Source organism: uncultured Sphingomonas sp., from assembly GCF_936927845.1.
Lineage (GTDB): Bacteria > Pseudomonadota > Alphaproteobacteria > Sphingomonadales > Sphingomonadaceae > Sphingomonas.
The window spans coordinates 166,603-221,901 of the sequence record NZ_CAKZHV010000060.1 but is presented as its reverse complement, the minus strand read 5'-3'; the positions used below and the strand labels follow the sequence as shown (position 1 = coordinate 221,901).

Annotated in this window: 56 protein-coding genes and 1 riboswitch (2 of these 57 cut by a window edge); of the genes, 23 read left to right on the top strand and 33 right to left on the bottom strand. The window is 68.3% G+C overall.

All coding sequences use genetic code 11. The features are described from left to right. The 3 genes from Q0579_RS12950 to Q0579_RS12940 form a co-directional block, all read right to left on the bottom strand. Window positions 1-861, bottom strand: partial view of a hypothetical protein gene (locus Q0579_RS12950; RefSeq protein ID WP_298813032.1) — the 5' portion only. It extends 510 nt beyond the left edge of the window; only the first 861 of its 1,371 coding nucleotides appear in the window; the start codon lies at window positions 859-861; its stop codon lies beyond the left edge, outside the window. A 568-nt stretch (window positions 862-1,429) separates the two neighbouring features. Beyond that, window positions 1,430-1,765, bottom strand: coding sequence for a hypothetical protein (locus Q0579_RS12945; RefSeq protein WP_298813030.1), 336 nt, complete (start codon window positions 1,763-1,765; stop codon window positions 1,430-1,432). A gap of 87 nt (window positions 1,766-1,852) precedes the next feature. Next, window positions 1,853-2,110: a hypothetical protein gene (locus tag Q0579_RS12940; RefSeq protein ID WP_298813028.1), complete on the bottom strand. Its 258-nt coding sequence runs from the start codon at window positions 2,108-2,110 to the stop codon at window positions 1,853-1,855. Window positions 2,111-2,388: 278 nt separating this feature from the next. Between Q0579_RS12940 and Q0579_RS12935 the strand changes: the two genes are divergently transcribed. Next, window positions 2,389-2,673: a hypothetical protein gene (locus Q0579_RS12935; protein WP_298813025.1), complete on the top strand. Its 285-nt coding sequence runs from the start codon at window positions 2,389-2,391 to the stop codon at window positions 2,671-2,673. A 29-nt stretch (window positions 2,674-2,702) separates the two neighbouring features. Here the strand turns inward: Q0579_RS12935 and Q0579_RS12930 are convergent, their stop codons facing one another. The 3 genes from Q0579_RS12930 to Q0579_RS12920 all read right to left on the bottom strand — a co-directional run bounded on the left by Q0579_RS12930 (window position 2,703) and on the right by Q0579_RS12920 (window position 4,871). Next, the gene (locus tag Q0579_RS12930; RefSeq protein ID WP_298813023.1) at window positions 2,703-3,071 is read right to left on the bottom strand and encodes a hypothetical protein; all 369 of its coding nucleotides are present in this window, start codon (window positions 3,069-3,071) and stop codon (window positions 2,703-2,705) included. Then, complete coding sequence (gene ychF / locus Q0579_RS12925) at window positions 3,068-4,168, bottom strand: redox-regulated ATPase YchF (protein ID WP_298813020.1); 1,101 nt, start codon at window positions 4,166-4,168, stop codon at window positions 3,068-3,070. Before ychF ends, Q0579_RS12930 begins: the two co-directional genes overlap by 4 nt. A gap of 118 nt (window positions 4,169-4,286) precedes the next feature. Continuing rightward, on the bottom strand, window positions 4,287-4,871 hold the full coding sequence (locus Q0579_RS12920; protein WP_298813017.1) for a TIGR02466 family protein: 585 nt from the start codon (window positions 4,869-4,871) through the stop codon (window positions 4,287-4,289). A gap of 133 nt (window positions 4,872-5,004) precedes the next feature. On the opposite strand from Q0579_RS12920, the gene Q0579_RS12915 reads away from it, so the two are divergent. Both Q0579_RS12915 and Q0579_RS12910 read left to right on the top strand, forming a co-directional pair. Next, window positions 5,005-5,445, top strand: a complete 441-nt coding sequence (locus tag Q0579_RS12915; protein ID WP_298813015.1) for a globin family protein — start codon at window positions 5,005-5,007, stop codon at window positions 5,443-5,445. After that, window positions 5,442-5,936 (top strand): hypothetical protein, encoded by a 495-nt coding sequence (locus Q0579_RS12910; protein WP_298813012.1) that lies wholly within the window; start codon window positions 5,442-5,444, stop codon window positions 5,934-5,936. Before Q0579_RS12915 ends, Q0579_RS12910 begins: the two co-directional genes overlap by 4 nt. A 30-nt stretch (window positions 5,937-5,966) precedes the next feature. Here the strand turns inward: Q0579_RS12910 and glsA are convergent, their stop codons facing one another. Continuing rightward, entirely contained in the window at window positions 5,967-6,938 is a 972-nt protein-coding gene (gene glsA / locus Q0579_RS12905; protein ID WP_366522287.1) for a glutaminase A, read from the bottom strand. Window positions 6,939-7,058: 120 nt separating this feature from the next. On the opposite strand from glsA, the gene Q0579_RS12900 reads away from it, so the two are divergent. Then, window positions 7,059-8,267 carry a GGDEF domain-containing protein gene (locus Q0579_RS12900; RefSeq protein WP_298813003.1) on the top strand — a complete coding sequence of 403 codons (1,209 nt, stop codon included), beginning with the start codon at window positions 7,059-7,061 and terminating at the stop codon, window positions 8,265-8,267. Here the strand turns inward: Q0579_RS12900 and pth are convergent. From pth to Q0579_RS12885, 3 genes are all read right to left on the bottom strand, one after another. Then, window positions 8,264-8,833: an aminoacyl-tRNA hydrolase gene (gene pth / locus Q0579_RS12895; RefSeq protein WP_298813001.1), complete on the bottom strand. Its 570-nt coding sequence runs from the start codon at window positions 8,831-8,833 to the stop codon at window positions 8,264-8,266. The genes Q0579_RS12900 and pth overlap by 4 nt on opposite strands. Window positions 8,834-8,942: 109 nt before the next feature. Further along, window positions 8,943-9,632: a 50S ribosomal protein L25/general stress protein Ctc gene (locus Q0579_RS12890; protein WP_298812999.1), complete on the bottom strand. Its 690-nt coding sequence runs from the start codon at window positions 9,630-9,632 to the stop codon at window positions 8,943-8,945. A gap of 161 nt (window positions 9,633-9,793) precedes the next feature. After that, a complete protein-coding gene (locus Q0579_RS12885; RefSeq protein WP_298812997.1) occupies window positions 9,794-10,687 on the bottom strand; it encodes a TraB/GumN family protein in 894 nt (297 codons plus the stop codon). 144 nt (window positions 10,688-10,831) lie between these two features. On the opposite strand from Q0579_RS12885, the gene Q0579_RS12880 reads away from it, so the two are divergent. The 3 genes from Q0579_RS12880 to ppdK all read left to right on the top strand — a co-directional run bounded on the left by Q0579_RS12880 (window position 10,832) and on the right by ppdK (window position 17,285). After that, on the top strand, window positions 10,832-11,755 hold the full coding sequence (locus Q0579_RS12880) for a glycine--tRNA ligase subunit alpha (RefSeq protein ID WP_298812995.1): 924 nt from the start codon (window positions 10,832-10,834) through the stop codon (window positions 11,753-11,755). After that, a complete protein-coding gene (glyS, locus tag Q0579_RS12875; protein WP_298813176.1) occupies window positions 11,743-14,172 on the top strand; it encodes a glycine--tRNA ligase subunit beta in 2,430 nt (809 codons plus the stop codon). Before Q0579_RS12880 ends, glyS begins: the two co-directional genes overlap by 13 nt. Window positions 14,173-14,600: 428 nt before the next feature. Then, on the top strand, window positions 14,601-17,285 hold the full coding sequence (gene ppdK / locus Q0579_RS12870) for a pyruvate, phosphate dikinase (RefSeq protein WP_298812993.1): 2,685 nt from the start codon (window positions 14,601-14,603) through the stop codon (window positions 17,283-17,285). Window positions 17,286-17,357: 72 nt separating this feature from the next. On the opposite strand, the gene Q0579_RS12865 is transcribed toward ppdK, so the two are convergent. The 8 genes from Q0579_RS12865 to Q0579_RS12830 form a co-directional block, all read right to left on the bottom strand. Beyond that, window positions 17,358-17,672 carry a hypothetical protein gene (locus Q0579_RS12865; protein ID WP_298812992.1) on the bottom strand — a complete coding sequence of 105 codons (315 nt, stop codon included), beginning with the start codon at window positions 17,670-17,672 and terminating at the stop codon, window positions 17,358-17,360. 88 nt (window positions 17,673-17,760) lie between these two features. Continuing rightward, on the bottom strand, window positions 17,761-18,771 hold the full coding sequence (locus Q0579_RS12860; RefSeq protein ID WP_298812991.1) for a type II secretion system F family protein: 1,011 nt from the start codon (window positions 18,769-18,771) through the stop codon (window positions 17,761-17,763). Continuing rightward, window positions 18,768-19,736: a type II secretion system F family protein gene (locus tag Q0579_RS12855; RefSeq protein WP_298812990.1), complete on the bottom strand. Its 969-nt coding sequence runs from the start codon at window positions 19,734-19,736 to the stop codon at window positions 18,768-18,770. Before Q0579_RS12855 ends, Q0579_RS12860 begins: the two co-directional genes overlap by 4 nt. Window positions 19,737-19,768: 32 nt before the next feature. Then, on the bottom strand, window positions 19,769-21,070 hold the full coding sequence (locus Q0579_RS12850) for a pilus assembly protein CpaE (RefSeq protein ID WP_298812989.1): 1,302 nt from the start codon (window positions 21,068-21,070) through the stop codon (window positions 19,769-19,771). After that, window positions 21,067-21,705, bottom strand: coding sequence for a CpaD family pilus assembly lipoprotein (locus tag Q0579_RS12845; RefSeq protein WP_298812987.1), 639 nt, complete (start codon window positions 21,703-21,705; stop codon window positions 21,067-21,069). Before Q0579_RS12845 ends, Q0579_RS12850 begins: the two co-directional genes overlap by 4 nt. A 44-nt stretch (window positions 21,706-21,749) precedes the next feature. Then, complete coding sequence (locus tag Q0579_RS12840; RefSeq protein ID WP_298812985.1) at window positions 21,750-23,429, bottom strand: type II and III secretion system protein family protein; 1,680 nt, start codon at window positions 23,427-23,429, stop codon at window positions 21,750-21,752. A gap of 2 nt (window positions 23,430-23,431) precedes the next feature. Continuing rightward, complete coding sequence (gene cpaB / locus Q0579_RS12835; RefSeq protein ID WP_298812983.1) at window positions 23,432-24,472, bottom strand: Flp pilus assembly protein CpaB; 1,041 nt, start codon at window positions 24,470-24,472, stop codon at window positions 23,432-23,434. Window positions 24,473-24,535: 63 nt separating this feature from the next. Next, window positions 24,536-25,009: a prepilin peptidase gene (locus tag Q0579_RS12830; protein ID WP_298812980.1), complete on the bottom strand. Its 474-nt coding sequence runs from the start codon at window positions 25,007-25,009 to the stop codon at window positions 24,536-24,538. Window positions 25,010-25,059: 50 nt separating this feature from the next. Here Q0579_RS12830 and Q0579_RS12825 point away from each other — a divergent pair, with 50 nt between their 5' ends. Together Q0579_RS12825 and Q0579_RS12820 are read left to right on the top strand one after the other, a co-directional pair. Beyond that, window positions 25,060-25,998 carry an alpha/beta hydrolase gene (locus tag Q0579_RS12825; RefSeq protein WP_298813174.1) on the top strand — a complete coding sequence of 313 codons (939 nt, stop codon included), beginning with the start codon at window positions 25,060-25,062 and terminating at the stop codon, window positions 25,996-25,998. Next, window positions 25,995-27,077, top strand: coding sequence for an FAD-binding oxidoreductase (locus Q0579_RS12820; protein WP_298812978.1), 1,083 nt, complete (start codon window positions 25,995-25,997; stop codon window positions 27,075-27,077). Before Q0579_RS12825 ends, Q0579_RS12820 begins: the two co-directional genes overlap by 4 nt. Here Q0579_RS12820 and Q0579_RS12815 read toward each other — a convergent pair. The 4 genes from Q0579_RS12815 to ispH all read right to left on the bottom strand — a co-directional run bounded on the left by Q0579_RS12815 (window position 27,074) and on the right by ispH (window position 30,504). Continuing rightward, window positions 27,074-27,961 carry a DMT family transporter gene (locus Q0579_RS12815; protein WP_298812975.1) on the bottom strand — a complete coding sequence of 296 codons (888 nt, stop codon included), beginning with the start codon at window positions 27,959-27,961 and terminating at the stop codon, window positions 27,074-27,076. The genes Q0579_RS12820 and Q0579_RS12815 overlap by 4 nt on opposite strands. A 27-nt stretch (window positions 27,962-27,988) precedes the next feature. After that, entirely contained in the window at window positions 27,989-28,471 is a 483-nt protein-coding gene (gene rnhA / locus Q0579_RS12810; protein ID WP_298812972.1) for a ribonuclease HI, read from the bottom strand. Next, the gene (gene thrB / locus Q0579_RS12805) at window positions 28,468-29,439 is read right to left on the bottom strand and encodes a homoserine kinase (protein WP_298812970.1); all 972 of its coding nucleotides are present in this window, start codon (window positions 29,437-29,439) and stop codon (window positions 28,468-28,470) included. The genes rnhA and thrB overlap by 4 nt, the downstream gene beginning before the upstream one ends. A 120-nt stretch (window positions 29,440-29,559) precedes the next feature. Beyond that, window positions 29,560-30,504 (bottom strand): 4-hydroxy-3-methylbut-2-enyl diphosphate reductase, encoded by a 945-nt coding sequence (ispH, locus tag Q0579_RS12800; protein WP_298813172.1) that lies wholly within the window; start codon window positions 30,502-30,504, stop codon window positions 29,560-29,562. A gap of 178 nt (window positions 30,505-30,682) precedes the next feature. On the opposite strand from ispH, the gene Q0579_RS12795 reads away from it, so the two are divergent. The 6 genes from Q0579_RS12795 to Q0579_RS12770 all read left to right on the top strand — a co-directional run bounded on the left by Q0579_RS12795 (window position 30,683) and on the right by Q0579_RS12770 (window position 37,092). Continuing rightward, the gene (locus Q0579_RS12795) at window positions 30,683-31,342 is read left to right on the top strand and encodes a hypothetical protein (protein ID WP_298812968.1); all 660 of its coding nucleotides are present in this window, start codon (window positions 30,683-30,685) and stop codon (window positions 31,340-31,342) included. A gap of 82 nt (window positions 31,343-31,424) precedes the next feature. Continuing rightward, window positions 31,425-31,527: riboswitch (glycine riboswitch) on the top strand. Between the two features lie 158 nt (window positions 31,528-31,685). Then, the gene (gene gcvT, locus Q0579_RS12790; RefSeq protein WP_298812966.1) at window positions 31,686-32,852 is read left to right on the top strand and encodes a glycine cleavage system aminomethyltransferase GcvT; all 1,167 of its coding nucleotides are present in this window, start codon (window positions 31,686-31,688) and stop codon (window positions 32,850-32,852) included. 4 nt (window positions 32,853-32,856) lie between these two features. Continuing rightward, entirely contained in the window at window positions 32,857-33,228 is a 372-nt protein-coding gene (gcvH, locus tag Q0579_RS12785) for a glycine cleavage system protein GcvH (RefSeq protein ID WP_298812963.1), read from the top strand. A 117-nt stretch (window positions 33,229-33,345) separates the two neighbouring features. Next, window positions 33,346-34,704, top strand: a complete 1,359-nt coding sequence (gene gcvPA / locus Q0579_RS12780; protein WP_298812961.1) for an aminomethyl-transferring glycine dehydrogenase subunit GcvPA — start codon at window positions 33,346-33,348, stop codon at window positions 34,702-34,704. Then, a complete protein-coding gene (gene gcvPB, locus Q0579_RS12775; protein WP_298812959.1) occupies window positions 34,701-36,275 on the top strand; it encodes an aminomethyl-transferring glycine dehydrogenase subunit GcvPB in 1,575 nt (524 codons plus the stop codon). Before gcvPA ends, gcvPB begins: the two co-directional genes overlap by 4 nt. 316 nt (window positions 36,276-36,591) lie before the next feature. After that, a complete protein-coding gene (locus Q0579_RS12770) occupies window positions 36,592-37,092 on the top strand; it encodes a CcdC protein domain-containing protein (RefSeq protein WP_298812957.1) in 501 nt (166 codons plus the stop codon). Here Q0579_RS12770 and Q0579_RS12765 read toward each other — a convergent pair. Then, window positions 37,089-38,018 (bottom strand): DMT family transporter, encoded by a 930-nt coding sequence (locus Q0579_RS12765; RefSeq protein WP_298812955.1) that lies wholly within the window; start codon window positions 38,016-38,018, stop codon window positions 37,089-37,091. The genes Q0579_RS12770 and Q0579_RS12765 overlap by 4 nt on opposite strands. 50 nt (window positions 38,019-38,068) lie before the next feature. Beyond that, window positions 38,069-39,757, bottom strand: coding sequence for an alkaline phosphatase family protein (locus tag Q0579_RS12760; protein WP_298812951.1), 1,689 nt, complete (start codon window positions 39,755-39,757; stop codon window positions 38,069-38,071). A 50-nt stretch (window positions 39,758-39,807) separates the two neighbouring features. On the opposite strand from Q0579_RS12760, the gene Q0579_RS12755 reads away from it, so the two are divergent. The 4 genes from Q0579_RS12755 to Q0579_RS12740 all read left to right on the top strand — a co-directional run bounded on the left by Q0579_RS12755 (window position 39,808) and on the right by Q0579_RS12740 (window position 45,242). Further along, window positions 39,808-41,898 (top strand): protein-disulfide reductase DsbD domain-containing protein, encoded by a 2,091-nt coding sequence (locus Q0579_RS12755; RefSeq protein ID WP_298812948.1) that lies wholly within the window; start codon window positions 39,808-39,810, stop codon window positions 41,896-41,898. A gap of 71 nt (window positions 41,899-41,969) precedes the next feature. After that, on the top strand, window positions 41,970-43,502 hold the full coding sequence (locus tag Q0579_RS12750) for a circularly permuted type 2 ATP-grasp protein (protein WP_298812945.1): 1,533 nt from the start codon (window positions 41,970-41,972) through the stop codon (window positions 43,500-43,502). Further along, window positions 43,502-44,437, top strand: coding sequence for an alpha-E domain-containing protein (locus Q0579_RS12745; RefSeq protein WP_298812942.1), 936 nt, complete (start codon window positions 43,502-43,504; stop codon window positions 44,435-44,437). The genes Q0579_RS12750 and Q0579_RS12745 overlap by 1 nt, the downstream gene beginning before the upstream one ends. 1 nt (window position 44,438) lies before the next feature. Continuing rightward, entirely contained in the window at window positions 44,439-45,242 is an 804-nt protein-coding gene (locus tag Q0579_RS12740) for a transglutaminase family protein (protein WP_298812939.1), read from the top strand. 6 nt (window positions 45,243-45,248) lie between these two features. Here Q0579_RS12740 and Q0579_RS12735 read toward each other — a convergent pair whose 3' ends face one another. Both Q0579_RS12735 and Q0579_RS12730 read right to left on the bottom strand, forming a co-directional pair. Next, entirely contained in the window at window positions 45,249-46,025 is a 777-nt protein-coding gene (locus Q0579_RS12735) for an arginyltransferase (protein ID WP_298812936.1), read from the bottom strand. Window positions 46,026-46,135: 110 nt separating this feature from the next. Continuing rightward, on the bottom strand, window positions 46,136-47,392 hold the full coding sequence (locus Q0579_RS12730) for a threonine ammonia-lyase (RefSeq protein WP_298812934.1): 1,257 nt from the start codon (window positions 47,390-47,392) through the stop codon (window positions 46,136-46,138). Window positions 47,393-47,512: 120 nt separating this feature from the next. Between Q0579_RS12730 and Q0579_RS12725 the strand changes: the two genes are divergently transcribed. Beyond that, complete coding sequence (locus tag Q0579_RS12725) at window positions 47,513-47,836, top strand: hypothetical protein (protein ID WP_298812932.1); 324 nt, start codon at window positions 47,513-47,515, stop codon at window positions 47,834-47,836. 21 nt (window positions 47,837-47,857) lie between these two features. On the opposite strand, the gene Q0579_RS12720 is transcribed toward Q0579_RS12725, so the two are convergent. Further along, window positions 47,858-48,304 (bottom strand): hypothetical protein, encoded by a 447-nt coding sequence (locus Q0579_RS12720; RefSeq protein ID WP_298812930.1) that lies wholly within the window; start codon window positions 48,302-48,304, stop codon window positions 47,858-47,860. Between the two features lie 18 nt (window positions 48,305-48,322). Beyond that, window positions 48,323-48,598, bottom strand: a complete 276-nt coding sequence (locus Q0579_RS12715; RefSeq protein WP_298812928.1) for a hypothetical protein — start codon at window positions 48,596-48,598, stop codon at window positions 48,323-48,325. 12 nt (window positions 48,599-48,610) lie between these two features. Here Q0579_RS12715 and Q0579_RS12710 point away from each other — a divergent pair, with 12 nt between their 5' ends. Both Q0579_RS12710 and Q0579_RS12705 read left to right on the top strand, forming a co-directional pair. Beyond that, window positions 48,611-50,305, top strand: coding sequence for an amidohydrolase family protein (locus Q0579_RS12710; RefSeq protein WP_298812925.1), 1,695 nt, complete (start codon window positions 48,611-48,613; stop codon window positions 50,303-50,305). Between the two features lie 45 nt (window positions 50,306-50,350). Continuing rightward, window positions 50,351-51,481, top strand: coding sequence for a zinc-binding dehydrogenase (locus Q0579_RS12705; RefSeq protein ID WP_298812922.1), 1,131 nt, complete (start codon window positions 50,351-50,353; stop codon window positions 51,479-51,481). A gap of 104 nt (window positions 51,482-51,585) precedes the next feature. On the opposite strand, the gene Q0579_RS12700 is transcribed toward Q0579_RS12705, so the two are convergent. From Q0579_RS12700 to Q0579_RS12685, 4 genes are read right to left on the bottom strand one after another with little or no spacing between them, the layout of a single operon-like run. Then, the gene (locus tag Q0579_RS12700) at window positions 51,586-51,762 is read right to left on the bottom strand and encodes a hypothetical protein (RefSeq protein WP_298812919.1); all 177 of its coding nucleotides are present in this window, start codon (window positions 51,760-51,762) and stop codon (window positions 51,586-51,588) included. A gap of 36 nt (window positions 51,763-51,798) precedes the next feature. Then, window positions 51,799-52,986, bottom strand: coding sequence for an MBL fold metallo-hydrolase (locus tag Q0579_RS12695; protein WP_298812916.1), 1,188 nt, complete (start codon window positions 52,984-52,986; stop codon window positions 51,799-51,801). A gap of 38 nt (window positions 52,987-53,024) precedes the next feature. Next, complete coding sequence (locus Q0579_RS12690) at window positions 53,025-53,477, bottom strand: DUF2721 domain-containing protein (protein WP_298812913.1); 453 nt, start codon at window positions 53,475-53,477, stop codon at window positions 53,025-53,027. 4 nt (window positions 53,478-53,481) lie between these two features. After that, complete coding sequence (locus Q0579_RS12685) at window positions 53,482-54,165, bottom strand: TetR/AcrR family transcriptional regulator (RefSeq protein WP_298812910.1); 684 nt, start codon at window positions 54,163-54,165, stop codon at window positions 53,482-53,484. Window positions 54,166-54,264: 99 nt separating this feature from the next. Between Q0579_RS12685 and Q0579_RS12680 the strand changes: the two genes are divergently transcribed. Further along, window positions 54,265-54,579 (top strand): hypothetical protein, encoded by a 315-nt coding sequence (locus Q0579_RS12680; protein ID WP_298812907.1) that lies wholly within the window; start codon window positions 54,265-54,267, stop codon window positions 54,577-54,579. Here Q0579_RS12680 and Q0579_RS12675 read toward each other — a convergent pair. Further along, window positions 54,576-55,299: the 3' portion of a M20/M25/M40 family metallo-hydrolase gene (locus Q0579_RS12675; RefSeq protein ID WP_298812904.1), read on the bottom strand. It continues 563 nt past the right edge of the window; the window shows 724 of its 1,287 coding nt (coding positions 564-1,287); the start codon falls outside the window, past its right edge; it ends in the stop codon at window positions 54,576-54,578. The two genes, Q0579_RS12680 and Q0579_RS12675, sit on opposite strands and share 4 nt — an antisense overlap.

The following is a 55,299-nucleotide window of genomic DNA, read 5'->3' as shown; positions in this document are numbered from 1 at the left end:
GGGATCGATGTTCCAGCGCCGCTCGTCGGGCTCGCGCCCCTTGAACCACGATCCCTCGAGCTGGAACCTGGGCGCGGAGAGCCCCGCGGTCACCACGCCGTAGGTGATGTGGGTCGAATCGAACCAATGGTGCGTGATCGGCGACAGCGGCTGATAGCGCGCCGAGCCCCGATGCATGAACGCCGACGGGCCGAGCGCGGGCTCGCCGACCGGCCCGCCGTAGAGGAACAGGTTGGCGTCGCCCCCCAGCACGCCCTCGCCAAGCCGGTAGTCGACGCGCGCGGCCAATTCCATGAACAGGTCGTGCGGGTGCTGCCGGTCGACCAGCGGCACACCGTTCGCGGTCTCCCCGGTCGCGAACAGGTTCGGATAGCCACGCTGCCCCATCGCGGGCTCAAGGCTCCCCATTGCGCGCACCTGGAGGTGGAAACGGTCGCCGAGATCACGGTCGCCCATCAGCATCGCCATCGACTGCACGAACGCCATGCTGCTCCCACGCGGTCCGCCTTGATCGGTGACGCTGGCCCAGGCGTAGCCGTGCGCCATCACCATCCACTCGCCGGCCGAGAACATCGCGCCGCGCATCGGGCCTTCCGCGGCGGGAAGCCGCGCGGTGCCGCTGCCGGGCGAATACCAACCGTTCGCGGTGCCCATCGTCATGCCCGACATCGCCACGCCGAGTGGTGCGCGTGCCAGCGCGGCGTCGCTCGCCTGTCGCCACGCGGGTGGTGCGGTGAAGGACATGGCGTGGTTCATATCGGCGTGGTCCGTGCCGCTGGTCATGCCCGCGTGATCCATCGCGGCGTGGTTTGCAGGCACCGCATCGGTCGGCGCGGGCATGTCGTGGCCCAGGTGGTTCATGCGATGAAGATCGCTGCCCGCGCCAGTCTCCATGCCGGGCATGGCCGCGTGCGGCGGTCGTTCGGTTTGCGCGTGACCCGATGGAGCGGCTCGGTCCGGTGCCGGCCGCGGACGAGCATAATCGATGCCCGCGTAATCGCCGTGGGCTTCGTGCACACCATCCGGCACCGCGGCATGGCCGATGTGCCCCGAGGCTGCATCGCCGGCTGGTGTCGCGCCAGCCAGGGGCGCCACGTGGCCGGAATGATCCACGCCTGCGTGACTGGAGAGCGCATCATGCGTGGTGCTCGGGCCACGCGTTCGGACGGCTTGTCGCACGCTGGCGCTGCGCGTGCCGGACGACTTCGCGATCGCCGTGCGTCGGGCGCGGGCCGGGTGTGGCTTCGTTGTGGCGCTGCTGGGCTCGGCTGTACGCGGCGAGGTGGCAGGGGTCGGCATGTGGTGGTGCTGCGCCGCAGCGGCCGACGGCAGCAGCGCGCCCGCCGCGCAGGCGGCGAGCAGGGTGGGGCGATACATGGGAGAACTCCGGGAAGAAGGAACGCGTGACGCGCGCGAGGGCGCGCGGCGGCTACGCGTTCTTCGGCGGAGGCGGGGTCGGACGGCGCGCTTCACCGGGTGTGAACGAGACGGCACGCGCGGGCAGAGTGCGCACCAGCGGCGGCATCGCGCCGCCCAGCCGCGCGCTCAACAGCATGTCGGGCGGAATGCAGCCGATGCAGTCGTGCCCGCCCGCGTGTGCGCCGCGCTGCCCGTCGCCCGTGTGACCGGCAGCGTGATCGGACGCCGCCTCGTGGTGCATGCCCGCCTGCACATAAGGTACCGCGCCCGCATCATGGCACGCCGGCCGCGCGGTCGCGGGCAGCGCCACGATCAGCGCGAGGAGGAGCAACAGGCGGCGGAACACGTTATCCTCCTACCGCCAGATGCCTCCGCTGACCATCCGCTCGCTTGTCATGCCAGGCGGTGAGCGGCCGGGCTTTTGAGCAACCGATCAGGGGGCATAGGCGGCGTACCCGACAGCCTTGTCACGCGCGGGATGATGCACCAACACCTTGTGCCTCGCCCAATGTGCCTGCGTCCGGCAAGCGGGCGCCGGGTTGTTCGGTCGCGGATCGAGCAGCGCGTCCGAGAAGAACCGGATGCAATAGCGGTCGGTCGGAGCGTCATAGTGGACGGCGTAAGCGCGCGCGTTCGCCGGCTGTTCGGCGAATGCGGCGGTGCTCGCGGTGAGTGCGAGGCCAGCGGCCATTAAGGGCATCGTTGCGATCATCATCTTCTCCACGGCGGCTCTTCCAGTGAGGCGCTGATGAAGCCGATGCGAGAAGTGTGCCATTTCAATAACACACCAGCGTCGCCGTCGTTGCGCGTCTTCGATGTGCCAGTATCAGGTATGATGCGCCAATTATCGGCGGCGATGCCTGCGCTTAGCCGCCCGCCGCGCGATCGTTACACCCGCCAGCACCCAGCGCCGTGCGCGGCGATGTACGGGTGCGGGAACGCGCCCGACGCTCGCGCTTTGTACCGCGCATGCGACTGTTCCTCCTCGCGCTGCTGGTTCCGCTTGCCGCGTGCGGCAAGGGTGAGGGCGGCAAATCGTCCGATGCTGGCGCGAAGAGTGGCGGCAACAGCGCCGCGGCTGCCCCAATGGCGACCCCGACCGGTCCGCCCCCCAAGACGCCGGTGATGCAGGTGACGCCCGCGCCCGGTACGCAGCCGCAGTGGCTAGAACCGCGCTCGGATAAGGGGGCGCCGAAGAGCGCGCCCTACGGTAATCTGCTGAACCAGCCCGTGGTCGACACGCCGCGACGCTGATCCCGTCGAAACGGCGCCGACGCCCGATCCTAACGCCGTCGCTCGCACCATAACAATGGCGCGACACCCAGCACGTAGCCGAGAAATGCCGCCTGCACCGGCACGGCGATCGCGAGGGCGTCGATGTCCAACGCCCGCCACGCCCAGGCATTCGCCGCCACGTCGGCGATCATCACCGCCATCGCGAGTGCAATTCCCCGCCGCGCGTCACCGCGTGCGAGCAGGATGATCACGCCCGCGTCGAGCAGCACCAGCGCGTTCCAGAATGCCTGTAGCGCCACCGGACCGACGCGGTACGGCCACCAGCCGAACCGCCACCAATCGGCCGCGTGGGTCAGCGTGCCCCAGGAGAATCTGGCGATCAGCACGCCGCGCGCGATCGCGGCGGCGCGCGTCACACGTTGAAGCGGAACAGCATCACGTCGCCGTCGTGGACGACATATTCCTTGCCCTCCTGGCGCAGCTTGCCCGCGTCGCGCGCCCCCGCCTCACCGCCGAGCGCGACGTAATCGTCGAACGCGGTCGTCTCGGCGCGGATGAAGCCGCGCTCGAAATCGGAGTGGATTGCACCTGCCGCCTGCGGTGCCTTGGCACCCGCCTCAACGGTCCAGGCGCGCGCTTCCTTCGGCCCGACCGTGAAGAAGGTCAGCAGGTTGAGCAATTTGTACCCGGCGCGGATCACGCGCGCGAGGCCGCTTTCCTCCAGCCCCAGCTCGGACAGGAACTCCGCGCGGTCCTCGTTCGGCATGGTCGCGATCTCGGCCTCGATCGCGGCGGAGACGACGACCGCCTGCGCGCCCTCGGCCGCGGCCTTGTCGAACACGCGCTGCGAGTAGGCATTGCCGTTCGCGGCGTCCTCCTCGTTGACGTTGCACACGTACAGCACGGGCTTCGCGGTCAAGAGCTGCGCCTGCTCCAGCACGCGCGCTTCCTCCGCGTCGTTCACCTGCGTCAGCCGCGCCGGCTTGCCTTCGCGCAGCAGGTCGAGCGCACGGCCGAGCACCACCGCGGCGAGTTTCGCGTCCTTGTCGCCCTGCTGGCCTTTCTTGGCGAGGTTGGGGACGCGCTTCTCCAGGCTGTCGAGGTCGGACAGCATCAGCTCGGTCTCGACCGTTTCGGCGTCGGCGATCGGGTCGACGCGGTTGTCGACGTGCTGGATGTCGTCATTCTCGAAACAGCGCAGCACGTGGACGATCGCGTCGACCTCGCGGATATTGCCGAGGAACTGGTTGCCCAGACCCTCGCCCTTCGACGCGCCGCGCACCAGCCCGGCGATGTCGACGAAGCCGAGCTGCGTTTCGATGATCTTGGCCGATTTCGCGATCGCCGCCAGCTGGTTGAGCCGCGGATCGGGCACGCCGACGTTCCCGACATTGGGCTCGATCGTGCAGAACGGATAGTTCGCGGCCTGCGCGGCGGCCGTTTCGGTCAGCGCGTTGAAGAGGGTGGACTTGCCGACGTTGGGCAGGCCCACGATGCCGCAGCGGAAACCCATGCGTTGTTCCTAGTGCTTCAAGACAGATTGGGGAGAAAGGATTGCGGGCGCACCTAATCGTTCACGCGCGTTTCCGCCAGTGGTGCGGATGCGCGCGGATTTGCCGCCGGCAATGCGGTTACCAGCGATAGTTGAAGCTGATGCTGATCCGCTCGGCTTTCGCGCTGCTCGGCATCACCTCGTGGCGCAGCCAGCTTTCCCACAGGAACACGCTGCCTGCGTGCGGTTCGGCATAGACGAACGTGTCGGGGCGGGTCGGCGCCGCCATCAACATCGCGAGGCGCGGGTCCTCGAGCTTCAAGGCGCCCGACCCTTCGGGCACCGCGACGTAGAAGGTGCCCGACACGACGCTGTGCGGGTGGAGGTGCCCCGAATGCGTGCCGCCCGGCTTCATCACATTGACCCACAAGCTGTCGAGCTTAAGCTTCCGCCCGGCGAGGTCGAGCTGGAGATCGCGCGCGAAGGCGGCGACGTGGCGGTCGAGCACCCGTTTCAGGTCCGCGAACGCCGGATCGCGCTGCGGCAGGTCTGCGAGCGAGGCGTAGCTGGTATAGCCGCGATAGCCGTGCTCCTTTGACCACGCGCGTCCGGCGCGGTCCTCCTGCGCGAGTGCGCGACACGATGCGTCCAAATCGTCGAGCAGCGCTGCATCCTCGACGCGGGACTCGTAGAACAGGGTCGGGAACAGGGCGCGGCTGGTCATCGATCTGCCGAAGCATGCGGTCCGCGTGCGTGTCAAACTGCGCCTCGTTGGCGCGACCGCTACGCAATTCACACGATCGAAGAATGATCTGCATTAATCTTTGCGTCGTAACTGGCTGATATGACGACGCATCATGATCACATCGCGTCAGATCACGCTGGTCCAGAACAGCTTTGCCGCCGTCCTCTCGATCACCGGTGAGGTCGCAGCCGACTTCTACGCTCGCCTGTTCGCGCTGGCGCCGGACACGCGCGCGCTGTTCCGCCACGACATGGCCGAGCAGGGGCGCAAATTGTTCCTGACGCTCGCCACCGTGGTCGACTCGCTCGATGTGATCGAACGGGTTCTGCCCGTCGCGGAGGATCTGGCGGTGCGTCACGTCGGCTATGGTGCGCACGACCGGCATTATGCTGCGGTGGGCGAAGCGCTGGTCGGTGCGCTCGCCGCGACGCTGGGCGACCGGTTCGATCCCGACACGCGCGCGGGCTGGATCGCGGCTTATTCGATGTTGTCCGACCGCATGCGCGCGGCGGCCGCGGGCGTTGGCCACGGACCGATCGCGGCGGCGGCATGAGCGCGCTGTTACGCGACGGCGGAGCACCGATCGCGCCGCCTTCGCTGTTCGGGTCGGCCGAGGCGCGCGCGGCGCTGCATAACGAAGCCGAGGCTTACGTCTCCCGCGCGTTCACCATGATGCGACGCGCCGAGGCACTGGTCGCGGGCGAGCGGATCGGCAGCCTCGCGCTGCTCGCGGGCAACCGCGACCGGTTGACCGCGCATCTGGGCCGGTATCAGCGCTTCAAGCACGGGCAGATCTTCGATCCCGTCGTAAGTCACGGTCCGGCATCCAGCAGGATCGTCGCGCGCACGATGAAGCTCGATTGTTTTCAGCTCGGCGAGGTCGTCACCGCCTATCACGCGCGCTGGCGCCATCTGCGCGAGACCGAGTGGACGATCTATCGCGCCGAGATGGTCGAGACGATCGCGATGCTGCAACGAAGCATGGAGGCCGAACTGCGCGCGATCCGGCAATTGCTGATGATCTCGACGCTCTACGTCGCCTGATTGCAGCGCGGCTTCGGGCGCGGTGTTGCTTCAGGGGCGCGGCGGGCCGAACACCGACCAGCCGGTGCGCGCCGCCAGCATTTCCAGCGCGTGGACGCCCTGAATCGAATTGCCGTTCTGGTCGAGGTTGCGCGACCATACCGCGAACGAGGCCACTTCGGGTGCGATCGCCAGGATGCCGCCGCCGACCCCGCTCTTGGCCGGTAGCCCGACGCGCAGCGCGAAGTCGCCCGAGGCGTCGTAATGCCCGCACGTCATCATCAATGCCAGCAGGTGGCGCATCCGTGTCGCACGGGCGTTGTTCTTCGCGCCATTCTCACCTGACTCGTCCTTCTTCAGCCGCGTCCGCGCCAGGAACCGTCCGGCGCGCGCCAGTTCGGCGCAGTTGAGCGACACCGCGCATTGCGCGACATAGCGGCGCAGCACCTGGTCGGGGTCGCCGCGCAGGTTGCCGTGATGCTTCATGAAGCTCAGCATCGAACGGTTCAGATCGCCGCCGCTCGTCTCACTCTCCAGCACCTCATCGTCGAGCGCGACGCGGTCGACCCCGAGCTGATGCGCGATCAGGTCGACCACCGCACCGTGCGCGCCCGCGCCCTTCATCGCCTCACCGACCACGTCGACCGTCACCAGCGCGCCCGCGTTGACGAACGGGTTGCGCGGGATGCCGTCGTTGCGCTCCAGCTCGACGATCGAGTTGAACGGATCGCCCGAGGGTTCGCGCCCGACACGTTCGAACACGGCGTCACCGATCGCGCATAGCGCGACCTCGAGCGCGAATACCTTGGAGATGCTCTGGATCGGAAAGCGCGTGGCGGTGTCGCCGCCGCACAACACACGTCCATCGGGCAGCGCAACCGCGATTCCCAGCGGTCCGGGGGTCGCGCCTGGCTCCTTCGCATCCGCCTCGCGCTCGATCGTTGCGGCGTTTACCGCGATCTCGTCCGCTACCTCGGCGACGATCCGGTCCAGGTCAGTCACGTCTATGTTCCCCTCGCACATCGCCACTGAACGTGCGCGACGCCGCCGTGTGTCCCGCGCAATCGCGGCGGATGTGTAAGGAAGTGTGAGCGTGCGTTAACGGCTTCTTCGCCGCGTGTGAGGTAGCGATTGCATCGAGGCATGATCGACCTCGCCACCCTTTATTCGCTGATCATCGGCACGTTGCTCGTGAGTGCGGCGCTGACGGTGTGGGAGAGTTTCGGGCGCTGGCGGCGGCGGCCGCTGCTGATCTGGGCGGCGGGATGGACGACGCTTGCCGTCGGGTGCAGCATCGCGGTCGCGCGCACCCATCTGCCCGGCGCGTCCGGCTGGGCTGCCAGCAACCTCGTGATCGTCACCGGTTATCTGCTGGTGTTGAACGGCGTCGGCGCGCTCGACGGTCGGCGGTATCTGCGCAGCTCGGTGCTGCTCGTGCTGGCCCTTGCCACCGGCTGGATCGTGGCGGGTGGGGCTGAGCGCTACGCATTCTGGCAACACGCCGCCGGGCTGCCGATCATGATCGCGAGCGCGCTGACCGTGTTCGAGCTCGTACGCAACCGCGCGCTCAGGCGGTTGCGCACGCGCCCGCTCGCAATCCTGCTGCCCGCGATGCACACCGCGATCTATGCCGCGCGCGTGTTTGTGCTGCCGCTGCTCGCGACGCGCGGCGGCGACGCGGTGATCGCCCTCGCGTCCAAGATCACGATGTACGAGGGCGTGCTCTACTCGGTGGCGATGCCGATGACCCTGGTTGGTCTGGTGCGCGAGGAAGCGCAGCGCGACCTGCTTGCCGCCTCGCGGACCGATTTCCTGACCGGGCTGACCAACCGGCAAGGCTTGTTCGAGGCGGGCGCGCGGATGCTGCGCGGTGATCGCACCGCAACGCTGCTGGCGTTCGACCTCGATCATTTCAAGGCGATCAACGACGCGCACGGCCATGCCGCGGGCGACGCGGTGCTGCGCTCGTTCGCGCAGGTGATGCGCGATGAGACGGACGGAACCGCCACGCTCGCGCGGTTGGGCGGCGAGGAGTTCGCCGCCTTGCTGCCCGACGTCAACCTTGCCGCGGCCAAGGCGCTGGGCGAGCGCATCGCCGCGCGTTTCGCGAACCGTACCGATCACGGCGACGGCGTGGTCGTCACCGCGACCGTCAGCATCGGGCTCGCCCAAGCCGGCAGCGACGGCGGCGATCTCGACGCGCTGCTCTCGGCCGCCGACCGCGCGCTCTATGTCGCGAAAGCACTAGGGCGAAACCGGCTGATCTGCGCCTCGCCGCTGTTCAACGGTGCTGGTGCAACGCCGCCGCGCAGCGTCGCGACTTCGGACCCCACGCGTCGTCTGGTCGCCTAGTCCGCCATGCGTAGCGCGACGTCGTTCATGAAGCGCACGTCGTCACCCTGCGCCAGCCACTCCGCTTCCCCCGCAACCGCGCCGAGCATGTCGGACAGCGTATCGATCTCGGCCTTGGCGTAATTGCCCAGCACATAGCCGCTCACCCGGTCCTTGTGCCCGGGATGCCCGATGCCCAGCCGCACGCGGCGGAACTCAGGCCCCAGGTGCTGGTCGATCGAGCGCAGCCCGTTGTGCCCGGCAAGCCCGCCGCCGGTGCGCACCTTGACCTTCATCGGCGCGAGGTCGAGCTCGTCGTGGAAGACCGTCAGTGCGTCCACGCCAAGCTTGTAGAAGCGCATTGCCTCGCCGACGCTGCGCCCGCTGTCGTTCATGAAGGTCGCCGGCTTGAGCAGCATGACCTTGGTCGTGCCGATGCGGCCTTCCTGCACCCAGCCCTGAAACTTCTTGGCCGGCGCGGCGAAGCCGTGGACCTCGGCGATCGCATCCACCGCCATGAAGCCGACATTGTGGCGATGCATCGCATATTGCGCGCCCGGATTGCCGAGCCCCACCCACAATTGCACGTCAATCATCTCCTAACGAGAACGAGGCCATCAACAGAAAAGGGCAGGGGAGCTTGCGCCCGCCTGCCCCTTTTTATGGCTCACCCGCGTCTCCGCCGGTGCGAGGGGATCAGCCCTCCGACTTCTCGCCGTCGGCGTCGGTGCCGGCGTCGTCACCCTCGGCGGCCTCGTCGGTCGCTTCGGCATGCTCGGCGGCCTGCGTCTCGGCGACCTCGGCGTCGAGCGCCTCGTCCTCGGCGGTCGGGACCGTCGGCGGCACGATCGTCGCAACGGTGAAGTCGCGGTCGTCTATCGACGGCTCGACGCCGTTCGGCAGCGCCACGTCGCTGATGTGGATCGAATCGCCGATCTCGCGGCCTTTCAGGCTGATCGCGATCTCGGTCGGGATGTTCGCCGCGTCGCAAGTCACCTCGATCTCGTGGCGCACGACGTTCAGCACGCCGCCCTGCTTCAGATAGGCCGACTCGTCTTCGTCGGTGAAGGTCACCGGCACCTGCACGGTCACCGTCTCGTGCGCACCGATGCGCAGGAAGTCGACGTGGACCGGACGATCGGTGACGGGGTGGAACGCCACGTCCTTGGGCAGCGTGCGCTGGCCGTTCAGCGTCACCACGGTGGTAAAGAAGTGACCGGTCGACAGCGCCTTGACCAGCGCCTTTTCCTCGAGGTGGATCGCGGTCGGTTCGCGGTTCTGACCGTAGATGACGGCGGGGACGCGGCCTTCGCGACGCAGCGAACGAGAGGCTCCCTTGCCAACCCGGTCACGCGTCTCGGCTGCGAGCGTAAGAGTGTCGCTCATGATATGCTCCGAAATTCGTGTAAGTGCTTCCCGTCACGCCTCCAGGGATGACCATGACCGGAAGCCGGCGCGCATAGCTGGGCAAGGGCTAAAAGGCAAGGCTGGGCAGGAGCGCCCACCTCCACGCCGCCATCCCTCTAAGCTCGGTAGGGCGGAGCAGCTCAGTATTTCACCCGCACCGCGTCGAGCTTGTACGCTTTTAACTGCTCCTGCACGCTGTTCGCGCCCGCCAGATGACCCGCGCCGACCGCAATGAACACGGTGCCCGGCGTCCGCATCCGCTCCGCGATCCAGCCCGCCCATTGCTTGTTGCGGTCGGTCAGGAGCGCCTTGGCGACCTCGGGCGAGTCCTTCAGCCCCTTGTTCATCTCGCGCGCCAGCGCATCGGGGTCGCCGCGCGACCAGTCGTCGACCATCTTGTCCATCGTCGCATTCGCGGTCGGCAGTTCGTCGATCGTGCTTTCCAGCAATTTCACCTGCGCGGGCTTCGACAGGCCGTCGAAGATGCCGAGCTGCCCTTCGAACGTTTCCAGCCCGACGACCGGCTTGTTCGCCGCCTTCGCCGCCGCCGACAGCACCTGCTCCGGCCCGTTCGCCGCGCCATAGCCCGATTTCTGCACCGGCAGCAGCGACAACGTGACCGCGGCGAACCACGGCCGCATCTTCTCATAGGTCGCAGGCGGCACCTTGCCCGCTGCCATCGTCGTCACCAGCGTCTGGCGGTATTTGTCCGACACCTGCGTGCTGAGCGCGGGCTGGTCGGGCGCGAACGCCTTCGCCAGCACGATCTTCTGCTCGGTCGCCTGGTCGGGCTCGACCATCTCGAGCACCAGCGTGTTCGACTTGTCGAACGCGGTCTTCACCGCCTCGTCGAACCAGGTGAGGCCGGGTTTCAGCACGTGGATCGTCCCGAACAGGTAGATCGTCGTGTCCGCGTCCTTCACCACCCACAATGCCGGATCGGCATCCTTGGTCGCGACCGCGGGGGCGGGCGCCTGCTTGGCGCAGGCGGGCAGCGCCAGCAGCAGTGCGAAGGCGGAGGTCAGGGTCTTCATCACGGGGGTCATGCAAGCGGCCTTCGGGCAAGGGAAGCGCGGATATGCGGTGCGTCTATGCCACCCGCAACTGAACCGCCCCCGAACGGGACGCGTCCCATCGCCTTGCCTCGCCCGCACGCTTGCGCCAGAGCACCGCGCGTCATGACCGACGCGCGCACCCCCTCCACCAGCGGCACCCGCCCGCTCTCGTTCCAGTCGATGATCCTGCGGCTCCACCAATATTGGTCGGAGCGCGGCTGCCTCATCCTGCAACCATACGACATGGAGATGGGCGCGGGCACCTTTCACCCCGCCACCACCCTGCGCGCGCTCGGACCCGAGCCGTGGAACGCCGCCTTCGTCCAACCCTGCCGCCGCCCAACCGATGGCCGCTACGGCGAGAACCCGAACCGGCTCCAGCATTATTACCAATATCAGGTGATCCTGAAGCCGAGTCCGCCCGACCTGCAGGAACTCTACCTCGGCAGCCTGCTCGCGATCGGCGTCGACGTCTCCACCCACGACATCCGCTTCGTCGAGGACGATTGGGAATCGCCCACGCTCGGCGCCTGGGGCCTGGGCTGGGAGGTATGGTGCGACGGCATGGAGGTGACGCAATTCACCTATTTCCAGCAGATGGGCGGCTTCGACTGCAAGCCGGTCGCGGGTGAGCTGACCTACGGGCTCGAACGCCTCGCCATGTACATCCAGGACGTCGACAACGTGTACGATCTCGCGTTCAACGACGCGGGCGTCTCGTACGGCGAGGTGTTCCTCGAAAACGAGCGCCAGATGTCGACCTGGAACTTCGAGATCGCCGACACCGACGCCTTGTTCGACGCCTTCCGCAAGCACGTCGCCGAGTGCGAGAATTCGCTCGCTGCCAAGCTGCCGATCGCCGCCTACGAGCAGGCGATCAAGGCGAGCCACGTCTTCAACCTGTTGCAGGCGCGCGGCGTCATCTCGGTTGCCGAACGGCAGGCGTACATGGGCCGCGTCCGCGATCTCGCGAAGGGCGCCTGCGCCGCGCAGATCGAGAAGATGACGCCCCAGTGGCAATCCCGTTTCCCGGAGTGGAGCCTGTGAACCCCGCCACCCAGAACGACTTCCTGCTCGAACTCCGCTCGGAGGAGATCCCCGCGCGGATGCAGGCGAAGGCACGCGAGGATTTGTCGCGCCTGTTCGCCGCCGAACTCGCCCGCGCCGGCCTGTCGGCGTCCGAGATCGTCACCTACGCCACCCCGCGCCGCCTCGCCCTGATCGCGCGCGACCTGCCGCTGGCGACTGAGGCAGTCAGCGAGGAGGTGAAGGGCCCGAAGACCAGCGCCCCGCCGCAGGCGCTCGACGGCTTCCTGCGCAAGACCGGCCTGACACGCGAGCAACTGACCGAGCGGGGCGGCGTCTTCTTTGCGGTGACCGAGAAGCCCGGCCGCGCCACCGCCGACGTGCTCGCAGACGCCATCCCCGCGATCATCCGCGCCTTTCCCTGGCCCAAGTCGATGCGCTGGGGCGATGCGTCCGCCTCGACCGAGTCTCTGCGCTGGGTCCGCCCGCTGCACGGCATCGTCGCGCTGTTCGGCGAGGAGGTGGTGCCCGTCGCGATCGCGGGGATCGACAGCGGTGCGGTCACCTACGGCCACCGCTTTCACCATCCCGGCGCGATCACGATCGGCTCGGCCGCCGATTACGCCGACAAGCTGCGCATGTGCCACGTCATCGTCGACCAGGACGAGCGCGCCGCGACGATCCGCACCCGCGCCCAGGCGCTCGCGGCGGACGCGCGGCTGGAACTCGTCCCCGACGAGGGACTGGTCGCGGAGAACGCTGGCCTGACCGAATGGCCTGTGCCCTTGCTCGGCCGCTTCGACCCCGCCTTCCTCGACGTGCCGCCGGAAGTGATCCAGCTCACCGCGCGCGTGAACCAGAAGTATTTCGTCTGCCGGGACGGGCAGGGCAAACTCGCCAACGCCTTCATCTGCACTGCCAACATCGACGCCACCGACGGCGGCGCGAAGATCGTCGAGGGCAATCGCAAGGTCCTAGCCGCCCGCCTCTCCGACGCGCGCTTCTTCTACGACACGGACCTCAAGGTGCCGCTGGAGGACCAGGCAAAGAAGCTTGAGAAGATCGTCTTCCACGAGAAGCTAGGCACCGTCGCCGACAAGGTAGACCGCGTCGCCAAACTCGCCCGCTGGCTGGTCGAGGAAGGTATCGTCGGAGGCGGAAATATCCTTCCCGAACCGGGGAGGGGGACCAGCGAAGCTGGTGGAGGGGGAGAGCCCCCAGCGTTACCCCCCGAGGCCACCCCCCTCCACCGTCCTGCGGACGGTCCCCCTCCCCATGCTGGGGAGGATAAGGCGCACCTCGCCGACCTCGCCGAACGCGCCGCGCGCCTGTGCAAGGCCGACCTCGTCACCGGCATGGTCGGCGAGTTCCCCGAGCTACAAGGCCTGATGGGCGGCTATTACGCCGCCGCGCAAGGCGAGGACCCCCAGGTCGCCGAAGCGATCCGCGACCATTACAAGCCAGTCGGGCAGGGCGACGACGTCCCCACCGCCCCGGTCACGGTCGCGGTGAGTTTGGCGGACAAGCTGGATACGTTGGTTGGTTTTTTTGTTATCAATCAAAGGCCATCAGGGTCTCGCGATCCCTTTGCGCTGAGGCGGGCCTGTCTGGGAGTACTATCGCAACTTCAAGATTCTCAAATTAGGCTTCGTCTGAGTACAGCAACTATTAGAGCTTCTGTGCCTGTCCTCTCTCAAATGGGGGATCGGATTAAGGCTGACACTCAGCGGATCAAAGCCAAAAGCAGCCTTCTAGAGGAGTTGTATGCCGCTCTAGACAGAGCTACTCCTGATCTTGGCTATGTTCGTGCGTTAGAGGAGATAATTCGTAAGCATCCAAGCTCTGCCTTGGAAGATGAGCTGACAGAAATAATTCGTCCTTTCGGCCAAAAGGGTAACGGGTTTAACAGCCTTGTCGCCAATGTCCTCGACTTCTTCGCCGACCGCCTCAAGGTCCAGCAACGCGAGGCCGGCGTCCGCCACGACCTGATCGACGCGGTGTTCGCACTCGGCGGCGAGGACGATCTCGTCCGCCTGCTCGCCCGCGTCCGCGCGCTGCAATCGTTCGTCACGACCGACGACGGCGCCAACCTGCTCGCCGGCTACAAGCGCGCCGCCAACATCCTGAAAAAGGAAGGCGTCGACGCGTCCGCTCCGGTCGCGCGAGAACCGCTGTCCTACACGCCCGAGAAGGACGAAGCCGCGCTGATCGCCGCGCTCGACGCCGCCGAACCCGCCGCCGCCCGCGCGGTCGAGGCGGAGGATTTCGAGGCGGCGATGGCGGCGCTCGCTAGCCTGCGAGCACCGATCGACGCGTTCTTTGAGACCGTCACCGTCAACGACCCCGACGCGGCCAAGCGTGCCGCGCGCCTGAACCTCCTCGCCCGCGTCCGCGCCTCCGTCCACACCGTCGCCGACTTCTCCAGGATCGAGGGGTAACCGCATGACCCAGTTCCGGGTCAACATCGCCCCGCGATGTTGAGATTGTGCCGGGGGCACAATCGGCCCGGAACTCCCCACCGGGGAAAGGGAGGGGCCCGCCCGGCAAAGCCGGGTGGGAGGGTGAGGGGCAGCGGCTGCATGCCAGCCCTACCCGAGCGCACCTGACCCATCCCAACCCCTCCCTGATCAGAGAGGGGAGACAGCGAAGTGGAGCCGCGCGCAAAAAACGCGCGTGAACCTCAACTTCCTCAACTTCGCAAGAATCTTACCGTCGCACGTTCCCGCAACACCACCGCGCAAACCACTGTCTCCGCGCCATTCCGCACGTGTCACCAGCCCGCACGCCCCGCCGCCATCCCACTGGCCATCGCACCCATCCGGGCCTATGCCGCGTTGCAACAATAAAGCATCAGGAGACGATCACGGTGGCCAACGGGGCAAGCGAGAAGGTCCAATACGTCTACCGCTTCGGCGGCGGCACGTCGGAGGGTAAGGCGGGGCAGAAGAACCTGCTCGGCGGCAAGGGCGCGAACCTCGCCGAAATGGCCTCGATCGGTCTGCCCGTCCCCCCCGGCTTCACCATCTCGACCGAGATGTGCACGCGCTACTACGAGGAGGGCGAACGCTTCCCCGACAGTCTGCGCGACGAAGTCGCCGCCGGCATCGCGCACATCGAGGAGGTGACGGGCAAGAAGTTCGGTGACGCCGCCGATCCGCTGCTCGTTTCGGTCCGCTCGGGCGCGCGCGTCTCGATGCCCGGCATGATGGATACCGTCCTCAACCTCGGATTGAACGACCGCACCGTCGAGGGCCTGGCCACCGCCAGCGGTGACGCGCGCTTCGCCTGGGACAGCTACCGCCGCTTCATCCAAATGTACGCCGACGTGGTGCTCGAACTCGACCACGGCGCGTTCGAGGAAGCGCTGGAAATCTTGAAGGAAGACCGCGGCTACACGCTCGATACCGAACTCTCCGCCGACGACCTGCGTGCGCTCGTCGACGAGTACAAGGGCTTGGTCGAGCAGCAATGGGGCAAGCCGTTCCCGCAAGACGAGCACGACCAGCTCTGGGGTGCGGTCGGCGCCGTCTTCGGCTCGTGGCAGTCGGATCGCGCCAAGGTCTATCGCCGGTTGAACGACATTCCCGCCGATTGGGGCACCGCGGTCAACGTTCAGGCGATGGTGTTCGGCAACATGGGGGACACCAGCGCCACCGGCGTCGCCTTCACCCGCGATCCGTCCAAGGGCGACCGCGCATACTATGGCGAGTTCCTGATCAACGCCCAAGGCGAGGACGTCGTCGCGGGCATCCGCACGCCGCAGTATTTGACCAAGGCCGCGCGCGAGGAGGCCGGCGCCAAGCCCGCCTCGATGGAAGAAGCGCTGCCTGAGGTCTATACCGAGCTGGCGGGCGTGTTCGACCGGCTCGAGACGCACTACCGCGACATGCAGGACATCGAGTTCACGGTACAGCAGGGCAAGCTCTGGATGCTCCAGACCCGCTCGGGCAAGCGCACCGCCAAGGCGGCGCTCAAGATCGCGGTCGATATGGCGAACGAGGGGCTGATCACCCGTGAGGAGGCGGTCGCGCGCGTCGACCCGCAGGCGCTCGACCAGTTGCTCCACCCGACACTCGACCCTGAGGCCAAGCGCGACGTGCTGACCAAGGGGCTTCCCGCCTCGCCGGGTGCCGCCAGCGGAGAGGCCGTGTTCGACGCCGACATCGCAGAGCGCCACGCCGGCGAGGGCAAGTCGGTGATCCTGATCCGCACCGAAACCAGCCCCGAGGACATCCACGGCATGCACGCGGCGAAGGGCATCCTGACCGCGCGCGGCGGGATGACCAGCCACGCCGCGGTCGTCGCGCGCGGCATGGGTCGCCCCTGCGTCTCGGGCGCGGGATCGATCTCGATCGACGCCAAAGCCAAGGTGATGCGCGTCGCGGGGCGCGAGGTGCGCGAGGGCGACACCGTCACGATCGACGGCTCGACCGGCGAGGTGATGGCGGGCGAGGTCGCGACGATCCAGCCCGAGCTCGCCGGCGACTTTGGCACGTTGATGGAATGGGCCGACGAGGTCCGCCGCCTGAAAGTCCGCGCTAATGCCGAGACCCCCGCCGACTGCCAGGTCGCACGCGACTTCGGCGCCGAAGGCGTCGGCCTGTGCCGCACCGAGCACATGTTCTTCGAGGCCACGCGCATCACCGCGGTGCGCCAGATGATTTTGGCCGAGGACGAAGCAGGCCGCCGCGCCGCGCTCGACCGTCTGTTGCCAGAGCAGCGCAGCGACTTCGCCGCGATCTTCGAGGTGATGGCGGGGTTGCCCGTCACGGTCCGCCTGCTCGATCCTCCCTTGCACGAATTCCTGCCGCACGAGGAAGCCGAGTTCGCGGAAGTCGCGTCCGCTGCGGGGCTGGAGGTCGACCAGCTCAAGCGCCGCGCCGCCGAGCTGCACGAGTTCAACCCGATGCTCGGCCACCGCGGCTGCCGCCTGGGCGTGACCTACCCCGAAATCTACGAGATGCAGGCGCGCGCGATCTTCGAGGCCGCGATCGACGTGGCGGAGAAGTCGGGCGAGGCGCCGATCCCCGAGGTGATGATCCCGCTGGTCGCCACCAAGCGCGAGCTCGACCTGATGAAGGCGGTGGTCGATGCCGCGGCGAAGGCCGTGTTCGCCGAGCGCGGGCGCGAGATCGACTATCTGGTCGGCACGATGATCGAGCTGCCGCGCGCGGCCTTGAAGGCGGGCGAGATCGCCGAGACGGGCGAGTTCTTCTCCTTCGGCACCAATGACCTGACGCAGACGACGCTGGGCGTCAGCCGCGACGACGCCGCGCGCTTCCTGGGCGCCTACGTCGAGAAGGGCATCTACGCCAAGGACCCGTTCGTCAGCCTGGATGTCGAGGGCGTCGGCGAACTGGTCCGCCTGGCGGCCGAGCGCGGTCGCGCGACGCGCGGCGACATCAAGCTCGGCATCTGCGGCGAACACGGCGGCGATCCGGCCTCGATCGCCTTCTGTGAGGAGGTCGGGCTCGATTACGTCAGCGCCTCGCCCTATCGCGTACCGATCGCGCGACTGGCCGCGGCGCAGGCAGCGCTCCGGCTGCGCTGACGAAAAACACCGCCGCGGTATGGTGCCGCGGCGGCCGTCAGCGGCTCGGTGTGGGAGAGGTTCGGACGGGCCTCAGAGCGGCCGGCGGTCTTCGTCGCGGATCACATGATCGTCGCGGTAGGCGGGCTCTGCACGCGATGCGGCGCCAGGCGCCGCCGTGGTGACAGGAGCTGCGACCGGTGCGGCGCTGGCGAGTCGGCTGTTCTCGCGCTCCAGTTCGTTGACGCGCGCTTCGAGCGACTTGCGCGTTTCCGCGTGGCCGTTGCGCTCGTCGGCGTAGCGCTGCTTCCACTTCTTGCCACCGGGATGGCTCGCCAGTCCGAACAGCCAGCCGGCGACCAAGGCGACGGCCAATGCGATATATTGCGTCGTGGTGGTGAACAGCATCTCGTTCCTCCCTGTTACGCAGGCATAACGAGAGGTCGGGACCGCTGTTCCCTTGCGCGCCGCGCCGGTTGGGGCGCGGGAACCTGACTCAGCCGCCCGGCCCCTTGCCCGAGAAGGCGTCGTTGATCGAGCAGGCCGCGGGCCCCAGGATGACGATGAACAGCACCGGCAGGATGAACAGGATCAACGGCACCGTCATGATCGCGGGCAGCCGCGCGGCCTTCTCCTCCGCGCGCATCATGCGTTCGTTGCGGAACTCGGCCGACAGCACGCGCAGCGCGCTGGCAAGCGGGGTGCCGTATTTCTCCGTCTGGATCATCGTCGTGACCACGCCCTTCACCGCGTCGAGTGCGACGCGCTTCGACAGGTTCTCGAATGCCTGGCGCCGGTCGGTCAGGAAGCCCAGTTCGATCGCGGTCAGCGCGCATTCCTCGCCCAGTTCGGGATAGGCCTTGCCCAGTTCCTTTGCCACGCGGTGGAACGCCGCGTCGACGGTCAGGCCGGCCTCGGCGCAAATCACCAGCAGGTCGAGCGCGTCGGGCAGGCCCTTGCGGATCGCGTCCGACCGTTTGGTGATCAGGTTCTTCAGATAGATGTCGGGCGCCTTGTAGCTCAGGATGAAGCTCGCCGCGACCAGCCCGTAGCGCTTGATTGGACCCCAGGTCGGGAAAGCGTCGAGCCCGTAGACCCACAACACCATGAACCCGCCGATGACGACCGGCAGGGCGACGCGGCCGAAGATAACGCCGATCGCCCAGTCCTTTTTGCGGATACCCGCCTGCATCAGCTTCTGTTGCGCGGCGCGGACCTGTTCGTCCTGCAGCATCTTCAGGCTGGACAAGAGATCGCGCAGCTTGTCGGCGGTCTCGCTCTTCTGGACGAGCTTGGCACGGCGCTTGGAGGTCGACGCCGTGATCCCCGCCTTCAGCTGCTCACGGCGGTCGTTCAGCGCCTTGACGCGCTTCGACATCGGATCGCGCACGCTGAGCGCCGCGTAGATCGCGAACATGACCGCCGCGGCCGCGACCCCGGACAGGATCGTCGCCACCCAGAGCACGTCGATGCCCATCAGCGTCGGGCCGGGAGGAGACGCGATCATATCTCGAAGCTCACCATCTTGGACATGATAAAGGCGCCGATTCCCATCCAGATCAGGCCGCCGCCGCCGGTGATCATCAGCCGTTCGTCGACGAAGAAGTTCTGCATGTACTTGCCGTTGATGATCCAGATCAGCACGAACACGATGAACGGCAGCGCGCCGACGATATAGGCCGACGCTTTCGATTCAGACGACATCGCCTTGATCTTGAGCTTCATCTGCATGCGCGAGCGCAGCACGGTGGCGAGGTTCTGGAGCGTTTCGGCAAGGTTGCCGCCCGTCTCGCGTTGGATCGCGATGGTGATGACGAAGAACTGGAATTCGGGCGTGCCGAGCCGGTCGGCCGTTTCCTGCAACGCCACGTCCATCGAGCGGCCGATCTTCATCTTGTCGCTGACTGAGCGGAATTCCTCACCCACCGGGCCGTCGACTTCGGCGCCGACGACCGACATCGTTTCGGTGATCGGCAGGCCCGAGCGCAGGCCGCGCACCAGCAGCTCGATCGCGTCGGGGAACTTCGCGTTGAACTTGGCGACGCGCTTCTTGATGACCTTGCCGACCCACCAGTGCGGGAAGCCCGCGCCGACGCAAAGCCCGAGGAACAAGGCAAGCAGCAGCGGCCAGCCGCGCAGCAGCATGAGGAGCGTAAGCCCCACCGCCAGCCCGAGCGAAACCATGCCGTACTGGCCGACCGTCCACGTCTCGCCGGTCATGTTGAGCCGTTTCTGCAACTCGGCCGGGTTGGGCAGCAAGCGCATTGCGGCCTTGTCGGCCTTGGTCTGGTTGCGCCCGGTGATGCGGCGCATCTGCGCCTCCATCGCGCCCTCGGCCGAGGTGGAGTGACGCTCGCGCAACGCGACCAGGCGGCGGTTGCTCGCTTTCTGCGCCGATGGTCCGGCAAAGGCGAACAGGATCATGCCGAGCGTGATGAGCGCGCCGATCCCGATCAACATCATTGGCAGCATGGTTCGCCCTTCACGCTAGCACCCGCGCCCGCTTACTTGCCCGCGCTCTTGGAGGCGGACTTCTTCACCGGCTCCTTTTTCGCGACGAGCCCCTTCAAATCGCTGAACTTGCCGAGCAGCGAGCCGCCCTTCGCCTTCGGGGCAGCGGGATTGCCGTCCTCGTCGGTGAGCGCGAGCAGCGCGGCGAGGTCGATCAGCGGCTGCACCGTCTTCGACGCCTTGCCCGCCTCCGCGAACGGTTTGCCGAGCTTGGCGGCCTGCGCTGCCAGTTTCTGGTCAAAGGGGACGACGACGTCGATCTTGCGCTCGATCGAGCCCTCAAAATCCTTGCGCGTGATCTCGAGCGCAGTGCCCGGATGGACGCGGTTTGCGACAACCGTCACCTGCATCTGCGGCGCGTTGCTGCGCATCCACGACAGCAGCCGGATCGTGTCGCGCGCCGCGGCGAGGGTCAGCTCGGTCACGATCACCGCGCTGTTCACGTCGGCGACCAGATGCGGGTGCTGCACCAGCATCATGCGTGGCAGGTCGACCACGGTGCATTCGAACGCGCCGCGCATCTCCTCCTGCAATTGGTAAAAGGCCGCGCCGTCGGTCATCACCGGCTGGCTGATCGGCGCCTCGGCTGACAGCACCGACAGATTCTCCGAAGCCTTCACCATCGCGCGCTCGATGAAGAGCCCGTCGATGCGGCTCGGGTTCTCGATCGCGTCGGTCAGGCCGCGGCCGGGCTCGAGGTCGAGTGCCAGCGCACCGGTGCCGAAGTGAACGTCGAGGTCGAGCAGCGCGGTGGTGCGCTTCTCCTTGTCGCTGAGCAGCCAGGCGAGTGAGGTCGCGATCGTCGACGCGCCCGCGCCGCCGCGCGTGCCGATCACAGCGATGGCGAGATGCGGACGCGTGCTGGCCCCCTCGCTAACCTTTGGCGCATTGAGGATCGACTGCGCCTGTGCGAACGAATCGCGCAGCATGTCGGCCGAGAACGGCTTGAGCAGGTAATCCTGGATACCCGAGGCGAGCAGGTCGCGGTACAGGCGTACGTCGTTCACCTGACCCGCGGCGATCACGACCGTGCCGGGCTCGCACACCTCGGCGAGGCCGTTGATGTCGCTGAGCGGATCGCTTGAGCCCGACAGGTCGACGAACAGCACGTGCGGACTGGTCGACACCGACAGGGTCTGCACCGCGTTGCGCAGGCCGCCCTGGTGGACGTTGTCCGATGGCCAGCCCATCTCGGACGCGATCGGGCGGATCGCGTCGGCGGCGGCTTCGTCGCTGGCGAAGGCGAGGAACGGGGTTCGCTGGGCGAGGCCGCCCGGTTTCCAGGGCGCGTTCACTTCTTGGCTCCCGCCGGCTCGGCGCGGACCCAGGTGCCACCCTGTCCGGTCGGGGTCGCGGCGCGCATCGTGTTGATCGCGCGCGAGCCGGTGGCAGCGTCGTAATCACCGCTGCCCGGTGCTCCGCGTACCAGGTCGGTCGGGTTGGCGACCATCGCGGCGAGATTGGTGTTGGTCGCGCAGCCGTAGTTGGAGCCTGTATGCGCGTTGAAGTTCGGGTCGTTCATCCGCGACCAGTCGGCGCAACCGGGTACCGACGCGCGCGCACGGCTGACGACGATCCGGACCGTACCGGGCGTCACGGGCGAGCCGGTGACGAGTGCCTCGTCGGAGAGGAGCAGGCCGTAGCGTGCGGCGATTTGCGCCACGTCGCTGCGCGTCGCCCGCGTCGCACCGTAAGGATCGTCGAGCGCGATCGTGTCGCCGTAGCCGATGCGCAGCGTGTCCATCCAGCCGGTCACGCGGCGCGCCTCGTCGGGGCCGATGCCGTCGGGTCCGCTCTGCACGTCGAGCGCGTAATCGGCGCGTGACACCACCGGCTGGTGCACCGATTCGAGCCCGCGATTGGGCGTGCCGCAACCGCCGAGCAGCGTTGCGGCGCTCAAGGCGGCGAGGAGAAGGGGGCGCTTGGTCATGGGCATGATCCCTTTGCGTGCCAGCATGCGTGTCGATGTGCGCATCAGTTGATCGAGAAGCCGGGCGCAGGGGCGGGGCCCTTGCGCGTGGCGGACTTGGCGGCCTTGCGGTCGGCGCTGCCGGCGGCGGCATCACGCGCCGGCGCGGCGGGAAGCGGCTGGGGTAGCGGCTGGGTCGGGCGGGCCGCGGCGGCCGCGCCGATCGCCGGGGCGGGGGCCGGGCCGACCTGCATCGTCGGCTTCGGCCGCTCGGCGGCGCTCTGGCCGTCGGTCAACTGGCCCAGCAACACGCGTTGCAGATCGGTCGGCGCCTTGTAGCCGTCGGTCGGCAGCGCGATGTCGTTGCCGTTCACCGGCTTCACCAGATACGGCGTGATGATGATGACCAGCTCGGTCTCGTTGCGCTGGAACGCGTTGGAGCGGAACAGCGCGCCGAGCACCGGCACGTCGCCGACGCCGGGCGTCTTCGAGAAATTGTTATAATGGTTGTTGGACATGAGGCCGGCGATCATGAAGCTCTGGCCCGAGCCGAGCTCCACCGTCGTTTCCGCGCGGCGCGTGGTGAGCGCGGGGATCTGCGTGCCGCCGAAGGGGACTGCGTTCGAATAATCGAGGTTCGACACTTCGGGGCGGACGCGCAGCGAGATGCGGCCGTCCGAAAGAACGGTCGGCGTGTAGGCCAGGCTGACACCGAATTCCTTGTATTCGATCGACACCGAGCCGAGGCCCTGCGCGATCGGGATCGGGATCTCACCGCCGGCGAGGAAGGTGCCGGTCTCGCCCGACAAAGCGGTCAGATTGGGGTTGGCGAGCAGGGTCACCTGGCCGTTCTGTTCGCCCAGATCGATGGCGGACAGCACGTCGAGCCCGAGCAGCTTGCCCGCCAGTCCGATCGAGGTGCGAACGCTGTCGGGGCGTCCGTTGTTGAAGGAATAGGAGCTGCCCGAGTCGGGGTAAACGAACTGCCCGGTCTTTGGATTGAACGGAAGGTTCACCGAACCCGCAGGCAGACCGTAGCGCGATGACGCATCGACGAGCGGGAAGCTAGACGTGTTCGCATTGCCGATCGTGCCGGGGACACGTCCCGAGCCGATGCTGAAATTGAATCCGTTGGTCGTGTCGCGCGTGATCAGGTTGTTGCCGATGTTCTTCAGGAAGCTGCGGTTCACTTCCGCGAACTTCACCTGCAGGTTGACCTGCAACGGCGTCGCGGTGCGCAGCCGACTGAGCACCTTGGTGTTCTCGCCCACGAAGGCAGCGACCAGCTTCTCGGCCTCGGCACCGTCCTCGGGACCGCGCACGGTGCCGGTCAGCAGCACCATGCCGTTCATCGGCGTCGCGGTGATCTGCGCGTCCGGCATGGCGAGGTTGAGCATCGACTGGAGCGAGTCGTAATTGTTGCCGACCCGCACCGTCGCGGCATAGACGACCGCGCCGCCCTTCGCGGTTGCCGATACCGTCGTCTCGCCCGGCTTCTTGCCGAACACGTAGAGCTGCGTAGGCGAGCGGACCTGAACGTCCGCGATTTCCGGATTGGCGACAAACAGGTCGCTCATCGGGCGCGACAGTGTGATGAGGCGACCGCGATTGGTCGACACCTGCACCGTGCCGCCGGTGCTGGCGACGGCCGATTGCGCGGGGGCGGCGGCCGGCGTGGCGGCGATGGCTGCACTCGCGAGTGCGAGCGCCAGCGGCCAGCCGAGCGGCGTGGACGAGAAACGCATGCTCACTTCCCTCCGACCGGAATTTCGGTCACGTTGTTGCCGCGGGCGATCCGGACGACCGGCCCCGTCGGTTTGGGCGCCGCATCGGGTGCGCCGCTGGCCAGGTTGGATGGTGCCGCCATCGACGGCGCGGGGGTGGTCCCCATGCCGGTGCTGGGCTTGCCGGGTACCGTGCGGCGCTGGAAACGCGAGATGTCGGCGCCGGTCATGAAACTGCCCGCGCCCGATTGCGGCATGCTGGCCGCCTGGGCGAGCACCGCCTTCTCGTTCTTGCCGTCACCGACGCTCAACTGGCCCGAGGCGATCGCTTCCTCCAGCTGGCCGGCATTGTCGGCGATCGAGCGCAGCGAGAGCGACAGGTTGCCCAGCGTCTGCGCGAGTTCGATCTGCTCGGCGATCTTAGGTGTCGCCTCGACCGTGACGGTCGAGAAGGTCTTCACGATCGTGTTGCCCTTGTCGTCCTTCTCGTCGCTGGTGCGCTGATCGGTGGCGAGCACGCGCAGGTTGCGGATCACGGTTTCGCTGGTCTTGAGCGGGGGGCCGTCACCGCCGCCTTCGACCGACTGGGTCAGGATCAGGTCGATGTGGTCGCCCGGAAAGACGAAGCCCGCGACCGAGGTCTGCGCCGAAACGGGAACGGTCACCGCGCGCATGCCGGCACCCAGTGCGGCGGCGAGGAAGCCGCGGTCGCCTGGTTTCACCAGCGCGCCCTGCGTGACGGGTTGTCCCGCGGTGATCGGCAGACGGACGACCGTGCCGAGCAGTTTGGACAGGTCGGTGCCGTCTTTCTTGAAGTACGCGTTCTCGACCAGCTCCTTGGGCCAGGGCTGGAACTTCAGCGCCGTCGCGTCCAGGATCGTGCCGACGGGTAGCGCGCGGGTCGCCACCAGCACCTCGGGCCCATCGGGCACGACCGGTGCGGGCATCGCGATCGCGGCGGCAGCGGGTGCCGCGCTGCCCGCCATCAGCGTGCGCGCCATGAAGGCGGTGATCGCCGCCACGAACAGCGCGCCGACCAGCAGAACCACCTTGCGACTATCCATTGTATGCCTTGCCCCTTGTTCCTATCCGAGCGGCGGAACGGCCGATTCTTTCGACCTGCATGATTACGTAAATTGGTTAACGAGCGGTTCGCGCAGTGCGAGCAGCCCGGCGAAGGCGATCGCGACGCCGTACGGAATCTCGATCGCGCCTTCGCGCCTGAGGAGTTTGTGCTCGAGGAGGAAGGCGAGCGTCAGCGCCCCGCCCGCGAGCGACATGACGATCAGCATGTTCATGACGTTCAACGGCGCGAGCCACAGCGCCAGCGCGCCGATCAGCTTCACGTCGCCGCCACCCATCTGACCGAGCGCGAACGCGCCGCAGAACAGCGCGAACGCGATCAAAGCGCCCCCCAATTGGATCGCCATCATCGGCCACGGATCGAGCCCGACTGCGACCCACCAGAGCGGTGCCAGCAGCGCAATCGCCGCATTCTTCCAATTGGCGATCTCGCGGTGGCGCGCGTCCTCGATGCCGGCCGATACCAGCAGCAGCGCGAGACACGCGGGCAACGCCCAGACGAGAATAGTCCACCCCATGCATCAGGTGGCTAGACGATATGCCTTAGGAAACCGTAACCATGCCCGCGATGAGCCGCCACGCCGCCTTTCGCCGCGCGATCCCCATCGATGCGCGTGTGTCGACGTGGCATGCCGCCGACGGTTGGCCGATCCGGCGCTTCGACTGGCCGGCAGAGTCCGCGCGCGGCGCGATCCTGTTCCAGACCGGGCGCGGCGACGTGTTCGAGAAATATCTGGAGACGTTCGCGCATTGGCATCACGCCGGCTGGTCGGTGTCGGCGTTCGACTGGCGCGGGCAGGGCGGGTCGGGGCGGCTCTCCCCGAACCGCAACGTCGGCCACGCCGACGATTTCGCGCCCTGGATCGCCGATCTCGCTCAGTTCTGGCGTGACTGGGCGGCGGAGAACCACGGTCCGCGGGTCGTCGTCGGTCATTCGATGGGCGGGTTTCTGGTGCTGCGTGCGCTTGTCGATCGCGTGATCGACGCTGATGCGGCGGTGCTGGTCGCGCCGATGCTGGGGTTGCGTTCGCCGGTCGGGGCGAGGGCGGGCGGGTGGCTTGCCGGGCTGATGCGGCGCGCGGGCGATCCGGCCCGCGCGGCGTGGAAGGGGCACGAGAAACCGGGCGTGCAGGTCGACAGGCAGTCGATCCTGACCGCGGACGCCGAACGCTATTCGGACGAGGGCTGGTGGTATCAGCAATCGCCCGAGCTGAAGCTTGGTCCGCCGAGCTGGGCGTGGCTGGCGGAAGCATTTGCGGCGACCGACCGGCTGCGGCGCGATCCGGCGCTGCTGCGAATGACGGTGCCCACCTTGATGCTGCTCGCCGACCGTGACGCGCTGGTCGACTCGACCGCTGCGGCCGCGGTCGGTGCGCGGCTGCTCGATGCGACCGTTATCCGCTTCGGTGCGGATGCCGCGCACGAGCTGCTGCGCGAGGCCGATCCGGTGCGTGACCGCGCATTGTCCGCGATCGATTCGTTCCTCGACGAGCGGTTGGGGCGGTGAACTACGACATCGCGATCGTGGGCGCTGGGATCGCGGGGGCGAGTCTCGCCGCCGAGATCGGTACCCAAGCGCGCGTGCTGTTGCTGGAGGCGGAGGACCAGCCGGGCTATCACGCGACCGGGCGTTCGGCGGCATTCTGGTCGGAAACCTACGGCGGCGCGGCGATCCAGCCGCTGACCACCGCGTCCGGCGGCAGCTTGCGCGACGGCGGCTATCTCGAACCGCTCGGCTCGCTCCACATCGGGCGTGACGCGGATGCGGCGGCGATCGACACGTTCCAAGCGGAGTTCGCTGGTACGCCGGTGGTGCTCGACCGGGTCGATCCGGCGACGCTGGTGCCGGGGCTGCGGCCCGCCTGGCGTCACGGCGTGATGGAGGCGTCGTGCGCTTATATCGATGTGGGGCGGCTCCACGCCGATCGGCTCGCCGCCGCACGGCGCAGCGGTGCAACCGTCGAGACGCGCGCCGAGCTGGCGAGCGCCGAGCGCGAGGGTGGTCGCTGGCGCATCGCGACTCGCGACGGTCGCCGCTTCACCGCCGACGTGCTGGTCGATGCCGCGGGTGCCTGGGCCGACGCGGTGGCGGGCGCGGCGGGCGTGCGGCCGATCGGCATCCGCGCCTATCGCCGGACGATGGTGCAAATGCGGACCGATCCGTCCGCGCCAGCGGCGCTGCCGCACGTCGCTGACATCGCGGGACGATTCTACTTCAAGCCCGAGGCAGGCGGGCGGCTATGGCTGAGCCCGCACGACGAGACGCCGGTCGATCCGCACGACGTCGCGCCCGAGGAAATCGACGTCGCGACCGCAGTCGATCGGTTCGAGGGCGTGGTCGACTGGCGGGTCGAGAAGATCGAGCGGACCTGGGCGGGCCTTCGCTCGTTCGCGCCCGACCGCGCGCCGGTGTACGGGTTCGATGCCGAGGTTTCGGGCTTTTTCTGGTTCGCGGGCCAGGGCGGCTTCGGCATCCAGACCGCGCCCGCCGCCGCGCAGGTCGGCGCGGCGCTGTTGGTGGGCGGCGACATGCCGGCGGGCGTTGACGTGGAACGCTACGCTGCGACGCGGTTCGCGCGCGCCTAGGCCTGTTCGCGCTCGGCGAGCAGTGCGGTCTTCGGCCGCGCGCGCATCGCGACCACCAGCACGCCGAGGAGTGCGAGCGCGGCGCCAGCGATCATGCGGCGGTCGAGGTGGTCGCCCGTCAGCGCGACGCCGAAGGCGATCGTCGCGAGCGGCGTCATCAGCGTCAGCGGGGCGAGCAGATTGGCCTCGTAGCGCCGGATCAGCGCGTAATAACTGGTGTGCGCGACGACCGAGACGACGAGCGCGGCGAACAGCACCGCGGCGACGAACGGCCAGCCGATCGCGACCGCGCTTGCCCACTGTCCGCGTTCGAACAGTGCCGATCCGATCGCGAGCGGCAGGCACGAGACGACGCCGACCCACGCCTGGAACCTGAGCGGCGCGACATCCTCGACCTGCTTCATCATCACCGCTCCGAGCGACCCCGCGAACGCCGCGCCGACGATGAACCAGAGCCCCGCCGACAAGGCGACGCCGTGCGGGTTCCACACCACCAGCACCACGCCCGCGAGCGTCAGCGCGATGCCGATCCCGCGGCGCAGGTGGATGCGCTCGCCCAGCAGCACGATCGACAGCAGCGTGGTGAACGGCACGCCGATCTGGATGACGATCGCGGCGGACGAGGGCGAGGCGGTCTGCAATCCGATGAACAGCAATGCGAAATTGCCCGCGCCCATCAGCAGTCCGATCGTCGCTACCCGTAGTCTGGGGCGCGGCATCGGCCACAGCCACGGTAAGGTCGCGAGCACCACCACCGCGAAGCGGATCGCGGCGAAGAACAGCGGCGGCACGTGCCACTGACCCACCACGATCTTGCTGAGCACGTTGCTATAGCCCCAGGCGAGGCAGACCAGCACCAGGATCAGGAAGTCGCGCGCGCGCATCGGTTTGGTGAAGGGGCGATCAGCCGATCACGCCGCGGCGCGCGGGCGCTTGGCGATCGCAACCGCGGCGTCGCTCGCCAGCTTGTCGACGCGCTCGTTGTCGGGGTGGCCGGCGTGGCCCTTGACCCATTTCCACTCGATCCGGTGCGGCTTGGCGGCGGCGAGCAAAGCCTGCCACAGCTCGGCGTTCTTGACCGGTTTCTTGTCGGCGGTGCGCCAGCCGTTCTTCTGCCAACCGTGAATCCACTTGGTCAGGCCATCCATCACGTAGCGGCTGTCGGTCGACAGCGTGACGCGGCACGGCCGCTTCAACGCTTTCAGCCCCTCGATCGCGGCGGTCAGCTCCATGCGGTTGTTGGTGGTCGGGTTCTCGGCACCCGACAGCTCCTTCTCCGTCTCGCCCATCCGCAGCAGCGCTCCCCAGCCGCCGGGGCCGGGATTACCCTTGCACGCGCCGTCGGTCGCGATCTCGACGACGGGGAGTTCGGTTGACGAGAGTTCGGTGGTCATGCGTGGTTCTTCATGTGTTGAGGAAGCAGGTCGGGCGCGTAATGCCCGAGCCGGCGCAGGTAAGCGAGCGGGTCCTTGCGCGTCACCAGCGCATCGGCGGGGGTGTTGAGCCAGTCCCACGCCCGGCTGAGCGCGAAACGCAGGCACGCCCCCGCTGCGAGTGTCGGAAACGCATCACGCTCGGCGGGCGACAGCGGGAAGTGGCGCTCATATCCGGCGAACAGCGCGTCACCGATCGCGGCGTCGTAGCGCGCACCGCTCGCGTCGAAGCTCCAGGCGGTGTGCGTGATCGCGAGATCGAACACACGCACGTCGGTGCAGGCGAAGTAGAAGTCGATTAGCCCCGACACCTGATCGCCGCGCATCAGCACGTTGTCGGGAAACAGATCGGCGTGGATCGCGCAGAGGTCGAGCGTGTCGCGCGGCCAGGCGGCCAGCACGTGACCCAGCGCGCGGTCGAGCGCGTCGTGCAGACCGGGCGCGATCCCGTCGAGGCTGCGCCCACAACGTTCGAACAACGGTCGCCAGGTGTCGACGCCCATCGTGTTCGGCCGCGTGAGCGCGAAGTCGCCGACCGCGCGGTGCATCTGCGCGAGCGCCTCGCCCGCGGCCAGTGCCTGCGCCGGTGTGGGATGCGACAGCGACACGCCCGGCAGGAAACGGATCAGGCAGGCGGGGCGGCCTTCGAGCTGCTGGATCGCCTCTCCGCCGCGATCGGGAATGGCGGGCGGCACCGGCAACCCCTTGGCAGCGAGGTGATCGAGCAGCGCCATGAAGAACGGAAGGTCGGCGGCGGCCACGCGCCGCTCGTACAAGGTCAGGATGTAGCGCCCGGCGGTCGTGTCGACGAGGTAGTTGGAATTCTCCACCCCTTCGGCGATCCCCTTGGCGGAGACGAGCTCACCGACGTCGTAGCGCGCGAGAAAGCGGCTCAATGCCTCGGCGGAGACGTGCGTGTAGACGGCCATGCTCAATCTCCCGCGCAAAAGGTCACAAAGGTCGCAGGCCGACGTAGGTGCGCGCGCCCACCCGCGCGTCAGCGATCACCTACCCGTCGTGGCACGGTTCGCGCGTGCGGGACAGCGCACTCAGGCGGCGGCGTCGAGCCCGCGCGGCAGCTTGAACGCGATCGACTCGCGCGTCGTCTCGACCTCGCGCTCGATCACGTCGAACCGCGTCGCGAGCCGGTCGACCAGTTCGCGCACCAGCAGTTCGGGCGCGGACGCCCCCGCGGTGATGCCCAATGTGCCGACGCCGTCGAGGAACGCCCAGTCGAGCTCGGCCGCACGCTGGATCAGCGCGGCACGTACGCCCTGCCGCTCGGCGACCTCGACCAGCCGAACCGAGTTGGACGAATTGGGCGCGCCGATCACCAAGACCGCATCGCACGAATCCGCGATCGCCTTGACGGCGGCCTGGCGGTTCGAGGTCGCGTAGCAGATGTCCTCGCCGCGCGGCGCGTCGATCGAGGGGTAACGCGCGTGCAGCGCCGCGACGATCGCGGCGGTGTCGTCGACCGACAGCGTCGTCTGCGTCAGGAACGCGACGTTCGCCGGGTCGGGCAGGTTGAGCGTCGCCACGTCCTCGACCGTTTCGACCAGGGTCATCGCGCCCGCGGGCACCTGTCCGAAGGTGCCGATCACCTCGGGGTGGCCGGCGTGGCCGACGAACACGATGTGGCGTCCCGCCGCCACCAGCCGCTCGGCCTGGCGGTGAACTTTGGAGACGAGCGGGCAGGTCGCGTCGAGGTAGCTCAGGCCTCGGTCCTGCGCCTCGGCCGGCACCGATTTGGGCACGCCGTGCGCGGAAAAGACGACGTTGGCGTCGTCGGGCACCTCGTCCAGTTCCTCGACGAACACCGCGCCCTTGGCCTTCAGCGCGTCGACCACGAACTTGTTGTGGACGATCTCGTGCCGGACGTAGACGGGCGCGCCGTGCTTTTCCAGCGCGAGTTCCACGATGCGGATCGCGCGGTCGACCCCGGCGCAGAAACCGCGCGGCGCGGCAATCATCAGCTCCAGCGGGCGGCGCATGGTGCTCGCGGAGGTCGGCAGGTCGGCGGCGCCTTCGATTGCGGGGAGCGGGGACATGGCCACCCATGTACGCCAATGCTTGCTCCGGCGAAAGGCGGTTCCTATGGTGCGGGCTGAACGGGGCCGGCCTCTCGCTTGGAGAGGCGGTCCCGTCGCGTATCCGCTTCTTGTACCAGGAATGCCGCCTGTGCCCCTTCGCCGCCATCACCTGCCGCTCGTCCTGCTTCTCGCCGCGGCTGGGTGCGCCAAGTCGGGCGAGATCGATGTGACGGGCGGTGCCGCTGGCATCACCTCGGTCCGCTCGGCCTGTCCGGTGGTGGGCGTGCCTGCGGGAACAGGCGACGTGACCGTGTTCAATCCCGCGACCAGCACCGACGCGAGCGCGATCGACGTGACCGCGGCGATCAGCAACGTGCGGTCGACCTGCAACGACGCGGGCGACGACATCCAGACCACCGTGACCTTCGACGTGCGCGCGCGCCGCACGCAGACCGTCGGTCCGCGCGACCTAACGCTGCCGTATTTCATCGCGATCACCCGCGGCGGCAATTCGGTGGTGTCGAAGCGTGTCGGCGGCGTCGCGCTCCACTGGGACGCGGGGCAGGCGGTGGCGACCGCGAACCCGCAGGCGACCACGGTCGTCTCGCGCGCGCTGGCGACCGTGCCGCAGGAGATTCGCGACAAGCTGACGCGCAAGCGCAAGGCAGGTGACGAGGATGCGGCGGTTGATCCCTTGTCGCAGCCCGAGGTGCGCCAGGCGGTGCTGTCGGCGACGTTCGAGGCGCTGGTCGGTTTCCAGCTGACGCAGGATCAGTTGCGCTACAACGCGACGCGCTGAAGCGGCCGACGCGAGAGCGATTGACACGAATCTCCGGCGGCGGCAGAGCGGCGAGCGTCGACGCGGGGGCACATGCCCGTGCGTGGGCGGCGCGGGAGAGTGCGGCCGGCCTTTGAGGCACCTGGCCGCCGCCGAAGGAGCAACCACCCCGGAATCTCTCAGGCAGCAGGGACCGCGTCAGCCTATCGACACTCTGGAAAGCGGTTGCGCCGTTCACCCGGCGCGATCCACCGAAGGGGTAATCGCCTCGCAAGCGGCGAGAAAGCTCTCAGGTTCCGTGACAGAGGGGGGCATGATCGCCGCGCGACCCCGCGCCGTGATGTCCTTTCGTCAGGAAGCCGTGATGAGCGACAAGATCCAACCCACCAACGGCGCTTCCGGCCCAGAAGAAGATGGGGATGAAGTCGTCATCGAGACGCTGACGCTTCCGCTCGACGCGTGGCACCGCGCGCGTGGCGGCCGCATGGTCGAGTTCGCCGGCTATCACATGCCCGTTCAGTACGAGGGCATCATGGCAGAGCATCTCTGGACGCGCGAGAACGCCGGGCTGTTCGACGTCAGCCACATGGGCCAGCTCTCGATCACCGGCGAGGGCGTCGTCGCGGCGCTGGAGGCATTGCTGCCGGCCGAGATCCAGAAGCTGCCGTTCAACAAGGCGCGCTACTCGCTGCTGCTCAACGAGGAGGGCGGCGTGCTCGACGACCTGATGCTTACGCGTCAGGCAGAGGACCGCGTCTACATGGTCGTCAACGGCGCGACCAAGTACGACGACGTGTCGCACATGATCGAGCATCTGCCCGACGACGTGACGATCAACCTGATGGAGGATCACGCTCTGCTCGCGGTGCAGGGGCCGAAGGCGGTCGACGCGGTGTCGCGGCTGATCCCTGGCGTCGAGGCGCTGGTCTTCATGCAGGCGGGCGCGTTTCAGTGGCAGGGTCATGACGTCTGGCTCAGCCGCTCGGGCTATACGGGTGAGGACGGCTACGAGATTTCGCTGCCCGCCGAGGCGGCGGAGGCATTCGCCGACGCGCTGCTCCAGCAGCCCGAAGTAAAGCCAATCGGCCTCGGTGCGCGCGACTCGCTGCGGCTCGAGGCGGGGCTGCCGCTCTACGGCCACGATCTCGATCCCGAGACGACGCCGGTGATGGCCGACCTCGGCTTCGCGCTATGGAAGCGCCGGCGCGAGGCGGCGGACTTTCCGGGTGCGCAGCGCATCCTCGCCGAGCGCGAGCGCGGTCCCGCGGTCAAGCGCGTCGGCCTGCTGGTCGAGGGTCGCCAGCCGGTGCGCGAGGGCGCGAGCGTCGTCGGCGACGACGGCGCGGTGATCGGGCGCGTGACCAGCGGCGGCTTTGCCCCCAGCGTCGGCGCGCCGATCGCGATGGCCTATGTCCCGATCGAACTCGCAGCCCCGGGCAGCGCCGTCCGCCTCGTCCAGCGCGGCAAGGTCCACGCCGCGACCGTCGCCGCGATGCCGTTCGTTCCCCATCGTTACTACCGAGGAGCCTGACCCCATGAGCCGTTATTTCACGCAGGACCACGAGTGGATCGAGGTCGACGGCGAGACCGGCACGGTCGGCATCTCCGACTATGCGCAGAGCCAGCTCGGCGACATCGTGTTCGTCGAGGTGCCCGAGGAGGGCAAGTCGCTGTCGAAGGGTGACGACGCCGCGGTGGTCGAGAGCGTCAAGGCCGCGTCCGACGTCTACGCGCCTGTCTCGGGCACCGTGATCGAGGGCAACGCCGCGCTCGCCGACGATTCGTCGCTGGTGAACTCGGATCCCGAAGGCGAAGGCTGGTTCTTCAAGCTCACGCTCGCCGACGCGTCCGAGCTCGACCAGCTGATGGACGAGCAAGCCTACGCCGCCTTCGTCGAGAAGCTCTGACTAACTCCCCTCCCTGATCAAGGAGGGACCGGGGCAGGCCGGCGGTGCGACAGCACCGACACCTGCCCCTCACGCGACCCAACCTCGACCCCTCCCGGGCGGAGGGAGGAGCATCGAATGCGCTACCTGCCACTCACCGACCATGACCGCGCCGACATGCTGTCCGTCATCGGCGCCGCGTCGATCGACGACCTGTTCGTCGACGTGCCCGAGGCCGCGCGGCTGGGCGGCCCCGTCGCTGGCCTGCCGAATCACGCCAGCGAGCTGAGCGTCGAGCGGCATATGACCGCGCTGGCGCGCCAGAACACGGTCGCGGGCGAGGTGCCGTTCTTTCTCGGCGCGGGTGCGTATCGCCACCACGTGCCCGCCAGCGTCGATCACCTGATCCAGCGCGGCGAGTTCCTGACCGCCTACACGCCCTACCAGCCCGAGATCGCGCAGGGCACGCTGCAGATGCTGTTCGAGTTCCAGACGCAGGTCGCGCGTCTGCTCGGCACCGATGTGGCGAACGCCAGCATGTACGACGGCTCGACCGCGTGCTGGGAAGCGATCGGCATGGCGCGGCGCATCACCAAGCGGGGCAAGGCGATCCTGTCGGCGGGGCTTCACCCGCACTATGTCTCGCTCGCGAAGACTATGGCCAAGTACACCGGCGACGTGCTCGATACGACCGCGCCGTGGCTCGTCCCTGACATGGACGTGGACCGTCTGATCGAGAAGATCGACGGCGATACGTCGTGCGTGGTGGTGCAATATCCCGACATCCTCGGCCGCATCGCCGACCTCCGTCCGCTCGCCGACGCGTGCCACGCCAACAAGGCGCTGCTGATCGCGGTGGTGACCGAGCCGGTCGCGCTGGGCGCAATCCGCTCTCCGGGCGAGATGGATGCCGACATCGTCGTCGGCGAGGGCCAGTCGCTCGGCGTGGGCCTCCAGTTCGGCGGGCCCTACGTGGGGCTGTTCGGCTGCAAGGAGAAATATGTCCGTCAGATGCCGGGCCGGTTGTGCGGCGAGACGGTCGATGCGGACGGCCGCCGCGGCTTCGTGCTGACGCTGTCGACGCGCGAGCAGCATATCCGCCGCGAGAAGGCGACCAGCAACATCTGCACCAATTCGGGGCTGTGCGCGCTCGCCTTCTCGATCCACATGACGCTGCTGGGCGAGGCGGGCTTGCGGCAATTGGCGGCGACCAACCACGCCAATGCGGTCGCGGCGGCGGAGCGGCTGGCGCAGGTGCCGGGCGTCAAACTGGTCAACGACGCGTTCTTCAACGAGTTCACGCTTAACCTCGGGCAGGAGGCGCGACCGATTGTGCGGGCGCTGGCCGACAAGGGCGTGCTCGCGGGCGTGTCGCTCGGTCGGCTCTATCCGGGTGAGGACGACCTCGCCAACGGGCTGATCGTCGCGGTGACCGAAACGGTGACGCGAGAGGATATCGAGGCGCTGGCGACCGCGCTTGAGGAGGTGTTGGCATGAGCATCAACCAGAGCGGCTGGCGTCCCGAGATGACCGCCAAGAACGGCGAGAGCGCCGCGACCTTCACGGGCAATCGCGCGCTGATGCTCGAAGAAAAGCTGATCTTCGAGATTGGCTCGGCCGAGACGACCGGGGTCGAGATCGCGGAGCCCGTCGCTGTCACGTCGCGGCTCGGCGACCTCGCGCGCACCGCGCCGATTGGGCTGCCCGGCCTGTCCGAGCCCGAGACGGTGCGTCACTATACCCGGCTGAGCCGGCAGAATTACGCCATCGACTTGGGACTGTTCCCGCTCGGTTCGTGCACCATGAAGCACAACCCGCGCCTGAACGAGAAGATGGCGCGGCTGCCCGGCTTCGCCGACGTTCACCCGCTTCAGCCGATCGACACGGTGCAGGGCGCGCTCGGCGTCATCAACGAGCTGGCGGTGTGGCTGATCGAGCTGACCGGCATGCACGGCGTCGCGATGAGCCCCAAGGCAGGTGCGCACGGCGAGTTGTGCGGCATCCTGTGCATCAAGGCGGCGCTGGAGAAGCGCGGCGAGGGGCATCGCAAGATCGTGCTGGTGCCCGAGAGCGCGCACGGCACCAACCCCGCCACCGCCGCCTTCGCGGGCTTCCAGGTCGAGGACATCCCCGCGACCGCGGACGGGCGCGTCGACACGGCAGCGCTCAAGGCGCGGCTCGGCCCCGATATCGCGGCGGTGATGATCACCAACCCCAACACCTGCGGGCTGTTCGAGCGCGACCTAAAGGAGATTTCGGACGCGGTGCACGCGGCCGGCGGCTACGTGTATTGCGACGGCGCGAACTTCAACGCGATCGTCGGGCGCGTCCGGCCCGGTGACCTCGGTGTCGACGCGATGCACATCAACCTGCACAAGACCTTCTCGACCCCGCACGGCGGCGGCGGGCCGGGCTCGGGACCGGTGGTGCTGTCGGAAGCGCTGTCGCCGTTCGGCCCGCTCCCCTTTACCGAGCGCCACGGCGACGGGCACATCACGCTGGTCGAGGAGGAAACCGTCGAGGACCGCCACCCCGACAGCTTCGGGCGCATGACGGCGTTCCACGGTCAGATGGGCATGTTCACACGCGCGTTGACCTATATCCTCAGCCACGGTGCCGACGGTCTGCGCCAGGTGGCGGAGGATGCGGTGCTGAACGCGAACTACGTGCTGCGCAGTTTAGAGGACGTGCTCGACGCGCCGTTCGGCAAGGCGGGGCCGTGCATGCACGAGGCGCTGTTCTCCGACGCGAACCTCGCCGACGGCTTCTCGACGCTCGACGTCGCCAAGGGGCTGATCGACGAGGGGTTCCACCCGATGACGGTCTATTTCCCGCTCGTCGTCCACGGCGCGATGCTGGTCGAGCCGACCGAGACCGAGTCGAAGGCGGCGCTTGATCAGTTCATCGGCGCACTGCGCAGTGTCGCCGAGCGCGCCAAGGCGGGCGACGCCAGCCTCAAGAGCGCGCCGCACTTCGCCCCGCGCGCCCGCCTCGACGAGACGCTGGCGGCAAGGAAGCCCAAGCTGGTGTGGAAGGAACCCGCGCCGGTCGCGCAAGCGGCGGAGTAGGTCAGTCTACTTCCGCGACCGCACCGCCGATCAGCGGTCGCGGTGGAGGGCCGGGCACCACCGGTACGGCGGCGCTGCCCGGATCATCCGGTCGGTGCCGTTTGGGGCGGACCGGCATGTCGCCGGCACGCAGCGCGGCCTCGACCCGCAGTCTGAGGCTTCGTGCACGCGCGGCTCGATCGGGCTTCGGCATCATCGTCTCCCAAGTGATCTACGGCCCTCATACACCCTTTCGCGTCCCGAGCGAAGAAGCCGCATGATCGTCGTTGGCCGACGCCGCTTCCGTTCCGGCTCGCGGGCGCCTAGCCTTTTCGACATGACCAATGCCTCGGCCAACTGGATCAGCTACGCGATTACGCTCGCGATCGTCGCTGGCGTGATCGCGTTCCGGTGGAAACGAATGAGCCGCCCGCGGCCGTTGAAGCTCGAGCGGCTGTGGGTGCTGCCCGCGCTCTACGCTGCCTTGTGCGTCGTCCTCTACGCGCAGCATCCGCCGCGCGGGGCGGCTTGGTTGTTCTGCGCGGCCGCGGCGGGGCTGGGGGCACTGCTCGGGTGGCAGCGCGGCAGGATGATGCGCATCGCGGTCGACCCGGACACCCACGCGCTCAACCAGCGCGGGTCCCCCGCGGCGCTGCTGTTTATCGTCGCGCTGGTCGCCGCCCGCAGCGGCGCGCGGATCGCGGTGGAGCGCGGCGGTTGGGGCATCGATCCGTTCGTCGTCGCCGACGTGCTGATGGCGATGGCGCTCGGACTGTTCGCGGCGATGCGGGTCGAGATGCTCCTGCGCGGACGCCGGCTGCTGGCAGGCGCAGTCTAGGCGATCCCCTGCGCCACTGCCTGCCGCGTCTCGGCGCGGCGACGGACGTGTTCGCGCCAGACGATGTACAGCCCCGAGGCAACGATCACCGGCGCGCCGACCCAGGTCGCGGGCGCGGGCAGGCGGTTGAACACCAGCCAGCCGAGCAACGTCGCCCACAATAGCGCGGTATAATCCATCGGCACGACCGTGGAGACCGGGCCGAGCGTCAGCGAGCGCGTCATCGCGATCTGCGCCGCGCCGCCGATCACCCCGATGCCAAGCAGGATCGCCCACACCATCGGCGCGTGCGTCTGCGCTGCGAACGGGTAGGCGACCCCGAGCGGCACGAGCGACAGGCACGAGAACCAGAACACGGTGGTGAGCGGCGCCTCGGTCCGCCCGATCGTGCGCAGCAGGATCGAGACGGTCGCGGTACCCGCCGCCGCGGCGAGTCCGGTCAGCGCGCCAGCGAGCGGGAACGCTTCCCCGCCCGGCTGCGCGACGATCAGCACGCCGACGAACCCTGCGAACACCGCTGCCCAGCGCCGCCAGCCGGTGGGTTCGTGAAGCACCAGCGCACCGAGCACGGTGGCGAAGATCGGCATCGAGAAGCCGATCGTCGTCGCCTCTGCGAGCGGCAACATCGTCAGCGTGGCAAAGGTCAGCGCCATCGCGGCGAGCCCCAGCACGGTACGCAGCACGTGCGCGCCGAACCGCCGCGTCTTGAGGCTAGCGACGCCGGGGCCGCTCGCGACGATGCCGCCGACCAGCAGCGTCGCGCCGAACTGACGCCAGAACATGATCTCGGGCAGCGAAGCGCCGCGTGCCTCCGCGAGCTTGATCCCGACATTCATGAACGCGAACAGCACCACCGACAGCAGCCGCAGCGCAATAGCGAGCAGCACGCGGTCGGTCGCGCTTCGGTTGGTGTCAGGTGTAGCCACGCGCCGTGCTTCCCCGATCGGGACGCACGGCGCAACCGGCGACGGGTCGCTCAGCGCACGCAGCTGCTCGCCGCGCTCGAATCGAGATCGAGGCAACGACCGTCGAGCCCGGATACGGGCAGGTTGATCGTCGCGGCGAGCGTGGGGACGATGTCGACCGTTTCGACCGACAGCGGCTGCTCGAACCCCGCTATACCCTTGCGCCAGAACAGGATCGGAACGCGGCGGTCGTAATCCCACGGCGATCCGTGCGTCTCGACATAGCCCGGACCGGGCTTGGCGATCGTCGTCACGCGCGGGCGCAGCAGAACGAGGAAGTCGCCCGAGCGGTCGGGATCGAACGACGCGCGCGCGCGCTCGAGCAGCGTCCACGTCTCGGGCGGCGTGGTCGGCATCGGCGTGGCAGCGATCTGCTGGCGGGTCAGCGCGGCGGCGACCTGCGGCTGCGCGGAGAAGCGCTTGACCGCTTCGGCGATCACCGCGGCACGGCGGGCCGGCGGCACGTCGTCGGCGACGTAGACGTCGCCCTCGCTCGCGAGCAGCACCGGGCCTGCAATCCCCATGTCGCGTCCGATCGCAGCACCGATCGTTTTGGCAGTCACGTCGGCGTTGACGCGCGCTTCCATCGGCATCGCGCGCTGCTGCTGCCGCTCGGTCATGTCGTGCGCGCCGTGGTCGGCGGTCAGCACGACCTCGTAGTCGAGCCCCCATTGGTCGAGTTGCGCGAGGAAGCCACCGATCGAATGGTCGAGCTCGTTCATCTGGATGCACATCTCCGACCCTTGCGTGCCGAAGGTGTGACCGATGTAATCGGTCGCCGACGCGCCGACTGCGATGATGTCGGTCTGCGGGCCGCGGCCGAGCCTCATGTCGCCGATCAGCGCGGCGGCGAGCGCGAACACCGCGCCGTCGCTCGCGGGCGAGGCGCGGAACGCCTTGGCATCGCCCGCCTGCCGCTCGAACCGGCCGGTGCCGAGAACCTGATCACCGACCTGCACGGGCACGGCGATCGAGCGGCAGAAGCCCGGCAGCTCGAGCCCCGCCTGCGGTTTGGCGAGCAGCGCCGTCACCGCGGCGTTGGTCCGCGCAACCGCGGGTGGCGTCTTGCGCGCGGCGTAGGAAATGAAATCCTTGCCGCCCCAGAACCACAATTCGTCGACCTTGTGCCCGCCCATCATGATCGCGGCGCGGTCCTTGCCCGCGACCGAGACGACGCGCGTGCGCGGGTCGCGCGCCTTCATCATCTCGCCCAGCGTCGGCACTTTCAGGTGCACGTCGCTGGGCACGTATTTCTCGTGATCGCTGCCCGCCGCCGCCTCGTCCTCGGCGCAATAGACCTGCTTGTCCTCGCGCCCGGCGCGCTGGTTGATCCAGGTGTTGGCGACGATCCCGGTATGCGCGGGGCGCATGCCGGTCAGGATCGTCGAATGGCCGGGGCATGTCTCGGTCGCGGCATGGCTCTGATAGCCCGAGGGGAACACCGCGCCGGTCAGCAGCCGCGCGAAGCCGTCGGTGAAATGGTTGCGGTACTGCGCGAACAGGTCGGCAGAGAATTGGTCCACCGAGATCGCGACGATCAGCTTGGGCGGCGTGCGCGGCGCGGCGGGCGCGGCAGCCTCGCTCCTTGGCGCGACGGGCGGTGCGGCGGGCGCTCGCTCGCGCGCCTCGCGCGAGTTCTGCGCGCTCGCGGGCAGCGCGAGCGCGGAGGAAAGGAGCAGCGCGGCGGCGAGGGCTTTCATGAGGGTACCTTGGTGCAAAGCTAGGTCTGCCCGGCTATGAGCCGGGGTTGATGGTCAGGCAAGCTGTGCGCGCGGCGCTTTTCATTCTGATGACGGTGGCGGCGCTCGGGTCGCCGATGGCGTGGGCCCAGACCCAGACCCAGACCCAGGCCCAGACCCAGACCCAGGCCCAAGCCCAAGCCCAGACCCAAGTGCCGGGTGCCAAGCACATCCGCCTGACTCTGGTGGCCGAGAGCGACCGTCCGCGCAGCGGCAGCACGATGCGCGTCGCGTTCGAGGCGGTGCCGGAAGCCGGCTGGCACGGTTACTGGAAGAACCCGGGCAACGCGGGCGTCGAGACGCAGGTCGCGTGGACGCTGCCCGCGGGGGCAAGCGCCGGCGCACTGCGCTATCCGGTGCCCGGACGGCTGCTGATCGCGGGGCTGATGAACTACGTCTACGAGCGGCCGTTCGCGCTGCTCGCCGACGTGACGCTGCCTGCCGGGCTCGCCGTGGGCACGCGCGTGCCGATCGCGGCGAAACTCACCTACCTCGTCTGCACCGAGCAGATCTGCGTACCCGAGCAGCAGGAGGTCGCGACCAGCGTGACGATCGGCGACGGCGCGATCGCGCCCGAGCGGCGCGCGGCGTTCGACGCGCACGCACGCGCGATCCCGCGTCCGCTCGGCTCTCCTGCCACCTATCAGGTCGAGCAGGGCCGCTTGCGGTTGTCGATCCCTTATCCCGCCGACGCGGCGCTGGGGCAGGCGTGGTTCTATCCCGCAGCGCCCGGCGTGATCGACATGGCCGCGCCACAGCAGGTGACGCGCGACGGCGACCGCGTGGTGATCGAGACCAAGCCCACCGCGACACCCCCGACTGGTCGCATCGAGGGTGTGCTGGGAACCGCCGACGGGCAGGGCTTCGTCCTGTCCGCGATGCCCGGCACCGTCGCAGCGGCAGAGGCGCAGGGCAGGGTTTGGGCGGCGGCGCTGATCGCGTTCGGCGGCGCACTGCTCGGCGGGTTGCTGCTCAACGTCATGCCGTGCGTCTTCCCGATCCTGAGCCTGAAGGCGCTCAGTCTCGCCAAGTCGGGCGAAAGCGAGGCGCACGCGCGCGCCGAGGCGCTGGCCTATACCGCGGGCGTGGTGCTCGTCTGTCTGGCGCTCGGCGGCGTGTTGCTGGCGCTTCGTGCAGGCGGCGCGAGTGCCGGCTGGGCGTTCCAGTTGCAGGACCCGCGCGTCGTCGGCGTGCTGCTGATCCTGGTCGCCGCGATCGCGCTCAATCTGGCGGGGCTGTTCGAGCTGCCGACGCCGCGCTTCGCTAGCACGAGCGGGGTCGGCGGCGCGTTCATGACCGGGGCGCTCGCCGCCTTCGTCGCGACGCCGTGTACCGGGCCCTTCATGGGCGCGGCACTCGGCGCAGCGCTGGTACTGCCCGCGGTGGCGGCGATGGCGGTGTTCGCCGGATTGGGGATCGGCATCGCGCTGCCGTTCCTGCTGCTCGGGTTCGTGCCGGCGTTAAGGCAGCGATTGCCGCGGCCGGGCGCGTGGATGCAGCGGCTGCGCCACATCCTGTCAGTGCCGATGTTCCTGACCGCGCTCGCGCTCGCCTGGGTGCTGGGGCGGCAGGCCGGGGTCGACGGCATGACGCTGGGGCTGGCGGCGGTGCTGCTCGCGAGCCTCGGGCTATGGTGGACCGGCCGGCGGCAGCACGCCAGGCGCGAGCGCGCCGGCTGGCCCGCGAGCGTCGCGCTCGCACTTGCCCTAGCGGGCGTGCTGCTCGTCCGCGCGGCACCCACCACTGCGTCGAGCGTCGCGGCGCTGCCGGGCGCGGAGCCGTTCAGCGAGGCGCGGCTCGCCGCCTTGCAGGCGGAAGGGCGGCCGGTGTTCGCCTATTTCACCGCCGACTGGTGCCTGACGTGCAAGGTGAACGAGAAAGCCGCGATCGAGACGCAGGCGGTCGCCGACGCGTTCGCGAAGCACAAGGTGGCGGTGCTGGTCGGCGACTGGACCGATGGCGACGCGACGCTCGGCCGCTTCATCGAGCGCCACAATCGCGCCGGTGTGCCCTTGTACCTGTGGTACGCCAAGGGCGCGCAGAGCCCGCGCGTCCTGCCCCAGATCCTCACCAAATCCACGCTGACCGGGCTTTCGTCCTAGCCCGGCTCTTGTGCACTGCAGCTTTGTTCCCCAGCATGCGGCCAAATCGCTGCGGGAGCGTTACGAGCCTCATGGGGACACAGGCATTCGACGAGATCATGGGACCACCCGAGCGCGAAGGGGCCCGAAGCGAACTGGTCGACCTGTGCCATTGGCTCCAAGCCACCCCAGCCGACGAACTGCGCCGGCGACAGGAAGCAGCCGAGACGACCTTTCGGCAGCTTGGCATCACCTTCGCCGTTTACGGTGACAGTGATGCGTCGGAGCGAATTATTCCGTTCGACATCGTGCCGCGCATTTTTCTGGCACGCGAATGGGCGCGGCTGTCCGAAGGGCTGATCCAGCGCGTCGAGGCGATCAACGCGTTCCTCCACGACATCTACGGCGAGCGCCGCATCTTGAAGGAGGGCGTGCTGCCCGAGGATCTGATCCTCGGCAACGCGCAGTTCCGGCCCGAGATCGCCGGCATCCGCCCGCCGCACGACGTCTGGGCGCACATTTGCGGCATCGATCTGGTGCGCACCGGACCTGACGACTTCTTCGTGCTCGAAGACAATGCGCGCACGCCCTCGGGGGTCAGTTACATGCTGGAAAACCGCGAGGCGATGGTGCGGTTGTGCCCCGAATTGTTCTCGCAATTCCGTGTCGCCGCGGTCGACAGCTATCCCGACATGCTGCTCGAGACGATGCGCTCGGTCTCCCCGCGCGGATGCGGGCAGAACCCGACCTGCGTCGTGCTGACGCCCGGTCACTATAATTCGGCCTATTACGAGCACAGCTTCCTCGCCGATTCGATGGGTGTAGAGCTGGTCGAGGCGGCCGACCTCGTCGTCGACGACGACGTGGTTTACATGCGGACAATCGCCGGGCGGGTGAAGGTCGACGTGATCTATCGCCGCGTCAACGACGATTTCCTCGACCCGCTCGTCTTCCGCCCGGATTCGATGCTCGGCGTGCCGGGGCTGATCGCCGCCTATGCCGCTGGCAACGTCGCGATCATCAACGCGCCGGGGAACGGCATCGCCGACGACAAGGCGATCTACAGCTACATGCCTGAGATCGTGCGCTTCTATTCGGGCGGCGAAGCAAAGCTGCCCAACGTCGAGACCTGGCGCTGCCGCGAGCCGCAGGCGCTCAAATACGTGCTCGATCATCTGGACGAATTGGTGGTGAAGCTGGTCGATGGCTCTGGCGGTTACGGCATGCTCGTCGGGCCGACTGCGAGCAGGCAGGAGATCGAGACGTTCCGTGCCGCGCTGATCGCCGAGCCGCACCGCTACATCGCGCAGCCGACGCTGGCATTGTCGACCGTGCCGACGCTCGCCGACTCCGGTCTCTCGCCGCGCCACGTCGATTTCCGCCCGTTCGTGCTGACGGGATCGAAGGGCGTGAAGGTCGTCCCCGGCGGGCTGACCCGAGTCGCGCTCAAGGAAGGATCGCTGGTCGTCAACTCGAGCCAGGGCGGCGGCACGAAGGACTCGTTCGTGCTGATGGACGACGCGAACAGCATGACGCAGACGATGGGCGGAATGACCCAGTCGATCGGCGCGGACGGGATGGTGCAGTCGCTGGGCGGCGCCGACCTGACGCGGGAGGTGCGCTGATGCTCAGCCGGACCGCCGCCTCGCTCTACTGGCTGGGGCGCTATCTCGAGCGCGCCGACTTCGTCGCTCGGCTGGTCGAGGCGACCGTGCGCCTCGACGTGCTCTCGTCGCGTCCCGCGGGCGAGGCGGCGTGGCGCTCCGCGCTCGCGGTGACCGACAGCGAGACGGCGTTCGAGGCGAGCGGCGCGCCGCTCACGCGCGAGGCGGTGGTCGCCTTTCTCAGCACCGATACCTCGCACCCGGGATCGATCGTCCGCTGCCTCCACGCCGCGCGTGACAATGCGCGGGCGGTGCGCACCGCGCTCAGTCGCGAGGCGTGGAGCGCGATCAACGGCGCATGGCTGATCTTCGATCGCCGCGTGACCCCGCTCGACTCGACCGCGACACTGGGGCTGGTCGACAAGGTCAAGGCGGAGACGCGCGGGTTCGAAGGCGCGGTGCACCGCATGCTGCGCAATCAGACGACCTTGTTCATCCGCCTGGGTCAGGTGATCGAGCGCGCCGACAACACCGCGCGGCTACTCGACGTCAAATACCACCTGCTGCTGCCCGCCGGCGAGCCGGTCGGCGGCACCGTCGACCGCGACCAATGGACCACGATCCTGCAAACGGTGTCGGCGGTCACCGCCTATCGCTGGCTCTACAACGACGGATTGCAGCCCGCCAACGTCATCGACCTGCTGCTCAGCCGCGCCGAATTACCGCGCAGCGTCGCGGGATCGATCGACGAAACGGTGTCGATCCTGAACGCGCTTGCCAAGTCGCTCGGCGGGCAGGGCGAGGCCGATCGCATGGCGCGTGGACGCCACCAGCGAACGCTGCACACCCGTACTGGCGACGTCATCGCCTCGGGGCTGCACCAGCATCTGGAAGCGTTGATCGTCGAGAACGACCAATTGCACGCGGCGATCGGTCGCCAGTTCAAGTTCAACTGAGATGCGGCTGTCGATCGACCATCGCACCACCTATCGCTTCACCGAGCCGCAGGCGCGCGTGGTGCAATTGCTGCGCATGACGCCGCGCAACACGCACGACCAGATCGTCGCCGACTGGCACATCGCGCTCGACTGCGACGCGCGCATCACGGAGGGGCAGGACGGCTTCGGCAATGCGACCACGATGCTCTACATCGACGGACCGGTCGATCGCATCGACCTGTCGGTGACGGGCGAGGTGGTCACCAGCCACTCGGACGGTGTCCTGCACGGCACGCTGGAGCCGCTGCCCGCGCGATTGTTCGTGCGCGACACGCCGCTGACCCGCGCCGATGCGGCGATCACGGAATTCGCGCGCGAGGTGCTGGGTGAGGAGCCGGGTAGCGTCGCGGCGCTCCACCGTCTCAACCATGCGGTCGGCGAGCGCTTCACGCTGGCGCGCGGGCGGCCCGAGCCGGGGCTGGCGGTCGCGGACGCGTTCGCGCGCGAGACCGCGACGCCGCGCGATCTGGCGCACGTCTTCATCGCCGCGGCGCGCGCAGGCGGCGTACCGGCGCGATACGTGTCGGGTTACTGCGAGCTGCACGAGGGCAACCGGCCCGCGCCGCACGGCTGGGCCGACGCGTGGATCGAGGGGCTCGGCTGGGTCGGGTTCGATCCGACGTTGCGACTGTCGCCCGAGGAGCATCACGTCCGCGTCGCGGTCGGTTTCGACGCGGTCGGCGCCTCGCCGGTCGCGGGTACGCGGATGGGCGAGGGTGACGAGCGGCTCGATGTGGCGGTGTCGGTCAGTGCGGAAGGGTAGGAGCGTTCAGGCCGGCTGGCTGACCTTGCGCGGCTGTGTCTCGGCCGCCTCGTCCTCCAGCAGCGACCAGCCGCGCGGGCCGAGTATCTCGATCGGGCGATAGCGGGTCTTGTACGCCATGCGCGCCGATCCCTTCACCCAATAGCCGAGATAGACGTAATCGAGCCCGGCATCGCGCGCACGGTGGATGTGGTCGAGGATGATGAGATTGCCCAGACCCGGCCACGCCGCGTCGTCGGGGTCGAAGAAGCTGTAGATCATCGACAAACCGTCCGCCTGCCGATCGGTCAAACACGCGCCGATCAACTGGCCGGGCACGCCGTTTTCGGCCGGGGCACGATATTCGACGATAACGGAATTGACGGGCGATTGCTCGACCATGTCGGCATAGTCCATCTCGTCCATGCCGACCATGCCGCCGGTCGGGTGCCGCGCGGCGAGATAGCGGCGCAGCAACTGGTACTGCTCGTCGGTCGCCCATGGGCGGCAGGCGCTGATTTCGACGTCGGCGTGGCGGCGCATCAGCTTGCGCTGTGTCGCATTGGCGCGGAACTCGCCCGCCAGCACGCGCACCGACACGCAGGCCGCACACCCCGCGCACGACGGGCGATAGGCAACCGACTGGCTGCGGCGGAAACCGATCCGGCCGAGCGCGTCGTTCAACTCGGCCGCGTGCGGGCCGGACAGCTCGGTGAACACCTTCCGCTCCTGCCGGCCCGGCAAATACGGGCATGGCTGCGGGCTGGTCACGAAGAAACGCGGGAAACGAAAAGGCGCGGTCACCGCCGACGATTCTCCAGATGGGCGAGATACGGAACGCCCGTGTCACGCATATGAATCGCGCACGCCACGGTGAAAAGACGCTTTACCATGATTGTGGGTTAACGCGCGCGTCAGGCGAGCTCGACTGCGCTCACCTCATATCCCGCCGCGCGCAGCGCCGCCACCAGGCTGTCGAGATGCGCACGGTCGCGTGCCTCGCACTCGATGTCGGTGATCAGCCCCTTCGCCGGTAGCGTCGTGAATACGCGCTGGTGATAGACCTCGATGATGTTGATGCGTTCCTGGTCGAAGATGCGCGCGACGTTGAAGAGCGCGCCCGGCTGATCCTGCAAGCGGATGCGCAGCCGCGCGAGCCGGCCCGAGCGCGCAAGGTCGCGCAGCAGCACGTTGGCGAGCAGTCGCGTGTCGATGTTGCCGCCGCACAGCACGACCCCAACAATACGGTCCTTGAAGCGATCGGGATGCTGGAGCAGCGCCGCGAGCCCCGCCGCGCCCGCGCCCTCGACCACGGTTTTCTCGATCTGGAGCAGCAGGCTGACCGCTTCCTCAAGGCTGCGTTCGGACACGAGCACGATGTCGTCGACCAGCTCGCGCACCATCATCGAGGTGATGCCACCGGGCTCCTTGACCGCGATTCCTTCCGCCAGCGTGTCGCCCGCGCACGGCATCTGCGTGCCGTTCACGCGGTTGTACATCGAGGGGTAGAGTTCCGCCTCGACCCCCACGACCTCGATCGCGCGATCCGCGCCGCGCGCGACCGTCGCCATGCCCGAGATCAGCCCGCCCCCGCCGATCGGCACCACCAACGTGTCGATCTCGGGCACGTCGGCCAGCATCTCGACCGCGACCGTGCCGGTGCCCGCGATGATCCGCGGATCGTCGAACGGGTGAACGAAGGTATAGCCGTGTTCCGCCTCCAGCACGCGCGCGTGGGCGTAGGCGGCATCGAACGTCTCGCCCTCCAGGATCACGGTCGCGCCGTGGCCCTTGGTCTGCGTCACCTTTACGATCGGCGTGTTGCGCGGCATCACGATCGTCGCGGGCACGCCCAGCCGGTTGGCGTGATAGGCAAGCCCCTGCGCGTGATTGCCCGCCGACGCCGCGATCACGCCCTTGGCGCGCGCCTCGTCGGAGAGTTGCAGCAGCGTGTTGAGCGCGCCCCGTTCCTTGTAGGCGGCGGTGAACTGGAGGTTCTCGAACTTCAGGTACACGGTCGCGCCGGTCAATTGGCTCAAGGTGCGGCTGATCAGCGTCGGCGTGCGCACCACCTGATCCTCGATCCGCCGGTGCGCCGCCGCGACGTCGGCGCAGGTGACGGGAAGCGGGGTGCCCGAAGACTGGGTGGAGGATGCGAGCTGGGTGGCCATCGCAGCGCCGTAGCGGAATGCGCGGGCAAGAGGAACACCCGCGATATCCGGTGAAACATGGCAATAGGCGGGCGCCAAGCCGTGGAGGAACGCGCGACACCCCACCGGCATTGATCGGGCGTGCAGCGTTACTTCTTCTCGCCCCGCATCGCTTTGCTGGTGATCGTCGCTGGTCTCGCTTACGCCGCGTTTGACCTGTGGTGGCACGGCTTCGTCGTGGTTCACGATCCGAACGGCCTCGTCGTTGCCGCCGCTATCGAGGATGGTACCGCGCGGCGCCCGCTACGCTTGTTCTCGAACGGTTATTGGGCGACGCGCCCGACGCTCGACGGGGTGATCCGCATCACCTGCCGCAGCGGCGTGCGTGTCGCGCGCGGCGATGTGCAACCGGGGCGTCAGCTCGCCTATACCGTCACCCGCGATGATTGCGCCCGCACGCGGTGAGCGAGGACAGGCGCGCGAAACTTACCGCGCCGCGAACGCTGCCTGGTAAGCCGGCTTCACCATCGCCAGGATCGCCGGCGTAACCGGCAGTGTCACCTCATATTGTCCCTCGGCGTAGGACCCGGCGACGTAAGGATCGGCGATCAGGCCGATGCGGTTTATGTGACGTCGGTCGCTGGAGCCGAGCAGCAGGGTCAGGTCGCTGAGCGGCGGGCATTGGCTGAACAGGTCGCCCGTGTCCTTGTACGGTGCGAGGCGGCGCGCACGCTCGGCCTTCAACCGCGCGCAGTAAATGGGCGCGATGGCGTGCTCGAGTGCGGCCGGTGAGGTGAAGACCGCGGCCGGATCGAGCCTTGCCCCGTGCGCCTTGTCCCACAACAGCGCGCCGGTTGAGAGATTACCGTGCAAGCCGCCGGTGAAGCTGTAGGCTTTATATGACAGGCTCAGAAAGCGCGGGGTGCTGGTCACGACCTTCCACGTCTTATCCTAATCATTACGGTGGAAGGGGTAAGCCGCGCCCACCGAATCGCGCCGCGCGGCGGCGGCGCCGAGGGCCGTCCGCGCGTGCAGCGCCTTGGCTTCTGCATCCAGCATGGCGCGCAATCTGGGGATCGCGGCGACCTCGGTCGGGTAGGCATAGGTAAAGCTATAATCGGCAGTCTCGATCGTTTCCGCCGCTGCGCTCGCCGCTCCGAGCGCTATGATCACCGCTGCAAAGAGAACCCGCATCGCCCGCTCTCGCCAAAATTGCGTGACCATCATAGAGCGTGATCCATGTACGCCACCAGTCGTTCCCGCCGTCTCTCGCTCCTCACCTGCGTCGCGGCGCTTGTTGCCGCCACGCCCGCTTTCGCCGACGCGCTGATCGACAATGTCGCGGGCGTGACGCTCGACAAGTCCGGCCGTGTCGTCCGCTTCAAGGCGATGGTGGTCGACAAGGCGGGCCGTGTCGTCCGCCTGATCGCCCCCGACGAGCAACCGCCCAAGCGGACCAAGAAGAACCCCGGCCCAGTGTACGACTGGCGCGCCGACATGAAGGGGCGCGTGCTGGTTCCCGGCATGATCGACGCGCACGGCCACGTGATCGAACTGGGGTTGCAGGCGCTGACGCTCGACCTGTCGGACACGACCTCGCTTGACATGGCAAAGGCGAAGATCGCCGCTTATGCAAAGGGCAACCCCGAGCGCGCCTGGATCATCGGCACCGGCTGGAACCAGGAGAAATGGGGGCTCGGCCGCTTCCCGACCGCGGCCGACCTCGACGCGGTGGTCGCCGACCGCCCGGTGTACCTCAGCCGCGCCGACGGCCACGCCGCCTGGGCGAACAGCGCCGCCATTCGCGCGGCGAAGATCACCGCCGCCACCGTGTCGCCCACGGGCGGGCGGATCGAGAAGGGCGCGAACGGTGCGCCCGCGGGCGTGTTCGTCGATGCCGCGACGCAGCTCTTCGACCGCGCCGTTCCACCGGTGACGCCGAAGGACCGCACCGCCGCGTTCCTCAAGGCGCAGCAGATCCTGCTCGGCTACGGCGTCACCGCGGTCGCCGACATGGGGAGCACGATCGAGGATTGGATGACCTATCGCCGGATGGGTGACATCGGCGCGCTGCGCGTGCGGATCATGTCCTACGGTCACGGCATCGACACCACCGTGATGATCGGCGGCACCGGCCCGACCCCGTGGCTGTACGACGACCGGCTGCGCTTAAACGGGGTCAAGATCTACGCCGACGGCGCGCTCGGCTCGCGCGGCGCGTGGCTGAAGGCGCCCTATTCCGATGCGCCCGGCAACCGCGGGCTCGGCTTTCTGACCGACGATCAATTGCAGAACACGATGAGCCGCGCGGCGATGGACAATTACCAGGTCGCGGTCCACGCGATCGGCGACCGCGCCAACCAGCAGGCTTTGGACGCGATCGGCGAGCTGTCGCAGACCTACAAGGGTGATCGCCGCTGGCGGATCGAGCACGCGCAGGTGGTCGATCCCGCCGACCTGCCGCGCTTTGGCAAGAACGGCATCATCGCCTCGATGCAGCCGACCCACGCGACCGGCGACCGCGTGATGGCGCAGGCGCGGTTGGGCGAGGCGCGGCTGGCGGGCGCCTATGCGTGGCACTCGATGTTGGCGAATGGCGCAGGGCTCGCGTTCGGCTCCGACTTCCCGGTCGAGCGGCCCGATCCCTGGGCGGGCTGGGCCGCCGCCTTCACCCGCACCGACGCGAACGGCGAACCCACCGGTGGCTGGCGCCCCGAAGAGGCCGTCACGCGCGAGCAGGCATGGTGGGCCTTCACTGGCGGCGCGGCTTATGCCGGGTTTGCGGAAAGCAAGTTCGGCAATCTTGCACCCGGACAAAAGGCCGACTTCCTGATCGTCGACCGCGATCCCGCGACCGCCGCACCCGCCGACTTGCGCCAGACCAAGGTGTTGGAAACCTGGATCGGCGGCGAAAAGGCGTGGGAGCGCAAGTGACGCTGCATACCCAGGCTCAACGATAAACCTTCAAGGAGAACACGGATGTCGGACACGTTCACGGGCCTCGAACTGCGCTCCGCCGCGCGCGAAGACGGCACCTTGGTGCTCAACCTGGAGGAAACGACGCTGACGGCGCCGGGTGAGGGCGAGATCGTCGTTCGCGTCGAGGCCGCGCCGATCAATCCGTCCGATCTCGGCCTGCTGCTCGGCCCAGCCGACGTGTCGACGCTCGAAACCTCGGGCGACGCCGACCGCCCCATCGTCACCTTTCAGGTTCCGCGCGAGCGGCAGGGCGGAGTGCGCGCGCGGCTCGGCCAGTCGCTTCCCGTCGGCAACGAAGGTGCGGGCACCGTTGTTGCGGCCGGTGCGGGTGCGGAAGGATTGCAAGGCAAACGCGTTGGCATGATGGGCGGCGCGATGTACGCGCAGTTCCGCAAGCTCAAGGCACGCGACGTCGTGCCGTTGCCGGAGGGCGCGAGCGCGGCCGATGGCGCATCGATGTTCGTCAACCCGCTGACCGCCTTGGGCTTCGTCGAGACCGCGCGGATGGAGGGGCACAAGGCGATCGTCCACACCGCTGCCGCATCGAACCTCGGGCAGATGTTGCAGAAGATCTGCCTCGCCGACGGTGTGCCACTGGTCAACATCGTCCGCTCGGAGGAGCAGGCCGCGATCCTGCGCGACATCGGCGCGACCCACGTGCTCAACAGTCGCGACGAGGATTTCCGCCGCAAGCTGGTCGACGCGATTGCGGAGACGCAGGCGACGGTCGCGTTCGACGCGATCGGCGGCGGCTCGCTCGGCAGCGACATCGTGCAGGCGATGGAACAGGCCGCGGCGCGCAACATGAAGGAGTTCAGCCGCTACGGCTCGGACAGCTTCAAGCAACTCTACATCTATGGCGCGCTCGACCTGTCGCCGACGGTGCTCAACCGACTCGCCTTCGGGTTCCAGTGGAGCGTGTCGGGATGGCTACTCACCCCATTCATGAAGCGCGCCGGTGCCGAGGTGGTCGGCCGCATGCGCCAGCGCGTCGTCGACGAGCTGACTACGACCTTCGCCAGCAACTACACCCGCACGATCGGGCTGGCGGAGGCGCTCGATCCCGAGGTCATCCGTGCCTATGACCGGAAGGCGACGGGTGAGAAATATCTGATCGATCCGAGCCGGTAATCAACCATCCACCGCCCGTTGTTCGGTGAGGGGCGCGGTAAAGCGAGCAATTCGCCCAGTTCGTCGCCCCGGACTTGATCCGGGGTGACATAAGTACGCGAAAATCAATCGTCGGCGCCCAGCGCGCGCTTGCCGGCTTCGACCTCCTCGTCGCTCGGCGGGGTGGGTAGTTCCTCACCGGGCGCAAGCGCGTCGTCGGGAATGCCCGGTCCAAGGCTCGAGATGCTGTCGCCGAGCGGGCGGCCGTTCGGGCCAGTGCTGATCTTGCGGTCGTCGTCCATGTTGTCACCAGCGCCTGCGCCCGCCGAACGTTCCCGTCAGCGCAGCGCACGCACCGCGGGCGTGTTGAGACAGCGTAGCATCGCGCCGCGGGTCATCGGCCGTCCCGGCGTCGCCGCTCCGACTGGGGCGATCTCCTGCGCTTGCCCGATCGCCACGCCCGCGAAGTTGCCGCCGCCACTGCAACGCATCGCTGCGGCGAGCATCCGTGGCGGCGTGTCATAGCCTTCGTATGACAGCCGAAACGTGCCCCAGTGGATCGGCAACCCGCGCGCCGCGCCCAGCTGCTGATACACCAGCGCTGCCTCGGCCGGTCCGATATGGCTTCCCGACGACATCTGTCCGGGCGCGAAGCGGAACGCGCCGATCGGGATCAGTGCGAGCCGAATCGGACCGAGCGCGGCAGCTTCTGCCGGCCAGCGCCCGTCGCCGAAGCCTGTGTCGCCGGCGAAGAACAGGTTTCCACCGCTAGGAAATCGCACCACGAAGCTGGACCAGAGTGCGCGATTGCGATCGGTGAACCAGCGGCTGCCCCAATGGTGGTTGCGCGTCACCGCGACCTCAACGCCCGGACGCACTGCCACGCGCCCACCCCAGTCGAGCGCGGTTGCCTTCGCACCCGTCTGCGCGATCACGCTGTCATTGCCCAGGCTGGTGACGATCGCGGGTTTGTCGCGCTGCCACAGTCGCTTGAGCGTCGCGTTGTCGAGATGGTCGTAATGGTTGTGGCTGATCAGCACGAGGTCGATGTGCGGCAGATCGTCGAACGTGATGCCGGGTGCGGCGACGCGACCGGGGCCGAAGCCGAACGGGCCGGCATGCTCGGTATAGACGGGGTCGGTCAGGATATTTAGGCCGTGCGTCTGCACCAGCACGGTGGCGTGGCCGATCCAGGTCGCGACCATCCGCTCACCATCGACGCGCGACGCGGGTCTGGTCGCGGAGACGGGCACGCGGTCGGGCCAGGCGGGGCGGTCGTCGCTGCCGGTCAGTTGCCGCCACAGGAAGCCGCCGCGACTGCCGCCGCCCGGCGCGCGTGCGGTATCCTCACCATCGGGGTTGAAGAAGCGCGCGCCGTCGAAATGGCCGCTCTCCGGCCCTTCGTAGTAGATGCGATCGAGGAAGCGCGGCACGATTGTGATCGCCAGGCCTGCGGCGACGACGAGCAGCACCAGCGTGCCGCCCACGATCTTCAGCCATGTTGCCACGCGCTTCACCTCGACCATTGATCCGGATCAACGCGCGGGATCGACGCGCAGGCCCGTCAGCGCAGCAATTCGTCGCGGATGCGGATCGCGCGCAGCGACACGCGCACTTCGATCATGAACGCGACGAGGCTGGCGATCAGCAGCAGCATGGCGAGGATGAACCCGGCGGCGACATATTGCCCGATGTGAAATTTGAGCAGCGCGGCGATGAACAGCAGCGCGACCACCACGCAGGTCATCACCGCACTCGACACCCCCATCAGCAGCGCGGCGTTGATGATGCCGATCCGCTTGTTGAGCAGCCGCAGCTCGGCGACGTGGCGATCGTGTTCGGTGCCGCTTGAGCGTGGGTGGAGCACCTCGAGCGCGCGGGCACGGTCGACGACGCGCGACAGTCGCCCCGCCAGCACGTTGAGCAGCGCGCCGATGCCCGCCAGCATGAAGACGGGGCTGAGCGATACCTGGATCGTCTCGGCGATGGTCGAAACCGTGGGGGCGTAAAGCGGCACCGCGTCAGCCAGCCTTGCTCAGATGTCCGCCCGCGCCGACCAGGATCGCCTCGACCGCGTCGAGCAGTCCGGCGAGCGCGTCGGGGCGGCTCCAGAAATGATGGTCGCCGCTGCCGAGCCGGTCGAGCGACGCTTCGCGCGCGGCGATCAGCGTCTGTAGCGCGAGGCTGGCGAACAGGATGCGCTGGTTGATCGTCGCCGCCGACAGCGGCGCGAGCAGGCGATGGACGTGCGCGACGAAGCGGCGGAACCCTTCCGAATGCTCGGGCACCGTGTCACGGAACAGCGCGCGGCGCTCGTTCTGTACGTTGACGATGAAGCGGAAGTACGTCTCGTGCTCACCGGTCGGCCCGCGCAGCTCGATGTTGGGCAGCACCATCGCGCGCACTACCTCGGCGAGGGTCGGGGTGCCGCGCATTTCCAGTTGGTCGAACAGTGCACGGCGACCGGCGTCGATCAACTCGGCGCCGTCGATCAGCAATTCGCGCAGCAGCTCATCCTTGCTGCCGAAGTAATAATGCACCGCGGCAGCGTTGCGCTGTCCCGCCGCCTCCACCACTTCGCGCATCCCGACCGCGGCGATCCCGCGCTCGGCGAACAACCGCCTGGCGGCGCGCTTTAGCTCGTTGCGGGTGGTGTTCCCGCGCGAGACGGGCGGCGCGGCGGCGGTCGTGGGGGTGGCGTCCATCATGCATCAGCATCCACGAAGCGGAGGGGAGCCGCAAGCGCCGAGGAACGCGGCGCGGGTCCGAAACGCTTCGATGCCGAAGAAGCGAGGAGTGGGTGGATGGGCTATCTGTTGATGATCCTGGCGGGTGCGTTTCTGGTCAATTGCGTGCCGCACCTGAGCGCGGGCCTGCGCGGCGAGGCGTTCCCGACGCCGTTTGCAAAGCCGCCGGCGCGTGGATTGTCGAGCCCGCGCACCAACATGCTGTGGGGCAGCGGTAATTTCGTGGTCGGCATCGTGCTCGCGCGGACCGGCTGGCCGATGCTCGCGTCCCAGGCGGCGCTCGCCTGCGCCGCAATCGGCTGGCTGCTGCTCGGCTGGTATCTCGCCGGGCATTTCGGCGCGGTCAGGGCCGAGCGGGCGCGGCGCGACTAACGCTTCTGCGCGGCAAGCCGGCTGATCAGGATGGCGCTGCGTGTCGCCTGGCGTGGCAGGCTGGCGAGATCGATCCACTCGCCCTCGGCATGCGCGCCGCCGCCCGACGCGCCCATCCCGCCCAGCGTATCGGCATCGGCGGCGACGAAGCTCGAGTCCGCCGCGCCGCGCTTCGCCGGATCATATTCGGGCATCTCGGGCAGCGACAGGTCGCGATTGACCGCGTTCAGTTGCGCCAGCAGCGCGCGGTTGCCCGCGGTCGGCGCCATCGGAGGATAACCGTCGGAGAAGGTGATCGTGGCATCGGTGCGCGGCAGATGCTGCGCGACGATCGCCGCCATCCGGGCCTGCACGCGCGCGTCCTGCTCGGGTGACAGCGTGCGCAGGTCGCCGCGCGCCACCGCCTGCGCGGCCACGATGTTGGTCTTGCCGCTCGCGCTCGCGCGCACGCCGCTGTCGTCCAGCGCCGCTGGCGTTCCCGCCGCCATGACCCCGACATTGTAGGTGACGTTTGGCTCGGGCAACTCGCGCCGGAACGCGTCGAGGATGCGCGCGAGTTCGTAGGCCGCACCGTAGCCCAGCGCGGGCCCGAACACCGCGCTCGAATGGCCCGTGATGCCGGTCGCCGTGATCGCCCAATTGATCGAGCTGCGCCGCGCGGTGGTGCCCCAATCGCGCCCGCCCTCGGTGGCGACATTCTCGTATTCGAGCGCCACGTCG

Bases quoted from the DNA above. Each gene is read 5' to 3' on its own strand.
- Q0579_RS12940 (WP_298813028.1), bottom strand. From the start codon at position 2,110: ATGGCCGCTGGCCTCGCACTCACCGCGAGCACCGCCGCATTCGCCGAA.
- Q0579_RS12935 (WP_298813025.1), top strand. From the start codon at position 2,389: ATGCGACTGTTCCTCCTCGCGCTGCTGGTTCCGCTTGCCGCGTGCGGC.
- ychF (WP_298813020.1), bottom strand. From the start codon at position 4,168: ATGGGTTTCCGCTGCGGCATCGTGGGCCTGCCCAACGTCGGCAAGTCC.
- Q0579_RS12920 (WP_298813017.1), bottom strand. From the start codon at position 4,871: ATGACCAGCCGCGCCCTGTTCCCGACCCTGTTCTACGAGTCCCGCGTC.
- Q0579_RS12915 (WP_298813015.1), top strand. From the start codon at position 5,005: ATGATCACATCGCGTCAGATCACGCTGGTCCAGAACAGCTTTGCCGCC.
- Q0579_RS12910 (WP_298813012.1), top strand. From the start codon at position 5,442: ATGAGCGCGCTGTTACGCGACGGCGGAGCACCGATCGCGCCGCCTTCG.
- glsA (WP_366522287.1), bottom strand. From the start codon at position 6,938: ATGTGCGAGGGGAACATAGACGTGACTGACCTGGACCGGATCGTCGCC.
- Q0579_RS12900 (WP_298813003.1), top strand. From the start codon at position 7,059: ATGATCGACCTCGCCACCCTTTATTCGCTGATCATCGGCACGTTGCTC.
- Q0579_RS12890 (WP_298812999.1), bottom strand. From the start codon at position 9,632: ATGAGCGACACTCTTACGCTCGCAGCCGAGACGCGTGACCGGGTTGGC.
- Q0579_RS12885 (WP_298812997.1), bottom strand. From the start codon at position 10,687: ATGAAGACCCTGACCTCCGCCTTCGCACTGCTGCTGGCGCTGCCCGCC.
- Q0579_RS12880 (WP_298812995.1), top strand. From the start codon at position 10,832: ATGACCGACGCGCGCACCCCCTCCACCAGCGGCACCCGCCCGCTCTCG.
- Q0579_RS12865 (WP_298812992.1), bottom strand. From the start codon at position 17,672: ATGCTGTTCACCACCACGACGCAATATATCGCATTGGCCGTCGCCTTG.
- Q0579_RS12860 (WP_298812991.1), bottom strand. From the start codon at position 18,771: ATGATCGCGTCTCCTCCCGGCCCGACGCTGATGGGCATCGACGTGCTC.
- Q0579_RS12855 (WP_298812990.1), bottom strand. From the start codon at position 19,736: ATGCTGCCAATGATGTTGATCGGGATCGGCGCGCTCATCACGCTCGGC.
- Q0579_RS12845 (WP_298812987.1), bottom strand. From the start codon at position 21,705: ATGACCAAGCGCCCCCTTCTCCTCGCCGCCTTGAGCGCCGCAACGCTG.
- Q0579_RS12840 (WP_298812985.1), bottom strand. From the start codon at position 23,429: ATGCGTTTCTCGTCCACGCCGCTCGGCTGGCCGCTGGCGCTCGCACTC.
- cpaB (WP_298812983.1), bottom strand. From the start codon at position 24,472: ATGGATAGTCGCAAGGTGGTTCTGCTGGTCGGCGCGCTGTTCGTGGCG.
- Q0579_RS12830 (WP_298812980.1), bottom strand. From the start codon at position 25,009: ATGGGGTGGACTATTCTCGTCTGGGCGTTGCCCGCGTGTCTCGCGCTG.
- Q0579_RS12825 (WP_298813174.1), top strand. From the start codon at position 25,060: ATGAGCCGCCACGCCGCCTTTCGCCGCGCGATCCCCATCGATGCGCGT.
- Q0579_RS12815 (WP_298812975.1), bottom strand. From the start codon at position 27,961: ATGCGCGCGCGCGACTTCCTGATCCTGGTGCTGGTCTGCCTCGCCTGG.
- rnhA (WP_298812972.1), bottom strand. From the start codon at position 28,471: ATGACCACCGAACTCTCGTCAACCGAACTCCCCGTCGTCGAGATCGCG.
- thrB (WP_298812970.1), bottom strand. From the start codon at position 29,439: ATGGCCGTCTACACGCACGTCTCCGCCGAGGCATTGAGCCGCTTTCTC.
- ispH (WP_298813172.1), bottom strand. From the start codon at position 30,504: ATGCGCCGCCCGCTGGAGCTGATGATTGCCGCGCCGCGCGGTTTCTGC.
- Q0579_RS12795 (WP_298812968.1), top strand. From the start codon at position 30,683: ATGCCGCCTGTGCCCCTTCGCCGCCATCACCTGCCGCTCGTCCTGCTT.
- gcvT (WP_298812966.1), top strand. From the start codon at position 31,686: ATGAGCGACAAGATCCAACCCACCAACGGCGCTTCCGGCCCAGAAGAA.
- gcvH (WP_298812963.1), top strand. From the start codon at position 32,857: ATGAGCCGTTATTTCACGCAGGACCACGAGTGGATCGAGGTCGACGGC.
- gcvPA (WP_298812961.1), top strand. From the start codon at position 33,346: ATGCGCTACCTGCCACTCACCGACCATGACCGCGCCGACATGCTGTCC.
- gcvPB (WP_298812959.1), top strand. From the start codon at position 34,701: ATGAGCATCAACCAGAGCGGCTGGCGTCCCGAGATGACCGCCAAGAAC.
- Q0579_RS12770 (WP_298812957.1), top strand. From the start codon at position 36,592: ATGACCAATGCCTCGGCCAACTGGATCAGCTACGCGATTACGCTCGCG.
- Q0579_RS12760 (WP_298812951.1), bottom strand. From the start codon at position 39,757: ATGAAAGCCCTCGCCGCCGCGCTGCTCCTTTCCTCCGCGCTCGCGCTG.
- Q0579_RS12755 (WP_298812948.1), top strand. From the start codon at position 39,808: ATGGTCAGGCAAGCTGTGCGCGCGGCGCTTTTCATTCTGATGACGGTG.
- Q0579_RS12750 (WP_298812945.1), top strand. From the start codon at position 41,970: ATGGGGACACAGGCATTCGACGAGATCATGGGACCACCCGAGCGCGAA.
- Q0579_RS12745 (WP_298812942.1), top strand. From the start codon at position 43,502: ATGCTCAGCCGGACCGCCGCCTCGCTCTACTGGCTGGGGCGCTATCTC.
- Q0579_RS12740 (WP_298812939.1), top strand. From the start codon at position 44,439: ATGCGGCTGTCGATCGACCATCGCACCACCTATCGCTTCACCGAGCCG.
- Q0579_RS12730 (WP_298812934.1), bottom strand. From the start codon at position 47,392: ATGGCCACCCAGCTCGCATCCTCCACCCAGTCTTCGGGCACCCCGCTT.
- Q0579_RS12715 (WP_298812928.1), bottom strand. From the start codon at position 48,598: ATGATGGTCACGCAATTTTGGCGAGAGCGGGCGATGCGGGTTCTCTTT.
- Q0579_RS12710 (WP_298812925.1), top strand. From the start codon at position 48,611: ATGTACGCCACCAGTCGTTCCCGCCGTCTCTCGCTCCTCACCTGCGTC.
- Q0579_RS12705 (WP_298812922.1), top strand. From the start codon at position 50,351: ATGTCGGACACGTTCACGGGCCTCGAACTGCGCTCCGCCGCGCGCGAA.
- Q0579_RS12700 (WP_298812919.1), bottom strand. From the start codon at position 51,762: ATGGACGACGACCGCAAGATCAGCACTGGCCCGAACGGCCGCCCGCTC.
- Q0579_RS12695 (WP_298812916.1), bottom strand. From the start codon at position 52,986: ATGGTCGAGGTGAAGCGCGTGGCAACATGGCTGAAGATCGTGGGCGGC.
- Q0579_RS12685 (WP_298812910.1), bottom strand. From the start codon at position 54,165: ATGGACGCCACCCCCACGACCGCCGCCGCGCCGCCCGTCTCGCGCGGG.
- Q0579_RS12680 (WP_298812907.1), top strand. From the start codon at position 54,265: ATGGGCTATCTGTTGATGATCCTGGCGGGTGCGTTTCTGGTCAATTGC.